This window comes from Pantoea vagans, from assembly GCF_001506165.1.
Taxonomy (GTDB): domain Bacteria; phylum Pseudomonadota; class Gammaproteobacteria; order Enterobacterales; family Enterobacteriaceae; genus Pantoea; species Pantoea vagans_C.
Map to the genome: position 1 here is coordinate 3794441 of NZ_CP011427.1, position 57671 is coordinate 3852111.

A 57671-nucleotide genomic window follows, 5' to 3' on the forward strand; every position below is an offset into this window, starting at 1 on the left:
ATTGTTGAAAAGGTCTCTGGCAAACAGGGAGTCATTTGTGGCGGATAATATCGACACCTACAAAGGTGAGGGAATATTCATTATTGTTGAACGGCTCTACAGCCGCGATTCCCCCAGCTGGCACGGTATTGGCACAGCGCTGATGCAAGTGCATCGAATGGTATATCAACTCTATCGTAAGCAAGATGTTTCATTGGAAGGCGAAAGAATTACGCCGGAAAGCGCTTCGCTGTGGCAACGCATTCAAATTCTTTCCGGTGCGCAATTAGTGCAGCAGAACTCGGCAGATAATATCACGCGTTTTGCGCTCGATTATGCCGGTTCACGTTTTATGGGCACACCGGTTTCGATTGGCGGACTTAAAACGAAAAAAATTCCGGATTTCCTTACCAAAGAATATACTTTGCCGACGCAAAGAATTATGGCTTATGGCCGAGATCCGATTCCAACGGTCACGCTGTATGGCCGACCGGATGCAAAGTTTGTCATGGGCAGCGGCGGTAAGGACGATCCGACGGCAGCAGCGAAATACAACGACAAGACTAAGCAGTTAAAATTGATCAATCCCAACAATGAACTGGCTGGCATGATGCGCCAGTTAACTTCCCTGCGAGCGATAAAATGAGAATTCCTGCTGCACATCTTGTGTTCGGCGCACTTTTTTTAATTTTCGGTTATCTCTCTTACAATGAAACCGTCAGTTTTTTTCTTAGCAACTTTGCGGGTACGGTTGCCGATATTCGTAGCGTATTAATTGCGCCACTCTTTACTGCGCTGTTCTATTTACTTTATTACATTGCCAGCAGTTTAACCTTTAAGAAATTATCACGTTTTGCAACCAATAAAGAAGTGGTGTTTCAGGCTCTCTTTTTAATCGCTAATGTTTTTTTACTGCTGCTGTCCGCCAAATTTTTCTCGTGGAAAACCAGTAACGAATTAAATGGTGCCACCCAACTCATTGAACTGGATACGCAGCAAATTGCACTAACTTATGTGGTCGCCAGCTTGGCTGCGTTCATTTTATTTATAGTGATTCGTAAAAAATGGCGCTGATGTCGCTGTTTGAGATCATTAAGCGGGGTTTCCTGAATTCGTTCAATTATCGTGGACTGGAAACGCGTACACGGTATATCACTTTCGTGATGTTTCAGGTTGCATGGTTTTGCCTGTATTTGAAAGAGTTTGCCTCGCAGGATGCAGAGATTGGCTTTGTGCCGCTACTGCTGTTTATTTTGCCGACACTGTCATGCGGTAGCCGCAGGGTAAATGATGCGGGCTATTCGCGCGGCGTGTTTATGTTGCTGCTGATTGCGCCCTTCTTGTTGTTCCCTTTTCTTGCCTTCCCACCCTCCGTGCCGCGCCCATCGGCGGAGCAATGAAAGCGGGCGGCACGTTGGCCTCCCGCTTGCAGAGTTACTTTTTCTTCTTCTCAATCGGTTTACCCGACCAGTAACCGGCCAGCAGCGAACCTGACAGGTTGTGCCACACCGAGAACAGTGCGCCTGGCAAGGCCGCCAGCGGTGAGAAGTAGAGTTTGCCCAGCGTGGCCGCCAGACCGGAGTTCTGCATGCCGACTTCCAGCGCCAGCGTACGGCAAGTGGATTCGTCAAAGCCGAACAGCTTGCCGCCCCAATAGCCGCCCAGCAGACCAATGGCGTTATGCAGGATCACCGCGGCAATCACCACCAGACCCACGGAACCGATAAAGCCTTGAGAGCCTGCCACCACAGCGCTGATGATCAGCAAAATACAGATCATTGAGAACGCCGGCAGATACGGCTCAACGCGGCGCACCACGCTGTTCATGGAGTGGTGGATAATCAGGCCCAGACCAATTGGGATGACCACGATTTTAACGATACTGAGCAACATGCCCACCACATCCACCTGAATGTGCGTATCAACGTAGAAACGCGTCAGCAGCGGCGTGGCGAACACGCCCACCAGCGCTGAAACGGACGAAATGGTCACTGACAGTGCCACATCCCCTTTCGCCAGATAGATCATCACGTTGGATGCGGTGCCACTGGCGACGCTACCAACCAGAATCATACCGGCAGCCAGATCCGGTGGCATCTGGAACAGTTTTGCCAGACCCCAGGCCGCCAGCGGCATCACCAGATAGTGCAAAAATGTCCCGGCGATAACCGGTGCCGGACGTACCAGCACGCGTTTGAAATCGTCAATATTGAGAGTGACGCCCATGCCGAACATGATTAGCATCAGCAGATAAGTGACCCATGGACCAATACCGGTGAAGGTGCCAGGAGAGTAATACGCAGCGACCGAAAGCAGCACGGCCCAGAGCGGGAACAGACGAGTTAACATGCCGAGCATGAGGAGACTTCCTTAGATATTTTTTAATTTATTTCATATGCCACAGATGAATGCCGTGCGGGGAACGACCACAGCGACGGACGCAGGATCATAACATTTCATTATCGTGACGTAAGGCGGGAAGTCGCTGGCAGGATAAAATGCGGATCGTCTGCGGTCGATCCGCGATTTGTGGAGAAATTACTCTGCTTTTTCCAGTAAAACACGGTAGATCACACCACCGATTGCTGCACCGATGATGGGCATCAGCCAGAACATCCATAGCTGCTGTAGTGCCCAACCGCCCTGGAAAATCGCGACACCGGTACTCCGCGCCGGATTCACCGACGTATTGGTCACCGGAATACTCACCAGATGGATCAAGGTCAGCGCCAGACCAATGGCAATCGGTGCGAAACCTGCTGGCGCGCGCTTATCGGTTGCCCCCATGATGACCACCAGGAAAATGGCCGTCATCACCGTCTCACAAATCATCCCGGCATGCAGGCTAAAGCCACCCGGTGAGTGCTCGCCATAGCCGTTGGAAGCAAAACCGCTGGCTGCGGCATCTAATCCAGGCTTTCCACTGGCAATGACATAGAGCACGCCAGCGGCGGCCACGGCACCAATCAGCTGAGCAATGATGTAGGGGATAACCTGCGCTGCCGGGAAACGGCCGCCAAAAGTTAAACCAATGGTCACGGCGGGATTAAAGTGACCGCCCGAGATATGGCCGACGGCAAACGCCATCACCAACACCGTCAAACCAAATGCCAGCGCTACGCCAGCAAAACCAATTCCTGTTTGCGGAAAGGTAGCCGCCAGTACCGCACTACCACAGCCACCTAAAACCAGAACAAATGTGCCTACCCCTTCAGCCACTAATCTTTGCATAGCCACTCCCTCAAAAATTTAATGTTTTCTCGATGGGACTATCATTCAGAGCGATTAAGGCGCAACCGCTGAATAGAATCGTAGTGCGATATGCAGACAATTCCAGTGCATAAACAGAGGGATAACGCTGATAATTAAAAGGTTATTAAGCAATAGTTGGTGCGGAAAACAGACTGCCGTTTGGCTTAAATAATTGTTTAACGATATTAATAAATAAAAAAGCCGGACCATGTCCGGCTTGATTTATTGCGCTAAAAATTTGCCTTAAGAACCAAAAAGATTCTTATGCAGTGCGCGCACCACTTCTTCCGCATCTGGCGTTGGCACCAGGAAGCACAGGTTATAGCTGCTTGCGCCGTAGCAAATCATGCGCAGGTTGAATGGCTCAAGTGCGCCAAACACCTCTTTACCTACACCGCAGGCTTTCGACAGGTTGTTACCGATGATCGCCACCAGCGCCAGATTCTCTTCCACCTCTACACGGCACAGTGAAGAGAGTTCGGTCAACAGCGCTTGCGTCAGCAGACTCTCACCGGTGGTGGAAGATCCAGTGGTGTCCAGCGTCAGTGCCACGCTCACTTCGGAAGTGGTAACCAGATCAACCGAGATATTGTGGCGCGCCAGAATCGCAAACACTTCAGCCAGGAAGCCGTGTGCGTGCAGCATGTTCAGGCTGTGCAGCGTCATCAGCGTTTGCTTACGGCGCAATGCCAGTGCACGGAACAGCGGTGGGTTTTTGGTTTCGTTGCACACGCGTGTCCCACCCGCCGCTGGATCTTTACTTGAGCCAACAAATACCGGGATATCACTGCGCACCGCTGGCAGCAACGTCGCTGGGTGCAGTACCTTCGCGCCGAAGATGGCCATTTCAGCCGCTTCTTCAAAGGTGATCTCTTCAATACGCTTCGCGGTAGGCACCACGCGTGGGTCGGTGGTGTAGATACCGGCCACATCGGTCCAGATATCCACACGCGCCGCTTGCAACGCTTCACCCAGCAGTGCCGCTGTATAGTCGCTGCCGCCACGTCCCAGCGTGGTGGTGCGGCCTTTGCTTTCGCTGCCAATAAAGCCTTGGGTGATCACCAGCGCTTCGGCAACGCGTGGAGCCAGTTGTGCGGTGGTCAACTCTTTTAAGGTGGCGATTTCAGGTTCGGCACGACCGAAACGATCGCTGGTGCGCATCACTTTACGCACGTCAAACCACTCAGCATTCACCTGACGCTCACGCAGCACTTCGACAAACAGCAGCGTCGACATTAGCTCACCGTGGCTCACCAGTTCGTCGGTCAGTGCGTGTGAGGTCGCCAGAGCGGTGGCTTCCGCCAGCATCAGGATGTTTTCCAGCATGCGATCAATCTCCTGACGGATCACATCAGGCGACTGCAGACGATCAATGATGGCGTATTGGATGTTACGAATTTCATCCAGCAGGTGAGCACGCTGCTCCAGTTCCCGGCCTTCGGCCAAAGCAACCAGCAGGTTGGTCACGCCAGCAGATGCAGAGAGCACCACTAAACGGGTATTGGCATCAGACAGCACCACATCGGCACTGCGGTTCATAGCATCAAAATCGGCAACGCTGGTGCCGCCAAATTTCGCCACGATCAGAGTTTGAGACATGTAACGAACCTCGTGTCAGATTAGCTTTCTCCCGTTATCAGCAACGGAAGAGGTGATTTCAGCCTTGGCACAAGAGAAGAGCAGAATTGGACAGACAAGATCAGGAGATGAGTCACCAAAAGCACTTCACCTTGCGAAACGTCCGACTGCGGACGCTTCTGGTGACAACCCAGAGGATTCAGCCCCTGCAGCCGACAGCTCAACACACCGCGTGTTGTGCCATCTCGGCGTCACACCCCCTGATGTGTACTCAAACGGATACGGTTCCTTGAACACACTGCCTGGGCGACGCGCCTCTTCTGGCTTGCACCCGGAGGTGCAAGTCGCGCGCACAAAATACTGATTAATTCTTCCGCTGTCCAGCCTTGTAGCAACGGGATGATTCTTTTTTAGATTTTCGCCAGCGCATCACTGAACAAACACCGATCGCGCTGCCCGCCTAAAGTAGTTAACGGTGCGAAAAATGCGGCCAGATCCTGATGCGGCACAGGGAATGTTTATGTCGCAAAAGCGACAATCTGCGCCGGATTTAACTGAAACAGTGCGGCCACAGTCACAAATTTTTTCCCTTCGATTGCAACTGTGGTCATACTGAAACCCGTTCGCGGTTGCGTATAAGCCACAAGATTAGCATGCCGGGCCAGCAGGACGCGCCCGGATGGAATGACGGTTCTTATTTCAACAAGAGTGTTGCCATGAAAAATATCAATCCGAAACAAACCGCAGCCTGGAAAGCGCTGCAGCAGCATTTTGATCAGATGAAATCGGTGCAGATCGCCGACCTGTTTGCACAGGATGCCGATCGTTTTGCGAAATTCTCTGCCACCTTCGATGATCAGATGCTGGTGGATTTCTCAAAAAACCGCATCACCCAGGAAACCCTCGACACCTTACAAGCGCTGGCTAAAGAGACCGATCTGGCGGGCGCGATCAAATCCATGTTCTCTGGTGAGAAAATCAACCGCACCGAAGATCGTGCCGTTCTGCATGTCGCCCTGCGTAACCGCAGCAACACGCCAATCTTGGTTGATGGCAAAGATGTGATGCCAGAAGTGAATGCCGTGCTGGCGAAGATGAAAGGCTTCTCTGGGCGCATCATCAGTGGCGAGTGGAAAGGCTATACCGGCAAAGCCATTACCGACGTAGTGAACATCGGTATCGGTGGTTCCGATCTCGGTCCGTTTATGGTGACGGAAGCGCTGCGTCCTTACAAAAACCACCTTAACATGCACTTTGTTTCCAACGTTGATGGCACCCACATCGCGGAAACCCTGAAAGATCTCAGCCCGGAAACCACACTGTTCCTGGTGGCCTCAAAGACCTTCACCACCCAAGAAACCATGACCAACGCCCACAGCGCGCGTGACTGGTTCCTGACAACGGCTGGCGACCAGCAGCACGTGGCAAAACACTTTGCCGCGCTGTCCACCAACGGTAAAGCCGTCGGTGAATTCGGCATTGATACCAACAACATGTTCGAGTTCTGGGACTGGGTGGGTGGACGCTATTCACTGTGGTCAGCGATTGGTTTGTCGATCATCCTGTCAATCGGCTTTGAAAACTTCGAGCAGTTGCTGAGCGGTGCGCATGCGATGGATAACCACTTCGCCAACACCCCAGCCGAACAGAACCTGCCGGTGCTGCTGGCGCTGATTGGTATCTGGTACAACAACTTCTTTGGTGCGGAAACCGAAGCCATCCTGCCTTACGACCAGTACATGCACCGCTTCGCGGCGTACTTCCAGCAGGGCAATATGGAGTCCAACGGTAAGTATGTCGATCGTGAAGGCAATCCAGTGGACTATCAGACCGGCCCGATCATCTGGGGTGAGCCGGGCACCAATGGTCAGCATGCGTTCTACCAGCTGATTCATCAGGGCACCAAACTGATCCCTTGCGACTTTATCGCACCGGCACAGAGCCACAACGTGTTAACCGATCACCATCCTAAGCTGCTGTCGAACTTCTTCGCGCAGACCGAGGCACTGGCGTTCGGTAAATCCCGCGATGTGGTGGAGAAAGAGTTTACCGATGCCGGTAAATCTGCCGAATCAGTGGCACACATCGTGCCGTTCAAAGTCTTCGAGGGCAACCGCCCAACGAACTCCATCCTGTTGCGTGAAATCACACCATTCAGCCTGGGTTCACTGATTGCACTGTACGAGCACAAAATCTTCACCCAAGGCGCGATTCTCAATATCTTCACGTTTGACCAGTGGGGCGTTGAATTGGGCAAACAGCTGGCAAATCGCATTCTGCCAGAACTGGAAAATGACGCGACCATTAGCAGTCATGACAGCTCCACCAATGGCTTAATTAATCGCTATAAATCCTGGCGTTAATTTCCCTGCCAATCTGAATAAGGCGGCACTATAGCCGCCTTATTTCTGTCAAATATGCCATCACACGCCCATTTCTGTTAATTTCCGCACGCGATAGGGTTAGATAATTCTTAAAATGACCTAAGGAAAATCGGAAGTTTGCCAAACGCTCCTAAACGATACTCGATTTAAAATGGATCTAATTTAGCAAGATAAATAACTATCTTACTGATTGGTAGATAATTTATATTTACCCCCTCTCAGGAAAATCTGATTATTCTTATTCCGTGCCATTTTTTAATGAAAAAGTGAAAAATCCTGCCACGACTCTGGCAACCCCACGATTATTCCGTCAGCAGAAAAAACCTCATTTAAAAAAAGCAGCTATCGCCAATTCGCCTTATTTATCACCAGAAATGCCCATACTTTCCGCCCTCTTTTTCTGTCGCTGAACTCTGGTAATTTGTTGCCCTATACTGAACGCGCCCGAAATTGGGGTACATCCTTCATTCATTTTTAGATGCAGGAAATGTTGTTATGAAAAAACTGATGGTTGCCGGTGCAGCCTTACTTTACGTTGCCGTTTCTTCTGCTGCGATCGCTGCACCAGAGGAAGCCGGTGCCGCAGCGGGTGCACAGGCGGGAGCAATCTCGACCGGTGCAACCACCGCTGTGGGTATCGGCGCACTGGGTGCGTTGGTAGGGCTCGGCATCGCTGCTGCTGGCGGCGGTGACGGGGCAAATACCGGTACAACAACGACCACGACAACGAGCACTACTCGTTGATCTAGCACCTTTAAACATAACCACACAGCTGTGTGGTTATTTTTTGCCTGGTTTTATTTTTAACAGGGATATACACAGTGCGCCGACTTCCTCTGCTGCTGCTTTGCCTGCTGCTGCAGGCCTGTACACAAACGCAAAAAGGCCTGGAACAAACCGTCATGCTGGCCGTTAACGGCCCGGATGACGTCACCGTGACCGATGAACAGGTCGCCAGCCTCCCCTACGCCAGCTTGTATGCCCGAATTAATGAAGGACCGCGAATTTTCGTGGTGCTTGGCTATGACGAACAGGGCCAGCAGAAATGGGTTACCCAAGATAAAGCGATGCTGGTGATGCAGCATGGCCGGCTGGTGAAGACCTTAGGACTGGTGGATAACCTCGATGCGGTGAGTAATCTGGCGCAGGACCCGCTAGCCGACCCGCTGCATCTGCAAAATAACGCCAGCTGGACACGCGTGGTGCAATGGCGTGAGAAAGAAAACGTGCGCGCTGCCACGGCAGTCTCTCGCTTCCAGCGTGGTGACGATACGGTACTGAATGTTGCCGGTGAACGCGTGCCGTGCCGCGTATGGATCGAGACCGTTAGCATGGAGAGCCTGGGCGCGGAATGGCAGAACACTTTCTGGATCGATAACCGTGATGGCGCAGTATTGCAGTCACATCAAATGCTGGCGGCAGACGCCTTCCCTGTTGAAACCACCATTCTGAAGCCGGCGAAATCATGAAAATAACTCCTTCCTTGCTGGCCGCTGTGGCACTCCTTACGGCAGGCAGTGCGCTGGCTGATAGCCAGGTTACGGTGCATGGCCAGAACAACCTGCAGATTGATCATGCGCAGAATCTGGCGCAGCTGTTAACGAACCCGGCACTGCATAGCTGGTGGCCTGGTACGGTGATCGCAGAGCGCGGCGCAACCGCAGTGGCGCAGCAACAACAGAAGCAATTGCTGGAAGACTTACGCCGTTGGCAAGCGGACAGTGGCGAAGCTTTAGCGGGCACCATCGGCGCGGTGATCCACCAGCTTAGTGCGCTACAGGTTACCGGGCGTCAGTTCACTTCGCTGGATCCTGACTGGGTGCGTCTGCGTCCTGAGGCTAACCGTACACTGCAGGGCAGCTATGACCTTTACACAGTGCCACAGCCAACGCAGGTGCTGGTGCTCGGCGCACTTGAAAATCCGGGTAAAGAGAGCTGGCAGCCGGGCCGCACCGTGCGCGACTACCTTGAGGGGCACGATCGCCTGTCGGGTGCTGAACGCAGTGTCGCCTCGGTGATTGCTCCGTCAGGTCAGATCCAGCAGGTGCCGATTGCCTACTGGAATCAACGCCACATTGAAGTCCAGCCTGGCAGCATCATCTGGCTGGGCTTTACCTCATGGAGCCTGCCGTGGGGCCAGGCTGATTTGAATGCGCGCATGCTTTCTCTTCTGACACAGCGGATTCCAGACTGATGAATAAACAAATACTTCTCAGCCTGTTGGCTGTTTCTGTCTCCGCGGCCTGCCAGGTGCATGCGGAAACCTGGCCTGAGCCTATTGGGCCATCACAATCGGATTTCGGCGGCGTCGGTTTGATGCAAACGCCGACGGCACGTATGGCGAAAGAGGGCGAATTCAGCCTCAACTTCCGCGATAACGATCAATATCGTTACTACTCTGCTTCGCTCCAGCTGTTTCCGTGGCTGGAAACCACCGTGCGTTACACCGATGTGCGTACCCGCCGTTACAGCGCGGTCGAGGGGTTCAGTGGCAACCAGAGTTATAAAGACAAAGCGTTCGATGTGAAGCTGCGCCTGTGGCAGGAGAGTTATTGGTTGCCAGAAGTCGCGGTGGGCTCGCGCGATTTGGGCGGCACCGGGCTGTTCGATAGCGAATATCTGGTGGCGACCAAAGCCTGGGGACCGTTTGATTTCACCATGGGCATCGGCTGGGGCTATTTGGGCAACAGTGGCAGCATTAAAAACCCGTTCTGTTCTTACAGCGACAGCTTCTGTACCCGCACCGGCGGAGGCACGGCGGGGGCGATTAATGGGTCTCAAATGTTCCACGGCCCGGCAGCGTTGTTCGGCGGCGTCGAGTATCAAACCCAATGGCAGCCGCTACGCCTGAAGCTGGAATATGAAGGCAACGATTATCAGGATGACTTTGCCGGGCGGCTTGAACAGCGCAGCAAGGTCAACGTCGGCGCGATTTATCGCCTGACTGACTGGGCAGATATCAACGCCAGCTATGAGCGTGGCAACACCTTTATGTTCGGGGTGACGGTACGCACCAACTTCAACGATCTGCATCAGTCGCACATTGACAGCGCCAAGCCTGACTATCACCCTCAGCCTCAGGGTGACCTGCTGCAGCCCACGGTGGTGGCCAACCAGCTGACCGATTTGAAGTACAACGCCGGGCTGAACGGCCCACGTATTCAGACCAAAGGCAGCACGCTGTACGTCTCTGGTGAGCAGACGAAATATCGTGATACGCGTGAAGGCGTCGATCGCGCGAACCGTATCATCATGAACAATCTGCCTGCCGGTATTGATACCATTGATGTCACCGAGTCGCGCTTCAATATGCCGCAGGTCACCACCCGGACGGATGTGGCCAGCCTGCATAATGAGCTGAGCGGTTACCCGTTGGGCCATGAACAACCCTTGCAGCAAACGCGTGAAAATCCAGTCGATCCCGGCGCAACCGAACAGGGCTTCTTCATTCGCAAAGATCGCCTCAATTACAATCTTGCTCCGGTGCTCAATCAATCCGTTGGCGGGCCCGAAAGCTTCTATATGTACCAACTGGGTGTGATGGGGAGCGTCGATTACGCGCTGACCAATCACTTGCTGGTGAGCGGCAGCCTGTTTGGCAACCTCGCCAACAACTATGACAAATTTAACTACAACGGCGCACCCGCAGATTCTACCCTGCCGCGCGTGCGTACCCATATTCGTGATTACGTCGAAAACAACGTTTACGTTAACGACCTGCAAGCGAACTACATGGGCTACCTCGGCAACGGTTTCTACGGCCAGGTGTACGGCGGTTATCTGGAGACCATGTACGGTGGCGTGGGCGGAGAAGTGCTTTACCGCCCGGTGGACAGCAACTGGGCATTCGGGGTTGATGCCAACTACGTGAAGCAGCGTGACTGGGACAACATGATGCAGTTCACGGACTACAAAGCCCCAACCGGGAATCTGACCGCATACTGGCGTCCATGGTTTATGCAGGATGTGTTGGTGAAAGCCAGCGTAGGGCAATATCTGGCGAAGGACAAAGGCGTCACGGTTGATGTGTCAAAACGCTTCGACAGCGGTGTGATGGTCGGCTTTTATGCCACCAAAACCAACGTCTCCGCAGCGGATTACGGCGAAGGCGATTTCACCAAAGGCTTCTATATTTCGATTCCAATGGATCTGTTTACCGTAACGCCAACCCGTGGTCGTGCGCAGGTGAATTGGGTACCGCTAACGCGTGATGGCGGCCAGATGCTGGGTCGTAAATATCAGCTGTATGACATGACGTCAGATCGGGATGCGCGATTTAATTAATCGTTTTAAATACGCGCGATGAAACGCGCCGCTACCGATGGCATGACATCCGTAGCGGCGCAATTTATGGCGCTATCGGCTCATCAATCCGCGTCGTAACCCAGATTCGGTGCCAACCAACGCTCAACTTCACTCACGCTCATCCCTTTACGCGCCGCATAATCTTCCACCTGGTCACGCTGAATCTGCGCCACAGCGAAATATTTGCTGTCAGGATGGCTGAAGTACCATCCGGATACCGCTGCACCCGGCCACATGGCAAAGGATTCGGTTAACTTCATCCCCGTGTGCGTTTCCACATCCAGCAGCTGCCAAATCTGTGCTTTTTCCGTGTGTTCCGGGCACGCCGGATAACCCGGTGCCGGACGAATCCCCTGATAATTCTCGCGAATCAGCTCTTCGTTACTGAGATTTTCATTGGCGGCAAAGCCCCAAATTACCTTGCGCACACGCTCATGCAGATACTCGGCAAAGGCTTCTGCTAAGCGGTCTGAAATCGCCTTCACCATGATTTTGTTGTAATCATCGTGCTGCTGCTCATAGGCTTCGGCCAGCGCATCCTCTTCCAGTCCGCCCGTGACCGCGAAGGCCCCGAGGTAGTCCGCTTTCCCGCTGGATTTCGGTGCCACAAAGTCCGCTAAGCAGTAGTTAGCAAAGTCGGTTTTCTCCGTTTGCTGGCGTAAATGATGGCTAACAATTTTCACCTTATCGCGGTTTTCATCGCTGTAGACTTCGATATCGTCGCCTACCCGGTTGGCTGGGAAGATCCCCACCACACCGCGTGGATGCAACGTGCCCGTTTCGCTCAACATATCCAGCATGGCATTGGCATCGGCAAACAAACGTTTGGCCTCTTCACCGACCACCTCATCCTCCAGGATGCGCGGATATTTACCCGCCAGCGACCAGGTCATAAAGAACGGCGTCCAGTCGATATAGTTACGCAGCGTGTCGATGCTGGCTTCCACCGCGCTGACACCCAAACGATGTGCCACCGGCGGCGTGTAGCTTTCCCAATCGATGGAGTAGTCGTTGTCCCGCGCGGTTTGCAGGCTGACCGGCGGCGTGCGCGGCTTTTTACGCGCGTGCTGAATACGCACCGTGTCGTACTCTTTGCGCGTGCGTGCCACAAACTCTTCTTTCAGGGTTTCGGAGAGTAGCGAGGAGACCACACCAACGGTGCGTGAGGCGTTCTGCACATACACTGTTGGGCCACTGTAGTTCTGCTCAATCTTCACCGCCGTGTGTGCTTTCGAGGTGGTGGCGCCGCCAATCAGCAGCGGGATGGTGAAGCCCTGACGCTCCATCTCTTTGGCCACGTTGACCATTTCATCCAGCGATGGCGTGATCAGCCCGGAAAGCCCGATGATATCGGCGTTCTCGGCAATCGCGGTTTTGAGGATTTTGTCACTGGGCACCATCACGCCAAGATCGATGATTTCGTAGTTATTACACTGCAGCACTACGCCAACGATGTTTTTGCCGATGTCATGCACATCGCCCTTCACCGTCGCCAGCACGATTTTGCCGTTACTGCGCCCGGCTTCTTTACTGGCCTCGATATAAGGTTCGAGATAGGCCACTGCTTGCTTCATTACGCGCGCCGATTTCACCACCTGCGGCAGGAACATTTTTCCCTCGCCGAACAGATCACCGACCACGTTCATGCCGGACATCAGCGGTCCTTCAATCACCTCGATAGGACGTGCTGCGGCCTGACGCGCCTCTTCCGTATCCAGTTCGATAAATTCGGTGATGCCCTTCACCAGCGAGTATTCCAGACGTTTTACCACGTCCCAGCTGCGCCATTCCGCCTGCTGCTTCTCCTGCTCACCATCGCCTTTGCTGCTGCGATACTTCTCGGCCAGCTCCAGCAGACGTTCGGTGCCATCGTCGCGACGATTGAGAATCACGTCTTCTACTGCATCACGCAACTCGGCGGGTAAATCGTCATAGATCGCCAGTTGGCCGGCGTTGACGATACCCATGTCCATGCCGTTGCGAATCGCGTAATAGAGGAACACCGCGTGGATCGCCTCACGCACCGGGTCGTTGCCGCGGAACGAGAAGGATACGTTCGACACGCCACCCGAGATCATCGCATGCGGCAGTTCGCGTTTAATGTCTTCACAGGCACCGATGAAGTCCATCGCATAGTTGTTATGCTCTTCAATGCCGGTGGCCACTGCGAAGATATTCGGGTCAAAAATGATGTCTTCTGGCGGGAAACCCACCTCTTCAGTCAGAATTTGGTAGGCGCGACGACAGATTTCGATTTTGCGTGCGCGGGTGTCGGCCTGGCCGACCTCATCGAACGCCATCACCACCATCGCGGCACCGTAACGACGCACTTTGCGCGCGTGCTCGATAAACGGCTCAATGCCCTCTTTCATCGAAATCGAGTTAACAATGCCTTTGCCCTGAATGCATTGCAGGCCTTTCTCGATCACCTCCCACTTAGAGGAGTCGATCATAATCGGCACGCGGGCAATATCCGGTTCACCGGCAATCAGGTTGAGGAAGCGCACCATCGCGGCTTCCGCATCCAGCATGCCTTCATCCATGTTGATATCAATAATCTGTGCGCCACTTTCCACCTGTTGACGCGCGACATCCAGCGCCTCGTTGTATTTCTCTTCTTTGATCAGACGCTTGAACTTGGCAGAACCGGTTACGTTGGTGCGTTCGCCCACGTTCACAAACAGGGAATCGGGGTAAATGTTCAGCGGCTCCAGGCCGGACAAACGGCAGGCCACGGGAATCTCTGGTAGTAAGCGTGGTGCCACCCCCTCCACCGCCGCTGCCATCGCTGCGATGTGTTCCGGCGTGGTGCCGCAGCAGCCACCGATAATATTCAGGAAGCCCGCGCGCGCCCATTCGCCAATCTGGTCAGCCATAGTAGCGGCATCGAGATCGTATTCCCCAAAGGCATTAGGCAAACCGGCGTTGGGATGTGCGGTGACATAGCCTTCCGCAATACGTGACAACTCCTGCACATACTGACGCAGTTCGTCTGGACCCAGCGCACAGTTGAGGCCGAAAGAGAGCGGCTCGGCGTGGCGCAGTGAGTTATAGAAACCTTCGGTGGTTTGGCCGGACAGCGTGCGACCAGACGCATCGGTGATGGTGCCGGAGATCATCAGCGGCAGGTTGACGCCCATCGCCTCCATCTCGACCTGCACGGCATAGATCGCCGCCTTGGCGTTCAGGGTATCAAACACCGTTTCAATCATGATGAGGTCGGAACCGCCCGCGATCAGCGCATGGGTGGATTCACGATAAGCCTCCACCAGCTGATTGAAGGTGACGTTACGGAAGGCGGGATCGTTCACATCCGGCGAAATAGAGCAGGTGCGGTTGGTCGGGCCTAACACCCCGGCGACGTAACGCGGGCGGTCGGGGGTTTTCGCCGTCCATGCATCCGCACTGGCACGGGCCAGTTTAGCGGCCTCGAGGTTGATCTCTGCCGACAGGGCTTCCATCTGGTAGTCGGCCATCGCGATGGTGGTGGAGTTAAAGGTGTTGGTTTCCAGAATGTCCGCGCCGGCGGCAAGGTAAGCATCATGGATTTCGCGGATCACCTCAGGTTTGGTTAACACCAACAGATCGTTGTTGCCTTTCAAATCGGAAGGCCAGTCGGCAAAGCGACTCCCACGGAAATCGGCTTCACTGAGCTTATAACTCTGGATCATGGTGCCCATGCCGCCATCCAGAATCATGATGCGCTGTGCCAACTGTTGATGCAGCCTTGCTATTTTCTCGCTCACTCTTGCCCCGTCCACGTCATTGCGTTGGCTAATATGTCCGCCAAACATACTGGCATATCTTTCTGATGAGCAAAAGTCAGTACAGGTGAGACATTTTCAGCGCGAAAGCATCACACATCCGACCAGTAAGCCAGCGTTTGCATTCACTCGTTTAAAAACGAAAATGGTTTCCAGCATTGATGCGACAGTGGAGACCTTATGGCTACCCCAGTACCAGCGAAGCGTGGCAAGAAACCGCGTGCCGCCACAACCACCAGCGCGCCAGCCGGTGGGCAAGTCCAGTCACTGACGCGTGGTTTGCGTTTACTTGAACTAATTGCCGAATCGCATGGCAGCGTGGCCCTGACCGAGCTGGCGCAGCAGGCGGGATTGCCCAACTCAACCACCCATCGCCTGCTCTCTACCATGCAACAGCAAGGATTTGTGAATCAGGTCGGGGATCTGGGGCTCTGGACGATTGGCTCCCATGCCTTCGTGGTCGGCAGCAGTTTCCTGCAAAGCCGCAATCTGCTGGCGATTGTGCATCCGGTATTACGGAAGTTGATGGAAGATGCGGGAGAAACCGTCAATCTGGCGGTACTGGATCTCAGCGATTATCAGGCAGTGATTGTCGATCAGGTGCAGTGCACGCAACTGATGCGCATGTCAGCGCCGATTGGCGGTAAGCTGCCGATGCATGCGTCGGGCGCGGGCAAAGCCTTTTTGGCTCATCTCAGCGACGAGCAAGTCACCGCACTCTTGCATCAAAAAGGGCTGCATCATTACACGCCGAAAACATTGATGTCGCCGCACAGCCTGAAAGAGAATCTGGCGTTGATCCGCAAAATGGGCTTTTCCCACGATGATGAAGAGCACGCGTTGGGCCTGCGCTGCGTGGCCGCACCGATTTATGACGAACACGGTGAGCCGTTTGCCGCAATCTCTATTTCCGGCCCGATAGCACGTATGACGGACGATCGCATCACCGAACTGGGCGCGTTGGTGATCCGTGCCGCCAAACAGGTTACGCAGACCTATTCAGGCCGTTAAGCGGCCACCGTGGCGAACCGCGTGCTGAAGCTTTGCGAGGCACGCCACGCAATCACCTCTTCAATATGCCCTTCCCCGATGCGCGTTTGCAGCGCGCGCCACCAGCGGGGATCAAACAACTGTGGATGCAGTGCTTGCAGTAATTTTCCGGTGCTCGGCTCGCTACAGAGTGCATAGCGGAAGGTTTCTGGGAACACATCATCCGGCCCGACGCTGTACCAGGGTTCAGCCTGTAACTCATCCTCCTCGTAGCGCGCAGCTGGCACATCGCGGAACTGCAATTCTGTCATCGGCCGAATTTCGTCGTAGTCGTAAAACACCACCCGACCATGGCGCGTCATGCCGAAGTTTTTAAACAGCATATCCCCCGGGAAAATATTGGCTGCCGCCAGCTGGCGAATCGCATCACCGTACTCACCAATCGCATGTTGACGCTGCTCGGCTGTCGCCTGTGCCAGCCATAGATTGAGCGGCTCCATACGACGTTCCAGCCACAAATGGCGGATGATCAGCACATCACCCCGCCGCTCAATTTTCTCCGGGATATCGCGCTCAAATTCCACCATCAACGTGTGTGGAATGCGTGCCAGCGGTATGGCGAAGTGCTCGAACTCTTGCGTATCCGCCATGCGCCCGACACGGTCGTGCTCTTTGACCATGCGATAACAGTCGCGCACCTGCGCATCCGTGACCTCTTTTTGTGGCGCAAAGCGGTCTTTAATCACTTTGAAAACGCGGTCAAAACCTGGCAGCGTAAACACCAGCATCACCATGCCGCGAATACCGGGTGCGATGGTGAAATCCTCGTGGCTGTGAGCCAGATAATCCAGGTACTCGCGGTAACACTCGGTTTTACCGTGCTTTTGGCAGCCAATCGCCATATATCGCTCAGCGATGGTTTTACTGGGCAGAATCGGTTGCAGCCAGGCCACCAACGCCGCAGGCACCGGGGCGTACACCATGAAGTAAGCACGAGCAAAACCAAACACGATGCTGGCATCATCACTGTCGGTTAAGCAGGTGTCGATCCACAAGCGACCGGCCTCATCGCGTTGGATCGGCAACAGGCAAGGCACCATGCCATCACTCAACTGCAAGCGGGCGACAATCCAAGCCGTTTTATTGCGATAAAACAGCTCACTGGCAACATCCAGCGTGGCGGTTGCTAACTGGGCTGGCGAGAACTGCTCGTGCAGATGACGGACAATCCAGCCGATATCACGGGTGAGATCCTGCCAGGGTAAGCGCAGGGGAATGTCATTCAGCACCTGCCGCAGTAATTCATGCCAGCTGCCTTGTGGGCGATAAAGCCGTGACAGCGGACGCTGTGCCACCGGCGCTGACGCATAGGGTTGCGAGGGAAAGATAAACAACCGGTTGGGATCGAGATGGCTGTGGCCTTGCAGACGGCAGTAGACCGAATTAAAAAAGCTTTCCGCAATTTCATGGCGCGGATAGCCAGGCAAAAGCGTCTCATAGTGACTTTTCACCCGCAGCCAAAAAGCGTCATCCCAGTTCGACACATCATTGAGAATGCGCAACTGGTTTGCAACCAACCCTACATGGTGATCATAAAGATGGATACGCGCTTTCATCGCCTGCTGCACGGCGTGCCAGTCAGCCTGTTCAAAGCGCTGCTGAGCTCCTGCGGTAATGTCCAGAAAGCGGCCATACTGCGCATCAAAGCCTTGCAGGATGGTATGGGCGATCAGAGATTCTCTCGGTGTCATCGACGACGCTCCTGCAAAATGAGCCCATCCATGGGCGGAGGTGAGGCGTTTAGAACTGCGCGGCTTCCGTGGAACCGGTCAATGCGGTGACGGATGACTGTCCACCCTGAATAACGTTGGTGACGCGGTCAAAGTAACCGGTGCCCACTTCCTGTTGATGTGAGGAGAAGGTGTAGCCTTTTTCACGCGCGGCGAACTCGGGTTGCTGCACTTTCTCAACGTAATGACGCATCCCTTCACCCTGCGCATAAGCATGTGCCAAATCGAACATGTTGAACCACATGCTGTGAATGCCGGCCAGCGTGATGAACTGAAAGCGATAGCCCATGTCGCTCAATGCCTGCTGGAAACGGGCGATGGTGCGATCGTCGAGATTCTTCTTCCAGTTAAACGATGGCGAGCAGTTGTAGGCCAGTAATTTGCCCGGATACTGCGCGTGAATCGCATCGGCAAATCGCTGTGCAAGCTCCAGATCCGGCGTCGAGGTTTCACACCACAGCACGTCAGCATAAGGTGCATAAGATAAGCCGCGGCTGATCGCCTGTTCAATGCCGGCTCTCGTGCGGAAGAAGCCTTCAGAGGTACGTTGCCCGGTGATAAAGGGCGCATCACGCTCATCGCAATCGGAGGTGATGAGGTCAGCCGCATCCGCATCGGTGCGCGCCAGCAGTATGGTCGGCACCCCCATCACGTCGGCAGCCAAGCGCGCGGCCACCAGTTTCTGGATCGCCTCCTGCGTGGGTACCAATACCTTGCCGCCCATATGACCGCACTTCTTCACCGACGCCAGTTGATCTTCAAAGTGCACGGCGCCCGCACCGGCCTGAATCATCGACTTCATCAGCTCAAAGGCATTGAGCACGCCACCAAAGCCCGCTTCCGCATCGGCCACAATCGGCAGGAAATAATCGATAAATCCGTCATCTTCCGGTGAGATACCGTTAGCCCACTGAATCTGGTCAGCACGCTGGAAACTTTGGTTGATGCGCTCAACCACGTTCGGCACCGAGTTCGCCGGATAGAGCGATTGATCGGGATACATCTGCCCGGCCATATTCGCGTCTGCCGCCACTTGCCAGCCCGAAAGGTAGATCGCCTCAATGCCTGCTTTTGCTTGCTGTATCGCCTGACCGCCAGTTAGAGCGCCCAGACTATTGATATAACCTTTAGTGGATTCACCGTTAAGCAGTGACCACAGCTTCGTTGCACCGCGCTCTGCCAGCGTACATGCCGGATTCACCGAACCCCGTAAGTTGATAACATCTTCCGCGCTGTAGGGGCGCGTTATCCCCTCCCAGCGCGCGTCGTTCCAGCTCGATGCCAGTTGTTTAATCTGTTGGTTACGATTCATAGCGTTATCTCCAGGTTCAAGGCAGCAGGCGGTAGCCCGGCAGAGTAAGGAAAGAGACTAATTCGTCGGCGGTGGTGATTTGTGCCATCAACGCAGCGGCATCTGCAAAGCGACCCTGGCGGAAGCGCTCCTCACCGAGGGTGTGCTGCAATGCCTGCAACTCTTCGTCCAGCAGTTGCTCGAACAGTGCGGCAGTCACCAGTTGCCCATCACTGAGAATCTGTTTGTGGTGGATCCATTGCCAGATTGAGGTTCGGGCGATTTCCGCCGTGGCCGCATCCTCCATCAATCCGTCAATGGGTACGCAGCCATTGCCACCAATCCAGGCTTCAAGGTATTGCAGTGCCACACGAATGTTGGCGCGCATACCAGCCTCAGTACGCTGGCCACGGCAAGGGCGCAGCAGCCGTTCGGCGGTAATGGGGCCATCCTGATCGCGACTGACAGACAATTGATTGGGTTGATCACCGAGCTGACGGTCAAATACCGCCATCGCGATATCCGCCAGGCCTGGATGCGCCACCCAGGTGCCATCGTGACCGTTACCCGCTTCGCGCGCTTTGTCTTCCTGCACCTTCTGCATCACCCACGCATTACGTTCCGCATCTTTGCTTGGGATCAGGGCTGACATCCCGCCCATCGCCAATGCACCTCGGCGGTGGCAGGTTTTGATCAGCAGGCGCGAGTACGCATCAAGGAAAGGCTGATCCATGCTGATTTGTTGGCGATCTGGCAGGATGCGATCGCCGTGCTGAGCCAGCGTTTTGATGTAGCTAAAGATGTAATCCCAGCGACCACAGTTCAGGCCGACGACGTGATCGCGCAGTTCCCACAGGATCTCATCCATCTGGAACACGGCTGGCAGCGTTTCGATTAATACCGTGGCTTTGATGGTGCCTCGTGGCAGATCGAAGCGATCTTCGCTGAAGCGGAAGATCTCACGCCACCATGCCACTTCTGCTGCATGCTCGGTTTTTGGCAGGTAGAACCAAGGGGCATGGCCTTTTTCCAGCAGCGCATCAACGTTGTGGAACAGATAGAGCGCAAAATCGAATAGCCCGCCTGGAATAGCACGATCGCGCCATTCAACATGCTTTTCACTTAAATGCAGACCGCGCACCCGGCACATCAACAGCGCGGGATCGGATTTCAGTTGATAGATCTTGCCGGCTTCACTGGTGAAACTCAGCGTGCCATTCACCGCATCACGCAGTGTCAGCTGACCTTCCATCAATTTCTGCCATGTCGGTGCCAGCGAATCTTCGAAGTCGGCCATGAAGACGTTGACGTTGGCATTCAGCGCATTGATCACCATCTTGCGATCCGGTGGCCCGGTGATCTCCACGCGGCGATCGCGTAGCAGTTGAGGGATAGGTCTGACCTGCCACTCACTTTCACGAATGGAAGTCGTTTCCGAATCGAAGTCTGGCAACGCTCCTTGGTCATAACGTTGCTGACGCTGCAGGCGTGCTTTCAGCAGACGTTCACGTTCCGGTGCAAAACGCGCGACCAGCGTGTGCAGGAAATCGATGGCTTCCGGGGTAAGCAGCTGCTTTTCCGCGTGAGTAAAGGGCTGATTGAAAGTCAGCGTGTTGTGGATTACTGAGTCTGTCATGCGGGCTGCTCCTGTTTTGATCCGTCTCCGGGCGATCGGATCCGGGTGTAGGGTGTTTTATAACCGGCAAGATCAAAGCATAATGATTTTTATTTTGTTTTCAAAAACTATTTCCATTTTTAAATTTATATGAATTCATCATATTGATTAATATGTAATTTAATCTCTCAAATTAAAGGCAATAAATTCCAGTTTCTGAATGACAGGCAAAAAAAAGCCGCGCCAGCACCAGGCTGTCGCGGCAGGATCGTTTGAGAATGTGTTCGCAGGTCTATTCGAGCGTCGGGTTCATATGACGCAGATCGAAAGGTGTAATCTGGTATACGTAGTAGTTCAACCAGTTAGAGAACAGCAGATTGCCATGGCTGCGCCAGGTGGCACGTGGCGGCAATTCAGGGTTGTTTTGCGGGAAGTAATTAAAGGGCACTTCCGGGTGCAAGCCAGCATCGTAATCGCGATGGTATTCGCCAGAGAGCGTCAGGGCATCGTACTCCGGATGGCCAGTCACGAACGCCAGACGCTTGTCTTTGCTCGCCATCAGATAGGCGCCTGTGGTCTCTGATTCCGCGAACAACTCCAGATCGGTGTAATCACGAATTAACTGGCTGGGGAAATCGGCATAGCGTGAATGTGGCGCGAGGAAATTGTCGTCAAATCCACGGGTTAACAATGCGTGTGGGTGCAGAATCTGATGCTCGTAGACACCAGAAAGCTTGTTCTGACGCGTCTGTTTTGGAATGCCATACAGAATGTTCAGCGCCGCCTGTACAGCCCAGCAGACAAATAGCGTTGAGGTTACGTGTTCTTTTGCCCAATGCAGCACACGCTGAATCTGTGGCCAGTATGCCACATCATTGAAATCCACCAATCCCAGCGGTGCACCCGTCACAATCAATCCATCGAAGTTGTCGTGCTCGATGTCTTCAAAATTGCAGTAGAAGTTATTCAGATGCTCGCTCGGGGTATTGCGTGACTCTCGGCTATCGATGCGCAGCAGCTGTACATCAATTTGCAATGGCGAGTTGGAAAGCAGCCGTAAGAACTGATTTTCCGTTTCGATTTTCTTCGGCATCAGGTTAAGGATCAGCACTTTGAGCGGACGAATCTCCTGAACACTGGCACGCGATGAGGCCATGACAAAGACGTTCTCATTGCGTAAAAAATTCACTGCCGGCAATTCGTCGGGGACCCTGATTGGCATGATCTACTTACCTCTTACTTTTATAACCGTATAAACGTTTAGACATCCAGATGCCCGAGGTTAGCCTGGCATTAGGTGAATGTCGAGTCTTCATGCAGTTTATGAAAATGTTTCAGCTTAAAGCGAGATTTAAGAGGTGAATACGGCACTTTGCCCCGCATTTTGACCAAGTGGGTGCTGATCTTTATGCTTATTTTGCATATGTAGGAGGAGTACTGGAGGAGATTTAGCCACTGGTATTGGGGCTTTTAGGCTGGTTTGATCTTTTTCGTATCGAATTTAGTCTGCTTTCAGCGATCTGCAGACGTAAAAAAGCCCTGAACTTTCGTTCAGGGCTTCTTCACTTGTTTGATGCCTGGCAGTTCCCTACTCTCGCATGGGGAGACCCCACACTACCATCGGCGCTACGGCGTTTCACTTCTGAGTTCGGCATGGGGTCAGGTGGGACCACCGCGCTAAAGCCGCCAGGCAAATCTGGTGTTCTGTCCTGTGTCTTTTACGCTGATGCGGCGTTGGCTGCGTTCGTGCTGCTCAGTCACATACTGATGTATGCTCCTTCACATCGTCTCGCTTGCCGCCTTGCTTCAGCGTAAAATCCTTCGGACTCATGTCCGCAGAACAAAACTAAATCTAAAATCCGGTGAACTAAGCTGAAAATCTACTTTGCGTCTCTTCAAAAACGCCTCTGGCGTTGTAAGGTTAAGCCTCACGGGTCATTAGTACCGGTTAGCTCAATGCATCGCTGCACTTACACATCCGGCCTATCAACGTCGTCGTCTTCAACGTCCCTTCAGGAGCATCAAGTGCTCAGGGAGAACTCATCTTGGGGCAAGTTTCGTGCTTAGATGCTTTCAGCACTTATCTTTTCCGCACTTAGCTACCGGGCAATGCCATTGGCATGACAACCCGAACACCAGTGGTGCGTTCACTCCGGTCCTCTCGTACTAGGAGCAACCCCCCTCAATTCTCCAGCGCCCACGGCAGATAGGGACCGAACTGTCTCACGACGTTCTAAACCCAGCTCGCGTACCACTTTAAACGGCGAACAGCCGTACCCTTGGGACCTACTTCAGCCCCAGGATGTGATGAGCCGACATCGAGGTGCCAAACACCGCCGTCGATATGAACTCTTGGGCGGTATCAGCCTGTTATCCCCGGAGTACCTTTTATCCGTTGAGCGATGGCCCTTCCATTCAGAACCACCGGATCACTATGACCTGCTTTCGCACCTGCTCGAGCCGTCACTCTCGCAGTCAAGCTGGCTTATGCCATTGCACTAACCTCCTGATGTCCGACCAGGATTAGCCAACCTTCGTGCTCCTCCGTTACTCTTTGGGAGGAGACCGCCCCAGTCAAACTACCCACCAGACACTGTCCGCAACCCGGATTACGGGTCTACGTTAGAACATCAAACATTAAAGGGTGGTATTTCAAGGATGGCTCCACGCAGACTGGCGTCCACGCTTCAAAGCCTCCCACCTATCCTACACATCAAGGCTCAATGTTCAGTGTCAAGCTATAGTAAAGGTTCACGGGGTCTTTCCGTCTTGCCGCGGGTACACTGCATCTTCACAGCGATTTCAATTTCACTGAGTCTCGGGTGGAGACAGCCTGGCCATCATTACGCCATTCGTGCAGGTCGGAACTTACCCGACAAGGAATTTCGCTACCTTAGGACCGTTATAGTTACGGCCGCCGTTTACCGGGGCTTCGATCAAGAGCTTCTCCTTGCGGATAACCCCATCAATTAACCTTCCGGCACCGGGCAGGCGTCACACCGTATACGTCCACTTTCGTGTTTGCACAGTGCTGTGTTTTTAATAAACAGTTGCAGCCAGCTGGTATCTTCGACTGCCTTCAGCTCCGTCCGCGAGGGACTTCACTTACCGACAGCGTGCCTTCTCCCGAAGTTACGGCACCATTTTGCCTAGTTCCTTCACCCGAGTTCTCTCAAGCGCCTTGGTATTCTCTACCTGACCACCTGTGTCGGTTTGGGGTACGATTTCGTGTTACCTGGAGCTTAGAGGCTTTTCCTGGAAGCAGGGCATCAGTTACTTCATCACCGTAGTGACTCGTCATCACACCTCAGCGTTAAAAGAGTTCCGGATTTACCTAAAACTCCCGCCTACATGCTTAAACCGGGACAACCGTCGCCCGGATAACCTAGCCTTCTCCGTCCCCCCTTCGCAGTAACACCAAGTGCAGGAATATTAACCTGCTTCCCATCGACTACGCTTTTCAGCCTCGCCTTAGGGGTCGACTCACCCTGCTCCGATTAACGTTGAACAGGAACCCTTGGTCTTCCGGCGAGCGGGCTTTTCACCCGCTTTATCGTTACTTATGTCAGCATTCGCACTTCTGATACCTCCAGCAGCCCTCACAGGCCACCTTCAACGGCTTACAGAACGCTCCCCTACCCAACAACGCCTAAGCGTCGCTGCCGCAGCTTCGGTGCATGGTTTAGCCCCGTTACATCTTCCGCGCAGGCCGACTCGACCAGTGAGCTATTACGCTTTCTTTAAATGATGGCTGCTTCTAAGCCAACATCCTGGCTGTCTGTGCCTTCCCACATCGTTTCCCACTTAACCATGACTTTGGGACCTTAGCTGGCGGTCTGGGTTGTTTCCCTCTTCACGACGGACGTTAGCACCCGCCGTGTGTCTCCCGTGATAACATTCTTCGGTATTCGCAGTTTGCATCGGGTTGGTAAGCCGGGATGGCCCCCTAGCCGAAACAGTGCTCTACCCCCGAAGATGAGTTCACGAGGCGCTACCTAAATAGCTTTCGGGGAGAACCAGCTATCTCCCGGTTTGATTGGCCTTTCACCCCCAGCCACAAGTCATCCGCTAATTTTTCAACATTAGTCGGTTCGGTCCTCCAGTTAGTGTTACCCAACCTTCAACCTGCCCATGGCTAGATCACCGGGTTTCGGGTCTATACCCTGCAACTTAACGCCCAGTTAAGACTCGGTTTCCCTGCGGCTCCCCTATACGGTTAACCTTGCTACAGAATATAAGTCGCTGACCCATTATACAAAAGGTACGCAGTCACCTAACAAGTAGGCTCCCACTGCTTGTACGTACACGGTTTCAGGTTCTGTTTCACTCCCCTCGCCGGGGTTCTTTTCGCCTTTCCCTCACGGTACTGGTTCACTATCGGTCAGTCAGGAGTATTTAGCCTTGGAGGATGGTCCCCCCATATTCAGACAGGATACCACGTGTCCCGCCCTACTCTTCGAACTCACAGAAGGTGTGCTTTTGTGTACGGGAGTATCACCCTGTACCCTGCGACTTTCCAGACGCTTCCACTAACACACCAGCTGATTCAGGTTCTGGGCTGCTCCCCGTTCGCTCGCCGCTACTGGGGGAATCTCGGTTGATTTCTTTTCCTCTGGGTACTTAGATGTTTCAGTTCCCCAGGTTCGCCTCGTAACACTATGTATTCATGTTACGATGATGCACAGAGTGCACCGGGTTTCCCCATTCGGACATCGTCGGCTGTAGCGGTTCATATCACCTTACCGACGCTTTACGCAGATTAGCACGTCCTTCATCGCCTCTGACTGCCAGGGCATCCACCGTGTACGCTTAGTCGCTTAACCTCACAACCCACAGGCGTTTTACAACGCATGCAAGCTGCAAGCATTTGAGAGACTCGAACACATCGTAAATTTCATTCTTATTACGGAGAATGAAAACGACGTGTCGTTTCAATTTTCAGCTTGTTCCGGATTGTTAAAGAGCAATATCTCAAACTCGACGTTACCGTCAGTTTTGAGATATTTCGTGGAGACACCTTTCACCTGTCACCAAGCAAGTGGCGTCCCCTAGGGGATTCGAACCCCTGTTGCCGCCGTGAAAGGGCGGAGTCCTAACCGCTAGACGAAGGGGACACATACATGTCACGACTTCGCAGCCGTCTTGCTCATTACTTTTCTATCAGACAATCTGTGTGAGCACTTCGCGGGAAAGTATCTTCAGGTAAGGAGGTGATCCAACCGCAGGTTCCCCTACGGTTACCTTGTTACGACTTCACCCCAGTCATGAATCACAAAGTGGTAAGCGCCCTCCCGAAGGTTAAGCTACCTACTTCTTTTGCAACCCACTCCCATGGTGTGACGGGCGGTGTGTACAAGGCCCGGGAACGTATTCACCGTAGCATTCTGATCTACGATTACTAGCGATTCCGACTTCATGGAGTCGAGTTGCAGACTCCAATCCGGACTACGACGCACTTTATGAGGTCCGCTTGCTCTCGCGAGGTCGCTTCTCTTTGTATGCGCCATTGTAGCACGTGTGTAGCCCTACTCGTAAGGGCCATGATGACTTGACGTCATCCCCACCTTCCTCCAGTTTATCACTGGCAGTCTCCTTTGAGTTCCCGGCCGAACCGCTGGCAACAAAGGATAAGGGTTGCGCTCGTTGCGGGACTTAACCCAACATTTCACAACACGAGCTGACGACAGCCATGCAGCACCTGTCTCAGAGTTCCCGAAGGCACCAAAGCATCTCTGCTAAGTTCTCTGGATGTCAAGAGTAGGTAAGGTTCTTCGCGTTGCATCGAATTAAACCACATGCTCCACCGCTTGTGCGGGCCCCCGTCAATTCATTTGAGTTTTAACCTTGCGGCCGTACTCCCCAGGCGGTCGACTTAACGCGTTAGCTCCGGAAGCCACTCCTCAAGGGAACAACCTCCAAGTCGACATCGTTTACGGCGTGGACTACCAGGGTATCTAATCCTGTTTGCTCCCCACGCTTTCGCACCTGAGCGTCAGTCTTTGTCCAGGGGGCCGCCTTCGCCACCGGTATTCCTCCAGATCTCTACGCATTTCACCGCTACACCTGGAATTCTACCCCCCTCTACAAGACTCTAGCCTGCCAGTTTCGAATGCAGTTCCCAGGTTAAGCCCGGGGATTTCACATCCGACTTGACAGACCGCCTGCGTGCGCTTTACGCCCAGTAATTCCGATTAACGCTTGCACCCTCCGTATTACCGCGGCTGCTGGCACGGAGTTAGCCGGTGCTTCTTCTGCGGGTAACGTCAATCGATGAAGCTATTAACTTCACCGCCTTCCTCCCCGCTGAAAGTACTTTACAACCCGAAGGCCTTCTTCATACACGCGGCATGGCTGCATCAGGCTTGCGCCCATTGTGCAATATTCCCCACTGCTGCCTCCCGTAGGAGTCTGGACCGTGTCTCAGTTCCAGTGTGGCTGGTCATCCTCTCAGACCAGCTAGGGATCGTCGCCTAGGTGAGCCATTACCCCACCTACTAGCTAATCCCACCTGGGCACATCCGATGGTGTGAGGCCCGAAGGTCCCCCACTTTGGTCCGAAGACGTTATGCGGTATTAGCTACCGTTTCCAGTAGTTATCCCCCTCCATCGGGCAGTTTCCCAGGCATTACTCACCCGTCCGCCACTCGTCACCCGAGAGCAAGCTCTCTGTGCTACCGTTCGACTTGCATGTGTTAGGCCTGCCGCCAGCGTTCAATCTGAGCCATGATCAAACTCTTCAATTTAAAGTTTGATTTGCTGCAACAAGTGCAGCGATGCTCATCTGTAAAACGTCATAATGAATTTCATTATGTGTTCACTCGTGAGACTTGATATTTTTTACGTCCGGAGACGTTGATATCAATCCTGCGAGTGCCCACACAGATTGTCTGATAAATTGTTAAAGAGCGGTGCAATCAGCGCCTTAAGCTGCTGTTGCGAGGTGGCGTATATTACGCTTTCCTCCTTCAGAGTCAAACACTTTTTTCAGCGTTTTTCATCTGGCGGAAGTTCTTATCGAAGCTTCCTGTCGACACCGCACTTCGTAAACCGTTGTGCCGTCTCGATGGATGCGCATTATAGGGAGTTGTTCGCAGCGCGCAACCGCTAAATTCAATAAAAACAACTGTTCGCTGCATTCCACAGCAAAACCCCGCCTTATACCCACTTACACACAATGTTATCCACATTCATAGGCACAACTGAATTTAGGCGAGCATCACGCAAACGTTTTCGCTACAATGCCCGGCGACGTCAAGGATGCCCCTTTTGGGGCGTTACATGAAGCAGGTGTTCTCTTCTATATAGAAGGAAACGCTAAGCTTGATGTAACGCTCTTATTTATGCGAAACAAAGCCAAGGGATAAAACCACCATGCAACAACGTCGTCCTGTACGCCGCGCGCTACTCAGTGTCTCTGATAAAGCCGGTATCCTCGAATTTGCTCAGGCACTCTCCAGCCGTGGTGTTGAGCTGCTCTCCACAGGTGGTACTGCTCGCCTGCTGGCAGATGCGGGCCTGCCCGTTACTGAAGTTTCTGACTACACCGGTTTCCCGGAAATGATGGATGGACGCGTCAAAACGCTGCACCCGAAAGTGCATGGCGGCATTTTAGGCCGTCGCGGCACCGACGATGCGATCATGTCCGAACATGCTATCAGCCCAATCGATATGGTTGTCGTCAACCTTTACCCCTTCGCCCAGACCGTTGCTAAAGCGGGTTGCACCCTGGAAGACGCCGTAGAGAACATCGATATCGGTGGTCCAACTATGGTGCGCTCCGCGGCGAAGAACCATATAGACGTCGCGATTGTGGTGAAGAGCAGCGACTACGAGGCCATCATTGCCGAGCTGGACGCTAACGAAAACTCTCTGACGCTGGACACCCGTTTTGATCTGGCCATCAAAGCGTTCGAACACACCGCCGCTTACGACAGCATGATTGCCAACTACTTCGGTAGCCTGGTCCCGGCTTATCACAGCGACAGCAAAGAACCAGCCGGCCGCTTCCCACGCACCATGAACCTAAACTTCATCAAGAAGCAGGACATGCGTTACGGTGAGAACAGCCATCAGGATGCTGCTTTCTATATAGAAGAGAATGTAGCGGAAGCTTCCGTTGCTACCGCAGAACAAGTTCAAGGCAAAGCGCTCTCCTATAACAACATCGCGGATACCGATGCTGCGCTGGAATGCGTTAAAGAGTTTGACGAACCTGCTTGTGTCATCGTGAAACATGCGAACCCATGCGGCGTTGCCGTAGGTGGTTCCATTCTTGATGCGTACGAGCGTGCCTACAAAACAGACCCAACGTCAGCCTTCGGCGGCATCATCGCTTTCAACCGCGAGCTGGATGAAGCCACCGCGCAAGCGATTATCAGCCGTCAGTTCGTGGAAGTGATCATCGCACCTTCTGCTAGCGAAGCAGCACTGAAAGTAACCGCGGCTAAGCAGAATGTACGCGTTCTGGTCTGTGGCCAGTGGCAGGGCCGTGTTGCCGCACTGGACTTCAAACGTGTTAACGGTGGCCTGCTGGTGCAGGATCGCGATCTTGGGATGGTGGATGCCAGCCAACTCCGCGTGGTGACCAAGCGTCAGCCAAGCGAGCAAGAGCTGCGTGATGCCCTGTTCTGCTGGAAGGTCGCTAAGTTCGTTAAATCCAACGCCATTGTGTATGCGCGTGACAATATGACCATCGGTATCGGCGCTGGCCAAATGAGCCGTGTTTACTCTGCCAAAATCGCTGGCATTAAAGCCGGTGACGAAGGTCTGGAAGTCAAAGGTTCTGCCATGGCCTCAGATGCGTTCTTCCCGTTCCGCGACGGTATCGATGCGGCAGCGGCAGTGGGTATCTCATGTGTGATTCAGCCTGGCGGTTCTATTCGTGATGACGAAGTCATTGCCGCCGCCGATGAACACGGCATTGCCATGATCTTCACCGACATGCGTCACTTCCGCCATTAATCCTCTGGAGCTGTAAAGATGAAAATTTTAGTGATTGGTAATGGCGGACGTGAACACGCGCTGGCATGGAAGGCTGCACAGTCACCACTGGCTGAAACGGTGTTTGTGGCACCGGGCAATGCAGGTACCGCACTGGAACCTGCATTACAGAACGTAGCGATCAGCGCCACCGATGTGCCTGCGCTGTTGGCCTTTGCCCAGCAAGAAAACATCGATCTGACCATTGTGGGTCCCGAAGCTCCGCTGGTCATTGGTGTCGTGGATGCCTTCCGCGCTGCAGGTCTGAAGATCTTTGGCCCGACTCAGGCTGCCGCCCAATTAGAAGGCTCTAAAGCTTTCACCAAGGATTTCCTGGCGCGCCAGCAGATCCCAACTGCCGAATACCAGAACTTTACCGAAGTTGAGCCTGCGCTGGCTTACCTGCGTGAGAAAGGCGCACCGATCGTCATCAAAGCTGACGGCTTAGCCGCGGGCAAAGGCGTTATCGTTGCGATGGAACTGGCTGAAGCTGAAGCCGCCGTGCAGGACATGCTGGCAGGCAACGCCTTTGGCGATGCAGGCCACCGTATTGTGATTGAAGAGTTCCTTGACGGCGAAGAAGCCAGTTTCATCGTGATGGTCGATGGTGACAACGTACTGCCAATGGCCACCAGCCAGGATCACAAACGTGTAGGCGATGGTGATACCGGTCCAAACACCGGCGGTATGGGGGCTTACTCACCTGCTCCGGTCGTCACCGATGAGATCCACCAACGCGTGATGGATCAGATCATCTGGCCAACCGTGAACGGCATGAAAGCGGAAGGCAACACCTATACCGGTTTCCTGTATGCAGGTCTGATGATCGACAAAGCCGGCCAGCCGAAAGTGATCGAATTCAACTGCCGCTTTGGCGATCCAGAGACTCAGCCGATCATGCTGCGCTTGCAGTCAGACCTGGTTGAGCTGTGCCTGGCTGCGGTGGATGGCAAGCTGGATAAGCAGACCTCACAATGGGATCCGCGCCCATCGCTGGGTGTAGTTCTGGCTGCTGGCGGTTATCCTGCTGACTACAAAACTGGCGATCAAATTCACGGTCTGCCGTTGGAAGAAGTGCCGGATGGCAAAGTCTTCCATGCGGGCACAACGATGAAGGATGACGTAGTGGTCACTAACGGTGGTCGCGTACTCTGTGTCACCGCACTCGGTGAAGATGTGGCAGCGGCGCAGAAGAATGCCTATGCCTTAGCGCAACATATTTCCTGGGATGGCAGCTTCTGCCGTAAAGATATCGGTTACCGCGCGATCAACCGCAAGTAATCGGGTGGGCGGTCGCAAGGCCGCCCCCTAAAAATCACTCTCTCTCGGCTGCCAGCTGCACTCATCTTCTGGCGTTGCCCGCAAAAGCTGTACCCCTTCCGGCGCTTCTAACCATGACACCATTAACGGCTGCGGCTGGCTCTGTTGCTGCTGATTCAAGGTGCTGAGGGTTTCACTATCAAAAGGTGCATTAAGGGTTTTACCGTCGCAGTCACGCACTTGCGTGCCGCCTAACCAGTGCCCCTGGCTCAGCAACACACGGCCACTCAGCAAAGCGTTACTCTGCTCCAACATGCGCTGTGCGTCGAAACGATAGAGCTCAATGCTATCGCCGCTCACCGCTTCACGCCGCCCCGCCAACTGGCGCTGCATAAAGTTAAGATTACCGAGTGAGTCGAAACGCAGCGTAACATCATCCGGCTGCGTGCCCGCCACGCGTCGCTCTACGCTGGCCAGTTTATTCTGCTGCCAGTTGTAGTCGGTGGTCTCCATGGCATCGCCATTGAAGGGGGTGTAGACGGTACGAATATGGATAGCTTGATGGTCGCTATTTTTGCGCCAGATGCGCACAGTGCCGCGATCGGCTAAATAGCCACTCGCCGTAAAGGCAGGAAGATCAGGAGTTGTGCTACAGCCCGTGAGCAGCGCACCGAGAAACAGGGCGCAGACGCGCTGAGTAATCGTGTTCAGCATGACAGGCCCCAGTAACAAAAAGGGGCATTGACGCCCCTCTTTTAAAGCTTAAACCGCGATGCGGAAAACTTACTTAACAGCGTCTTTCAGAGCTTTACCAGAGACGAATGCTGGCACGTTAGCTGCAGCAATTTTGATCTCTTTACCAGTCTGTGGGTTACGACCGGTACGCTCTGCGCGGTGGTTCACTTTAAAAGTACCAAAACCAACCAGTTGTACAGCATCACCTTCTTTCAGAGACTCAGTGATCGCAGCCAGGGTAGATTCCAGCGCAGCTTTAGCCTGGGTTTTTGACAGGTCAGCTTTCTCTGCGATCACATCAATCAGTTGAGTCTTGTTCATAAGTTATCCTTAAAGTGTATTTATCGCTTGCTAAGCAACGAGTGCGAGGGAAAAGCCATATTCTGGCACTCTTCAGCCTGCACGCAAAGATAGCCACAATTTTCAGCCCCCCAAATGTAGACCAGACAGGGGGCTGATGTGAAGCCTCCAGGCGCGGTAATTCGGGCCTGAAGTCACGTTTTCTCGCCTTATTGCTGAAAAAGTATACCGATGTTACTGATTCCCGCTTCGCGCAGGTCAGAACGTAACCCCTTAATCAGCTCCAGGTCGCGCTCCTCGCAGTCTGCCAGCAGGCGAAAAATCTCCCACTGCAGATCCCATTCATCAATGACAGCCTGATTTTCGCGCAGCTCCGCATCGGTCATTTCACGACCGGCCTGGGTCATTTCCAGGATAGCCACGGTGGTGATCGACGTACGGCTGACTTCGATGGCGTGCTCCAGCGTTTCACCACTCAGCAATGCATGCAGCATTTCACTCAGGGCTACGCAGGCGTCAATCGCTGGATGAACGCCGTAGACATCAAAATCATCACCATCTGGAATCGCAGCTTCCAGCTTTTCCAGTTGGCTGTCGAAGTTGATCTTGGCGTCTTTCACCGTCAGGCTTTCCCAGACAAGATCCAGGATGCGACGATAGAGCTGCGGGTCGGCAAATTCAGTCTGCTGACAGAAGGCCCAGTAGTTAGGGAACATCCGCTCGCACAGACAGGCCATAAAGGTCATATGCTGCCAGCTTTCCAGCTTAGCCAGACGCAAATGGACGGGGTTCTGTAACATCAACTTACTCTCAATAGGTTAGCTGGCGGCAGTGTACCGCAAAAGCCGCGCGCAAACAGCGTTAACGCGCATTTTGCCAACGTAGAAATGCCGAACGGTTCGACGCCACCGCATCGGCCCAACGCGTAGGCTCAGGTAAACGATAGCCAGCCGTGCACAATTCGACCCAATGCAGCGCACTCGCCAGGCTAATCCGATGCCCGGTAGAAACGAACAGTGGATTACAGCGCGCCTTACTGCGCCACACCCAACCAATCTGCTCGCTTTTATCCATCAACGGTTGGCAGCTACCCGGCTCAGGGTCCAGTTCGGCAAATTGACCGCACAGCCGTTTCTTGGCCACGCCAATGGTTGGCACATCCACCAGCAAGCCAAAATGGGCGGCAACGCCAAGCCGACGCGGATGAGAAATACCATGACCATCGACGAATAAGAGATCGGGTTGATACGTGAGTTGCTGCCAGGCGGCCTGTAGCGCAGGCACTTCGCGGAATGATAAGAAGCCAGGTATATACGGCATGATGGTTTCAATACGCGCGATGCGATGTTCAACCAACTGTAATGAAGGATATTCCAATACCACCAGCGCGGCGCGCGTAACGGCGCCTTCCTGCTCAAAACCGACGTCTGCACCGGCAATGTAGCGTGGCGGCAGGATGTCAAAATCATCCTGCCGCACAACCTCAGCAGCGCGCTGTAGCTGTTCAGCCCGAAGCGCAGCTAAATCCATGCTTAGCCCTGATGGTAAGGGCGTGACAGGCGGTGTACTGCTTCTACAAAGGCACCCGCGTGTTCAGGTGGTACATCGGGGTGAATACCATGGCCGAGGTTAAACACGTGGCCTTCACCTTTACCGAAGTCTTCCAGAATACCTGCGACTTCCTGCTCGATACGCGCTGGCGGCGCATACAACATGGAAGGATCCATATTGCCCTGCAGCGCCACTTTGTCACCCACACGACGGCGTGCATCAGCAATATCAGTGGTCCAGTCCAGACCCAGCGCATCACAACCGGTTGCCGCTATCGCTTCCAACCACTGTCCGCCGCCTTTGGTGAACAGCGTAATCGGTACACGACGACCTTCATTTTCGTGCAGCACGCTATCAACGATTTTATGCATGTAATACAGCGAGAACTCGCGATAATCACGCCCCGTCAACACACCGCCCCAAGTATCAAATACCATGACCGACTGAGCACCGGCTTTGATCTGGGCGTTTAGATACAGAATGACGCTGTCAGCCAGCTTATCGAGCAACTTGTGCAGCGTTTGTGGCTCGGCATACATCATCTTTTTGATTTTGGTGAAGGCTTTGCTGCTACCGCCTTCAACCATATAGGTTGCCAGCGTCCACGGGCTGCCAGAGAAACCAATCAGCGGGACTTCGCCTTTAAGGTTGTAACGAATGGTACGCACCGCGTTCATCACGTATCCCAGTTCCTGCTCGGGATCGGGAATCGGCAGCTTATCGACATCTGCGCGGCAAGTAATAGGATTGGAGAAACGCGGGCCTTCACCCGTTTCAAAATAGAGCCCCAGCCCCATCGCATCGGGAATGGTCAAAATATCGCTGAAGAGGATCGCCGCATCCAGCGCATAACGACGCAGCGGCTGCAACGTGACTTCACACGCCAGCTCCGCATTCTTACACAGCGACATAAAATCACCGGCCTCAGCGCGCGTGGCTTTGTACTCCGGTAAATAACGCCCGGCTTGTCGCATCATCCACACCGGTGTGACATCTACCGGCTGGCGTAACAGGGCGCGCAGATAACGATCGTTCTTCAGTTCACTCATAATGGGCTCTCTCATGCTAAGGCCGCCAGTGTAGCATTTTCACGAGGCGCTGGCGCGGCACAGGGCAACGGTATCTTCAATCAAACGACGGGCCACCGTCCCCGCCGGGGGTAACAGCGGAAGATCGTCATAGCGATACCAGCCCGCATCCAGTAACTCTTTACCATCGTGCTGCAACTCGCCGCCTTCGTATTCCGCCATAAACGCCATCATCAGAGAGTGCGGGAATGGCCACGGCTGTGAAGTGACATAACGGACGTTCTTGACCCGCACATTACTCTCCTCCATCACCTCTCGCGCCACGGCCTGCTCCAGCGTCTCTCCAACCTCAACGAAGCCAGCTAATACTGTGTAAATGCTGTTGCGGTGACGCGCATGATTGGCGAGCAATATCTCATCGCCTCGACGAATCGCCACGATTATGCAGGGAGCAATTTGTGGGTAATAGCGCTCACGGCAGTGGTGGCACAGGCAGGCAAATTCGCGTTTACTGAGATGCATTTCATGCCCACAGTAACCACACCAGCGATGGGAACGGTAGAACTCCGCCAGTTGTACACCGCGCCCAGCAATCTGGAACAAGCCGACATCTTCGTCGATAAGCTGGCGAACAGAGGCCATATTGTCAGGGCGTGATTCACGCACCAACCAGACATTTTCACCCTGCCATTCGCCAATCAATATGCCCGCGCTACCCACTAAGCCAAAATCGCTCGATAAGCCATGCGGCAGCTCACCTTGCGGCAACCAAAGTTTTTGCTCATGGCTGACAATCCACCAGCCAGCGTCTACGCTTGAGATCTCACGTTGCATCTTATTCGTTGTCCTTAGCGTCAAATGGCACGCTGAATCCTGATGTTAAGTGTCGAATAAACAACTATAACTCACTTGGAGCCCCATATGCTGACCCAGTTAGATGACCTGACAGAGCGTGTAGGTGGCGGTAATGAATTAGTCGACACTTGGTTGCGCGCCCGTCGACAGTTGCTCGTCACGTATTACGAGTTAATTGGCATAAAGCCGAATAAAGATGCGCTTTCAGCGCTGGATGAACAGGCACTGGATGCGTTTTGCCACAATCTGGTGGATTACCTCTCCACCGGGCATTTCAGTATTTACGAACGCATCATCAACGAAATGCAAGGTGACAGCCCGTTAATTGCCGCGTCTCAGATCTACCCCGCACTCGAGGCCAACACCGATAGCATCATGCAGCTGTATGACAGCCATCTTCAGCAAGCCATCAATGATGATAACTGTGTTGAGTTTCAGAAGGCGCTCTCCGAAGTGGGTGAAGTACTGGAGTCACGTTTTACGCTGGAGGATAAACTGGTAAAACTGGCCTGGGATAACCAGCTGGCAAGCGTTCCGGTCGCCAATGAGAGCCCCATTGCACGTCCTGCTTAACCCCGAAAGATGTAAAAGGCTTGTTATTCCGAAAAAGCCCTCTTATGCTGAATGGGCTTTTTTATTGCCCTCTTTATGAGCGGCAAGTTTGTGGTTTAAGCGTAGCGTGCGCAGCCAGTTCACGCACGGACAGCGCACAGGGACCGGAGCGTACACGAAGTACGTGACGGTCACGAGCACTGCCCAGGCGAGAAATGGCAAGCAAAGTAGCTTAAACCGCAAACGCACACCTTGTCGGAGTGCCCCCCGGGGCTGAGACCGTTAATTCGGGATCCGCGGAACCTGATCAGGTTAGTACCTGCGAAGGGAACAAGAGTAGACATAACCAGAACGATGCGTGTTGGCGCCCGGTATCGCTTCTGTTACTCCTTCCGAACTCTGGACAAGCAACTTCCCCTTAAATCAGGAAATTTGCTATGTCTGTTGCTAAAACTTCTCGTCGTGAACAACGTGCACAAGCGCAGGAATTTATTGATTCACTGCAAGGCACCGCTTTTCCCAACTCAAAACGTATCTGGATCACCGGTAGCCGTGAGGATATTCGTGTACCGATGCGCGAAATCCAGCTGAGCCCAACTCAGATTGGCGGCACCAGAGAGAACCCTAAGCTTGAGCCGAATGAAGCTGTGCCGGTGTATGACACCGCAGGTGCTTATGGTGACCCGGAAGCCACTATCGATGTGCATCAGGGATTGGCGAAATTGCGTGCCAGCTGGATTGTCGAACGTGATGACAGCGAAGCGATCCACCAGCTAAGTTCCAGTTATACCCAGCAGCGGTTGGCCGATGAGGGACTGGATCATCTGCGCTTTGAGCACCTACCCCAGCCACGCCGTGCGAAAACCGGCCGCTGTGTGACGCAGTTGCACTATGCTCGACAGGGAATGATTACGCCTGAAATGGAGTTTATTGCGGTCCGTGAAAACATGGGGCGCGAACGTATTCGTGGTGAAGTGCTGCTGCAACAACATCCCGGGCACAGCTTCGGGGCGCATCTGCCGGAAAACATTACCGCCGAATTTGTCCGTCAGGAAGTGGCCAGCGGTCGAGCCATTATCCCCTCCAACATTAATCACCCTGAATCTGAACCGATGATCATTGGCCGTAACTTTTTGGTCAAAGTGAATGCCAATATCGGCAACTCGGCGGTGAGTTCATCGATTGAGGAGGAAGTAGAGAAACTGGTGTGGTCAACGCGCTGGGGCGCCGATACCGTGATGGACCTCTCCACAGGCCGTTACATCCATGAAACGCGGGAATGGATTTTGCGAAACAGTCCGGTGCCGATTGGAACCGTACCGATTTATCAGGCGCTGGAGAAGGTTAACGGCGTAGCGGAAGATCTGAACTGGGAAATCTTCCGCGACACCCTGCTTGAGCAAGCCGAACAGGGCGTCGATTACTTCACCATTCACGCGGGCGTGCTGTTGCGCTATGTTCCGATGACCGCCAAACGTCTGACCGGCATTGTCTCGCGCGGGGGATCGATCATGGCGAAGTGGTGCCTGTCGCATCATCAGGAGAGTTTCCTGTATCTGCACTTCCGCGAGATTTGCGAGATCTGTGCGGCTTATGATGTTGCCCTCTCACTGGGCGATGGCCTGCGTCCAGGGTCGATTCAGGATGCCAACGATGAAGCGCAGTTTGCCGAACTGCACACCTTGGGTGAGCTAACGAAGATCGCCTGGGAATACGATGTGCAGGTGATGATTGAAGGCCCAGGCCATGTGCCAATGCAGATGATCCGCCGTAACATGACCGAACAGCTGGAGCACTGCCATGAAGCGCCGTTTTATACGCTCGGACCACTCACCACAGATATCGCACCCGGTTATGATCACTTCACATCAGGAATTGGTGCCGCGATGATTGGCTGGTTTGGCTGTGCCATGCTGTGCTACGTCACACCGAAAGAGCACTTGGGTCTGCCAAATAAAGAAGATGTGAAACAGGGGCTGATCACCTATAAGATCGCCGCCCATGCGGCCGATCTGGCGAAGGGGCATCCCGGAGCCCAGATCCGCGATAATGCCATGTCGAAAGCGCGTTTCGAATTCCGCTGGGAAGATCAATTCAATCTGGCACTCGATCCGCACACCGCGCGTGCCTACCACGATGAAACCTTGCCGCAGGAATCGGGGAAAGTCGCTCACTTCTGCTCGATGTGCGGCCCCAAATTCTGCTCAATGAAAATTACTCAGGAAGTGCGTGAATATGCTGCTCGCCAGCAGGCAGAAGCGCAGCCGATTGAAATTGGCATGGCGCAAATGTCAGACGCCTTCCGTAGCCGTGGTGGTGAGATCTACCACGCCGCCGATGCCCTTAAAGAGGAAAAAGTATGACCGACGCCTTTCCGGCCACCGCCCCGAAACTGGGGCTGTACCCCGTTGTTGATAGCGTAGAGTGGATTAAACGCCTGCTGCAAGCCGGTGTGCGCACCCTGCAACTGCGTATCAAAGATTGCCAGGATCATGAAGTGGAAGATGCCGTGCGCGAAGCCATTGCGCTGGGTAAACAGTACCGCGCACGCTTGTTTATCAATGATTACTGGCGATTAGCGATCAAATACAACGCTTACGGTGTTCACCTTGGCCAGGAAGATTTGGACGTAGCGGATCTGCAGGCGATCCGCCAGGCAGGTTTACGTCTCGGTTTATCAACTCATGATGATGCCGAACTGGACCGCGCCCTGGCACTTCGCCCCTCTTATATTGCTTTAGGGCATATTTATCCGACGCAAACTAAAGACATGCCCTCCGCTCCGCAGGGCGTAATCGAACTCAAACGTCATCTGGCGCGATTGCAGGACGTGCCAACCGTCGCCATCGGCGGCATTTCACTGGCGCGGGTGCCGGAAGTGCTGGCCACAGGGGTGGGCAGTATTGCGGTCGTCAGCGCCATTACTCAGGCGGCTGACTGGCGTAAGGCAACACAAACGTTGCTCGACCTGGTTGAATCTGGAACCCAGCCTGCAGAGTTGATGTAACTGGCTGCAATAGAGTGATAAAGACCGGAATATGGCGCGAAGCCTGATTTTATAAGGCTAGCGCCTAAAGCTGACTTCGCTAAAGTGTGCCTGCCCGCTGTCGCTTGCAGCGGGCCAGGGCTGGTCTTCCTCTCTCCCCAGCCCTGCCTTTCCAACTTAATTCGTCAGGGAAGTGGCATGCAGCGTTTCAGCATTACAGGCCAGCATGGCCTGCTCCACCGCAGCACCCAGTTGGGCAATCGCCTGCTCAGTATGCTCGTTAATGGGCAAACCGTAATTCAGGCGCAGACAGTTACGATATTTTCCCGAGGCGGAAAACAACGACCCAACGGCGACCTGTATCTTCAGAGTACGCAGCTCAGTGTTAAGTCGAACAGCGTCAAACGCTTCTGGCAGTTCGATCCACATCAGGAAGCCCCCCTGGGGACGAGACACGCAAATCCCACAGGGAAAATAGTGGCGTACCCAGCAGCTAAAGATGTCGTAATTCCGTTGATACACCTGACGCATACGACGGATATGTGGGCCGTAATGGCCTTGACGAACAAACTCGGCGACAGCATGTTGTGGCTGCGTGGCCGTTGATCCGGTACTGATATATTTCATGTGCAACACGCGGTCACGATATCGCCCCGGCGCCACCCAGCCAACGCGTAAACCGGGCGCCAGCGTTTTAGAAAAAGAGCTGCACAACAATACGCGGCCATCCATATCCAAAGACTTGATGGTTATCGGTCGCGGGTATTCCCACGCCAGCTCACCGTAAACGTCGTCTTCGATAATGGCCGCATCAAAGCGCTGTGCCAATGCCAGCAATGCCCGCTTACGCGATTCAGGCATGATGAATCCCAGCGGGTTGTTGCAGTTGGGGACCACCACAACCGCTTTAATTGGCCACTGTTCAAAAGCCAGTTCAAGCGCTTCAAGACTCATGCCGGTGACGGAATCCGTGGGAATTTCGATCGCGCGGATCCCAAAACCGCGTAACGTTTGCATCGTGCCATGGAAAGTAGGCGATTCCACCGCAATGATATCGCCCGGATCGCACACTGCGCGGATCGATATCGACAACGCCTCATGGCAGCCCGTGGTGGCAACAATGTCATCGGCGCTGAGCTGGCAGCCACTGTCTATCGCCAGCCTGGCGACTTGCTCGCGTAATGCACTGACACCCACCAGGCTGTCATAATTGAGCAAGCCAGCATCCTGCTTCTGCGCCATGCGACTTTGGATTTTCCATAACGGCTTTAACGTTGGCTGGGTTAAATCCGGTATGCCACTGCCCAGTTGCAGCACATCACTGTCCATTCGGCTGCTCAGCAACTCCAGTACCGATTCCCATTGCGTGATCTCCACGGGCCGCTGCGCTGGGCGGGTCATGCCAGGTACCGGTGGGGTCGATTTTCGAGTTGCAACGAAATAACCGGATCGCGGCTGCGGCACAATCAGCTGCTTCTCTTCCAGTAAATGGTACGCCTGCTGTACGGTGCTAATGCTGACGCCGTGTTCCAGACTCAACGTGCGTACTGACGGTAAACGTTCTCCACTGCGATAGAGGCCTTGTTCAATCCTGTCCGACAGCAGACAGGCCAAATGCTGATAGCGCGTCATCGTATCCCACCTCATCTTATTCAGCAGCGAAAACCAGTACAGATTGACACCCTTTCTACCATTCAGATCGCTGAATATGCAATCTGTATGTTAAAGATAAGTGTTTTTTGAATCTGTATTGAATCGATGCAGAAATGGACAATGTGACCCAGACATCTCACTGAGGGCACAAATAATGGAATTCGATCAAAACCGAGCGGCTAAACCTTTTGATGTAACATTGCTGGATATTTTGCGCGGCGCGCGTAGCGCGGTGAGAAACTGGCGTAACCGACGTGAAACGCGGAAAATTTTGTCTCACCTGAGCGATGCCCAGCTGCGCGACATTGGGCTAACTCGACACGATGTCTGCCGCAAGAACTAAATTCAGAGCAAAAAAAACCCTGCCGAGGCAGGGTTTTTTATCGATCAGACTTAGCAACGATTACTCGTCGTCGCTACCGCCCAGACCGGCGTTCAGCAGTTCAGCCAGGCTTGCAGAGGCTTCATCCGCAGTCACCTGCGGAGCAACCGGTGCTTCACCCGCAGAGCGGCGACGCATACGATCCTGATGGTAAGCATAACCGGTACCGGCTGGGATCAGACGACCCACGATCACGTTCTCTTTCAGGCCGCGCAGTTCATCGCGCTTACCTGCTACAGCTGCTTCGGTCAGGACACGAGTGGTTTCCTGGAACGATGCGGCAGAGATGAACGATTCGGTAGCCAGTGACGCTTTGGTGATACCCAGCAGATCGCGCATAAAGGTTGCGCCGATTTTGCCATTCGCTTCAAGTTCACGGTTAGAGATCTTGATGCGGGAGTATTCAGCCTGCTCGCCTTCCAGGAAGTCGGAGCTGCCCACGCTAGCGATGGTTGCTTTACGCAGCATCTGACGAACGATGACTTCAATGTGCTTATCGTTAATCTTAACGCCTTGCAGACGGTAAACTTCCTGCACTTCGTTAGTGATGTAACGGGTCACAGCATGGACGCCACGCAGACGCAGGATGTCGTGCGGAGACTCTGGGCCGTCAGAAACAACGTCACCACGTTCTACGCGCTCACCTTCGAATACGTTCAGCTGACGCCATTTTGGAATCATCTCTTCGTACGGATCGCTACCATCAACCGGTGTGATCACCAGACGACGCTTACCTTTGGTCTCTTTACCGAAGGAGATGATACCGCTGATCTCCGCCAGGATTGCTGGCTCTTTCGGACGACGCGCTTCGAACAGGTCGGCAACGCGTGGCAGACCACCGGTGATGTCCTTGGTACCGCCAGATTCTTGCGGAACACGCGCCAGGGTATCACCCGAGCTGATCTTCACGCCGTCTTCCAACTGCACAATCGCTTTGCCCGGCAGGAAGTACTGTGCTGGCATATCAGTACCAGGGATCAGAACATCATTACCGTTCGCATCAACGATTTTCAGCGCAGGACGCAGATCTTTACCGCCCGCAGTACGTTCTGCAGAATCCAGAACCACCAGCGATGACAGACCGGTTAAATCGTCAGTCTGACGAGTAATGGTCTGACCGTCGATCATGTCAGTGAAGCGAATGAAACCGCCCACTTCCGTGATAACCGGCATGGTATGTGGATCCCAGTTTGCTACGGTCTCGCCCGCTGCAACCTGCTCGCCATCACCTTTGGCCATGACCGCACCGTAAGGCACTTTATAGCTCTCTTTGGTACGACCGAACTCGTCGATCATTTTCAGCTCAACGTTACGTGAGACGATAACCAGTTTCCCTGAGGAGTTGGTTACCGACTTGGCGTTAGTCAGCTTGATAGTACCTTTATTCTTCACCTGGATGCTGGATTCAGCAGCCGCACGAGATGCCGCACCACCGATGTGGAACGTACGCATCGTCAGCTGTGTACCCGGCTCACCGATGGACTGTGCTGCGATAACGCCGATGGCCTCACCTTTGTTGATGATGTGACCACGTGCCAGATCGCGACCGTAGCAGTGTGCACACACACCGAAGTCGGTTTCACAGCCAACAACCGAACGCACTTTGATCGCATCGACTGAGTTCAGTTCGATCACATCACACCAGTGCTCATCGATCAGGGTGTTACGCGGGATCAGGATGTCTGCAGTGCCTGGTTTCAGGACATCTTCAGCCGTCACACGGCCCAGAACACGCTCACGCAGTGGCTCTTTAACGTCGCCACCTTCGATGACCGGAGTCATCATGATGCCTTCGAATGTGCCACAGTCGTCTTCGGTCACCACCAGATCCTGCGCAACGTCAACCAGACGACGCGTCAGATAACCGGAGTTAGCGGTTTTCAGTGCGGTATCCGCCAAGCCTTTACGCGCACCGTGCGTCGAGATGAAGTACTGGAGTACGTTCAGACCTTCACGGAAGTTCGCGGTGATTGGCGTTTCGATGATTGAGCCATCTGGCTTAGCCATCAGACCACGCATACCGGCCAGCTGACGAATCTGTGCTGCAGAACCACGCGCACCGGAGTCGGCCATCATGTAGATGCTGTTGAACGACACCTGCTGCTCTTCTTCGCCGTGACGGTTGATCACAGTTTCAGTTTGCAGGTTGTCCATCATCGCTTTGGAAACGCGTTCGTTGGCTGCGGCCCAGATATCGATGACTTTGTTGTAACGTTCGCCAGCAGTAACCAGACCAGACTGGAACTGTTCCTGAATCTCAGCAACTTCTGCTTCCGCTTCCGCGACGATTTCCGCTTTCTTAGCCGGGATCACCATGTCGTCGATACCAACAGAGGCACCTGAACGGGCTGCGTAAGCAAAGCCGGTGTACATGGTCTGGTCAGCAAAGATAACGGTCGGCTTCAGGCCCAAGATGCGGTAACAGGTGTTCAGCATTTTGGAGATAGCTTTCTTACCCAGCGCCTGGTTGACGATAGAGTAAGGCAGGCCTTTCGGTACGATCATCCACAGAATCGCACGACCAATGGTGGTGTCGATAATGCTGGTTTTCGCAACGAACTCTTCCTGCTCGTTTTTGCTGTATTCGGTGATACGCACTTTAACGCGCGCATGCAGCTCGGCCTGGCCAGCGCGGTAAACACGCTCAGCTTCTTTCGGGCCAGTCAGCACCATGCCTTCGCCTTTGGCGTTCACTTTGTCGCGGGTCATGTAGTACAGACCCAAAACAACGTCCTGAGAAGGAACGATGATTGGCTCGCCGTTCGCAGGTGACAGGATGTTGTTGGTAGACATCATCAGCGCACGCGCTTCCAGCTGGGCTTCCAGCGTCAGCGGTACGTGAACAGCCATCTGGTCACCATCGAAGTCGGCGTTATATGCCGCACAAACCAGCGGGTGCAGCTGGATCGCTTTACCTTCGATCAGAACCGGTTCAAACGCCTGGATACCTAAACGGTGCAGAGTTGGTGCACGGTTCAGCAGTACCGGGTGTTCGCGGATAACTTCGTCCAGGATATCCCAAACGACAGCTTCTTCGCGCTCAACCATTTTCTTCGCGGCTTTGATGGTGGTGGCCAGGCCACGCAGTTCCAGCTTGCCGTAAATGAACGGTTTGAACAGCTCCAGTGCCATTTTCTTCGGCAGACCGCACTGATGCAGACGCAGGTATGGACCTACGGTGATAACAGAACGACCGGAGTAGTCAACACGCTTACCAAGCAAGTTCTGACGGAAACGACCCTGCTTACCTTTGATCATATCAGCCAAAGATTTCAGAGGACGTTTGTTAGAGCCGGTGATGGCACGACCGCGACGGCCGTTATCCAGCAGGGCATCTACCGCTTCTTGCAGCATACGTTTTTCGTTACGTACGATGATATCTGGCGCAGCCAGATCCAGCAGACGTTTCAGACGGTTGTTACGGTTGATCACGCGACGATACAGATCGTTCAGATCTGACGTAGCGAAACGACCGCCGTCCAGCGGTACCAGCGGACGCAGATCTGGCGGCAGAACCGGCAGAACGGTCAGGATCATCCACTCTGGCTTGTTACCAGACTGAACGAACGCTTCCAGCAGCTTGATACGCTTGGTCAGCTTTTTACGCTTGGTCTCGGAGTTGGTTTCGTTCAGCTCTTCACGCAGCTGCTCGCACTCTTGCTCCAGATCCATGTTTTTCAGCAGCGCCTGGATAGCTTCCGCACCCATCTTCGCGTCGAATTCGTCACCGAACTCTTCCAGCGCATCAAGATACTGCTCTTCCGTCAGAATCTGACGTTTTTCCAGGTTGGTCATGCCGCCTTCGATCACAACATAAGATTCGAAGTACAGCACGCGCTCGATATCACGCAGTGGCATATCCAGCAGCAAGCCGATACGCGAAGGCAGTGATTTCAGGAACCAGATATGCGCAGTTGGAGAAGCCAACTCGATATGGCCCATACGCTCACGACGTACCTTGGTCTGTGTAACTTCAACGCCACACTTCTCACAGATCACGCCACGATGCTTCAAACGCTTGTACTTACCGCACAGGCATTCGTAATCTTTTACCGGTCCAAAAATACGGGCGCAGAAAAGACCGTCACGCTCCGGTTTGAAGGTACGGTAGTTAATGGTTTCTGGCTTTTTAACTTCACCAAAAGACCATGAACGGATCATGTCAGGCGAGGCCAGAGCAATTTTGATCGCATCAAACTCTTCGGTCTTAGTTTGCGCTTTCAGAAACTTAAGTAAGTCTTTCACGGATTAGCTCCCGTCGGAGTGGAACTCTCAGGGACGCGCGCCTGAGGTGCGCGTCCCGTAACCAGTACTTGCGAGTACTTACTCGTCTTCCAGCTCGATGTTGATACCCAGCGAGCGAATCTCTTTCAACAGTACGTTGAAGGATTCCGGCATGCCCGGTTCCATCTGATGGTTGCCATCGACGATGTTTTTATACATCTTCGTACGGCCGTTAACGTCATCAGATTTAACGGTCAGCATTTCCTGCAGGGTATACGCAGCACCGTAAGCTTCCAGTGCCCACACTTCCATCTCACCGAAGCGCTGACCACCGAACTGAGCTTTACCACCCAGCGGCTGCTGAGTAACCAAGCTGTAAGAGCCGGTAGAACGTGCGTGCATCTTGTCGTCAACCAAGTGGTTCAGTTTCAGCATGTACATGTAACCTACGGTTACCTGACGCTCGAACTGCTCACCGGTACGGCCGTCGAACAAGGTGATCTGACCGGAAGAAGGCAGGCCGCCGAGCTGCAACAGCTCTTTGATCTCGCTTTCTTTCGCACCGTCAAACACTGGTGTTGCGATTGGCATACCTTTTTTCAGGTTCTCTGCCAGACGCAGCACTTCGTCGTCGGTGAAGGTGTTCAGGTCAACTTTCTGACGCACGTCGGTGCCCAAATCGTAGGCGCGCTGGATGAAATCACGCAGTTTGGCGACTTCTTCCTGCTTCTTCAGCATCGCATTGATTTTCTCACCAATGCCTTTCGCTGCCATCCCGAGGTGGGTTTCCAGGATCTGACCGATGTTCATACGTGACGGTACGCCCAGCGGGTTCAATACGATATCGACCGGCGTACCGTTCTCATCGTAAGGCATATCTTCGATCGGGTTGATCTTAGAGATAACACCCTTGTTACCGTGACGACCTGCCATCTTGTCACCAGGCTGGATCTGACGCTTAACAGCCAGATACACCTTCACGATTTTCAGCACGCCTGGTGCCAAATCATCGCCTTGGGTGATCTTGCGACGCTTAGCTTCGAGTTTCTTCTCAAACTCGTGCTTCAGCTCGTCATACTGCTCAGCCAGCTGTTCCAGAGAGTTTTGCTTCTCTTCGTCAGTCAGGCCCAGCTCTAACCAGCGCTCGCGTGGCAGTTTGTCCAGCTTCTCAGCTTCAACGCCACCCGAGATCAGTACAGCCTGAATACGGCTGAACAGACCGGCTTCAAAGATTTGCAGTTCTTCAGACAGGTCTTTCTTAACCTGCTTCAGCTGCATCTCTTCGATTTCCAGTGCACGTTTGTCTTTTTCCACGCCATCGCGGGTGAAGACCTGAACGTCGATAACCGTACCGGAAACACCGTTTGGTACACGCAGAGAAGAGTCTTTAACGTCAGACGCTTTCTCACCGAAGATCGCACGCAGCAGTTTCTCTTCTGGAGTCAGCTGGGTTTCACCTTTCGGCGTGACCTTACCAACCAGAATGTCGCCACCGGTCACTTCCGCACCGATATACACGATACCGGACTCATCCAGCTTGGAGAGCGCAGCTTCACCCACGTTCGGGATGTCAGCGGTGATCTCTTCTGGCCCCAGCTTGGTGTCACGAGACACACAGGCCAGTTCCTGGATGTGGATAGTGGTGAAACGGTCTTCCTGTACAACACGCTCAGAAACGAGGATGGAGTCTTCGAAGTTGTAACCGTTCCATGGCATGAATGCCACGCGCATGTTCTGACCCAGCGCCAGTTCACCGAGATCGGTAGACGGGCCATCTGCCAGCACGTCGCCACGCTCAATTGGCTCACCCAGAGAGACACACGGCATCTGGTTGATGCAGGTGTTCTGGTTAGAACGGGTGTACTTGGTCAGGTTGTAGATGTCGATACCCGCTTCGCCCGGATACATCTCATCTTCGTTAACTTTGATAACGATACGAGAAGCATCAACGTACTGAACGGAACCGCCACGTTTCGCTACGGCAGTAACACCGGAGTCAACCGCTACTGCACGTTCCATACCGGTACCAACCAGCGGCTTATCAGCGCGCAGAGTTGGAACGGCCTGACGTTGCATGTTCGCACCCATCAAGGCGCGGTTAGCATCATCGTGCTCCAGGAACGGGATCAGTGACGCACCGACAGAAACGACCTGTTGGGTCGAAACGTCCATGTAGTCAACTTGATCGCGGCTGAACAGGCTTGATTCACCTTTGCTACGGCAGGTGACGAGATCGTCAACAAAGCTACCATCTTCAGCAAGGTTGGTGTTCGCCTGAGCGATAACGTAGTTACCCTCTTCAATTGCAGAGAGGTAATGAATTTCGTCACTCACTTTGCCGTCAACAACGCGACGATACGGAGTCTCAAGGAAGCCGTATTCGTTAGTCTGCGCGTAAACAGAAAGGGAGTTGATCAGACCGATGTTCGGACCTTCAGGCGTTTCGATTGGGCATACACGACCGTAGTGGGTTGGGTGTACGTCACGCACTTCGAAGCCTGCGCGTTCACGGGTCAGACCGCCTGGGCCCAGAGCAGAGATACGACGCTTATGCGTGATCTCAGACAACGGGTTGTTCTGGTCCATAAACTGTGACAGCTGGCTGGAACCGAAGAACTCTTTCACCGCAGCAGAAATCGGCTTGGCGTTGATCATGTCCTGTGGCATCAGCGTGTCGAGGTCGCCCAGAGAAAGACGCTCTTTCACTGCGCGTTCAACACGGACCAGACCTACACGGAACTGGTTTTCTGCCATCTCACCGACTGAACGGATACGACGGTTGCCGAGGTGATCGATATCATCCACTTCACCGATACCGTTACGGATACCGATCAGCTTCTTCATCACTTCGATGATGTCATCTTTGCTCAGGATGCCTGAACCTTCGATCTCATCACGCAGCAGAGAACGGTTGAACTTCATGCGGCCAACCGCAGAAAGATCGTAACGATCTTCAGAGAAGAACAAGTTCTCGAACAGGTTTTCCGCTGCTTCACGTGTTGGTGGCTCGCCAGGACGCATCATGCGGTAGATCTCAACCAGCGCGCTCAGGCGATCGTTGGTTGGGTCAACACGCAGGGTCTCGGAAATGTACGGGCCGTGATCCAAATCGTTAGTGAACAGGGTTTCGATGCGCTTGTGGCCTGACTGGCTCAGTTTCGCCAGCAGATCCAGTGACAGTTCCATGTTCGCAGGAACAATCAGCTCACCGGTGTTCAGATCGACGTAGTCTTTAGCGACCACTTTGCCAGCGATATATTCAACCGGCACTTCGATGTGCTGAATACCGTCTTTTTCCAGCTGACGAATGTGACGCGCAGTGATGCGACGACCTTTCTCAACGTAGACCGTGCCATTGGCTTCGATATCGAAGCTGGCGGTTTCACCACGCAGGCGCTCAGGCACCAGTTCCATCTGCAGTTTGTTATCGCGAATTTCATAAACCACTTTATCAAAGAACAGATCGAGGATTTGTTCAGTGGTGTAGTTCAGTGCGCGCAGAATGATACTGGCCGGCAGCTTACGGCGACGGTCAATACGGACGAAGAGGTTGTCTTTCGGGTCAAACTCGAAGTCGAGCCATGAACCACGGTAAGGGATGATACGTGCGTTATACAGCACTTTACCAGACGAGTGCGTCTTACCCTTGTCGCTGTCAAAGAACACGCCAGGACTACGATGCAGCTGAGAAACGATAACACGCTCAGTACCGTTGATAACAAAGGTACCGTTGTCGGTCATGAGCGGAATTTCGCCCATGTAGACTTCTTGTTCTTTAATGTCTTTTACGGTGCCTTCTGGCGCTTCGCGCTCATAGATCACCAGACGCAGTTTCACGCGCAGCGGTGCCGAATAGGTCACGCCACGGATCTGACATTCAGTTACGTCAAAGACCGGCTCACCCAAACGGTAGCTGACATACTGCAACTCAGAGTTGCCGCTGTAGCTTGAGATTGGGAATACGGAGCGGAAGGCAGCTTCCAGACCGTACTGGCCTTCTGGATCTTGCTCGATAAACTTCTGGAACGAGTCAAGCTGGATAGAAAGGAGATAAGGTATGTCCAGTACTTGTGGACGTTTACCAAAATCCTTACGAATACGTTTTTTCTCGGTATAGGAGTAAACCATAGGGTTCCTCAGCTAGCTGACATGTCGAACCACGCTGTCCGTCCTGATAGGACAGTTCATGCAACACTATTTTGTTTTTCATGCGATGCGCAGCACCCCATGCAATACGTCTTTCTATCACTCTTAAATCATTTCGTCGCCGTTGCGCAGGCAGGGAACCCTCACAGGAAAGCGATATATTAAGTCGTCGATAGAAAAAGATATTGAAGAGAAACAATGGACAAACAGTGCGAAACGCCATCGTTCCTCTGTAGCGCAAAAAGGCTGGTGACCAAAAAGTCACCAGCCATCAGCCTGGAGTTACTCAGGCTGCAACCCGAAGGTTGTCTTACTTAACTTCAACTTCAGCGCCAGCTTCTTTCAGCAGTGCTTCCAGAGCAGCTGCGTCATCTTTGCTGATGCCTTCTTTGATTGGGCCAGTAGCTTCAACCAGGTCTTTAGCTTCTTTCAAGCCCAGACCAGTTGCAGTACGTACAGCTTTGATTACTGCAACTTTGTTAGCGCCAGCAGCTTTCAGAATTACGTCGAATTCAGTTTTCTCTTCAACAGCTTCAGCTGGGCCAGCAGCAACAGCTACAGCGGCAGCAGCAGAAACGCCGAATTTTTCTTCCATAGCAGAAACCAGCTCAACTACTTCCATTACGGACATAGCTGCAACTGCTTCCAGAATTTGATCTTTAGTGATAGACATATCGATTGTTCCTAAAAAACAGATAAAGTTTATACGTTAGCAAGTACGAAGGAAAAGAAGATGGCCTTAAGCCGCTTCTTTTGCATCGCGTACAGCAGCCAGAGTGCGGACCAGTTTGCCAGCAGCGGCTTCTTTCATGGTCGACATCAGACGTGCCAGTGCTTCTTCGTAAGTCGGCAGAGTTGCCAGACGGTCAATATTGGCCGCCGTGATCAGCTCACCTTCAAAGGCTGCAGCTTTGACCTCAAATTTTGCATTCGCTTTCGCGAAATCTTTGAACAGACGAGCAGCAGCGCCCGGGTGTTCCAAAGAATATGCAATCAGGGTCGGACCAACAAACGTGTCTTTCAGGCACTCGAAAGGAGTACCTTCAACGACGCGGCGCAGCAGGGTGTTGCGAACAACACGCATGTAAACGCCAGCTTCACGACCTGCTTTACGCAGTTCGGTCATTTTATCAACGGTAACGCCACGGGAATCCGCAACAACCGCTGAAAGCGCACCTTTGGCTACTTCGCTAACTTCAGCAACAATCGCTTGTTTGCCTTGAAGATTTAATGCCATTAGCTTTGCTCCTGGATTTAACCGGGAATAATTTCCCGGAACTCACTTCACTCATCAACCCGAAGGTCACGAGCGCTATTACACGGTGAGCAGAATCCAGCTAAGAAAAAATTCTTTTTGGTTCTGTCACCGTCTACGCAGGGTATTAAGCAATTTACCCGAAGATATTTCGCTCCTGCGGTCTTGGACGGAGGCCAGGATAAGGCCTGGCTCCAACCTAAGTCACTGAAGGAGTGGGCAATTAAGCTTTAACCATCAGTGACTTTGAATCTGGGTTCTGAATTGAGCATTCAATCAGAACAACGGGCGTAAGATTCTAGATGAATTTTTCGCCCGTTTCAAGCAGCAATTAGTTTGCTGCTGCGCTCAGACCAGCCTGGTCAACGGCAACGCCGGCGCCCATGGTGGTAGAGATGCTAACTTTCTTGATGTACACGCCTTTAGCCTGAGATGGTTTCGCTTTTTTCAGCGCAACCAGCAGAGATTCCAGGTTTTCTTTCAGTTTGTCAGCGTCGAAGTCCACTTTACCGATGGTAGTGTGGATGATGCCGTTTTTGTCGTTACGATAACGAACCTGACCTGCTTTAGCGTTTTTCACTGCTTCAGCAACGTTAGGGGTTACAGTACCGACTTTCGGGTTTGGCATCAGGCCACGTGGACCCAGAACCTGGCCCAACTGGCCAACAACGCGCATTGCATCTGGAGATGCAATAACAACGTCAAAGTTCATTTCGCCTTTTTTGATCTGATCAGCCAGGTCTTCCATACCTACCAGCTCAGCGCCAGCTGCTTTAGCAGCTTCAGCGTTTGCGCCTTGGGTGAAGACGGCAACACGTACTGAACGACCAGTACCGTGTGGCAGAACAGTCGCGCCGCGAACGTTCTGGTCAGATTTACGAGCATCGATGCCCAGGTTAACAGCAACGTCAACGCTTTCAACGAACTTAGCAGTAGCCAGTTCTTTCAGCAGCGCGATAGCTTCAGCGATGTCGTACTGCTTGGTCGCATCAACTTTGTCACGGATTACGCTCATGCGCTTGGTCAGCTTAGCCATTTATTAATCCTCTACTACCAGGCCCATGGAACGTGCAGTACCTTCGATAGAGCGAGTCATCGCTTCTACGTCAGAACCAGTCATGTCCGCAGCTTTGGTCTCTGCGATTTCACGTACTTGAGCACGCGTTACTTTACCGACTTTGTCTTTGTTCGGCTTACCAGAACCAGACTTGATGCCCGCTGCTTTTTTCAGCAGAACGGCAGCCGGAGGCGTTTTGGTAACGAAGGTGAAAGAACGGTCGCTGTATACAGTGATAACAACTGGAGTAGGCAGGCCTTTCTCCAGAGATTCTGTTTTGGCGTTGAACGCTTTACAGAATTCCATGATGTTAACACCCTGCTGACCCAGTGCTGGACCAACAGGTGGACTTGGGTTCGCCATACCAGCTGCAACTTGCAGCTTGACGTAGGCTTGTACTTTCTTAGCCATGATATTTCCTCAAATGGGTTATAGCGCCTGAAAACAGGCTCCCCGTGATTACGATTTACACGCTGTTACCAGCGCATAAAAACAAAAGGCGCGAAATTATAGGTAAATTTCGCGCCTTCTGCAAGAGCTAAAAAGTGAACAAACGGGTTAACCTTTCTCCACCTGAGCAAAGTCGAGTTCTACTGGTGTTGCACGACCGAAGATGGAAACAGAAACCTTTAGGCGGCTCTTTTCGTAATCCACTTCTTCCACCACACCGTTGAAGTCAGCAAATGGACCGTCGTTGACACGTACCATCTCGCCTGGTTCGAACAGCGTTTTCGGACGCGGCTTATCACCTACCTGCTGCAGGCGGTTCATAATCGCATCGACTTCTTTGTCACTAATCGGTGCAGGACGGTCAGAGGTACCACCAATGAAGCCCATTACACGCGGTACACTGCGCACTAAGTGCCAGCTGGCGTCATTCATCACCATCTGGACCAGTACGTAGCCAGGGAAGAATTTACGTTCGCTTTTGCGACGCTGGCCGCCACGGATTTCCACGACTTCTTCAGTCGGCACCATGACTTCGCCAAACAGTTCTTCCATGTTGTGCAGTTTGATATGCTCTTGCAGCGACTTCGCTACGCGGGCTTCAAAACCGGAAAACGCCTGAACGACGTACCAGCGTTTTTTTGGAGCTTCAGACATCTCAGAACCTCAGGCCAGTAATAAACGATACCAGACGGACCAGAATACCATCCAGCCCCCACAAAATCAGTGACATCACGGCAGTGACCGCGGCAACGATTAACGTGGTGTGCAATGTTTCCTGGCGAGTCGGCCAAATGACCTTACGCATTTCGGTTCTTGCTTCACGAGCAAAAGCCACGGTCGCTTTGCCTTTAATAGTCAGCAACGCAATACCGCCCGCCGCAGCGATCAGTACTACAACAGCCAGCGCGCGCAGAGGCAGCGTGACATCACGATAAATATAGTTACCCACGATTGCTACTAACAGCAATGCGATAACACCAATCCACTTTATCGCTTCCAGGCCGCGTCCGCTTCCTTGAGCTTCGGTATTCGCACTCATAAACCAACCTGCCACAATAATTCAGAAACAATTCTGCCCCGCAGAGCGAGGCATCCAAACCGAATGAGCTTTTGGGCGTAACTCGGTATCCGACGCCGTAGACCAGAGCCTGTCTCAGCAATGATTATGATCGAAAATCACTGATGAGCCAGGTTCTATGTAACAGCGTGCAAAAAGGGCATCAAATGATGCCCTTTTCATGTGCATTGCGTCAAATATTATCGCAATTAAGCGATGATTTCAGCAACAACACCCGCACCAACAGTACGGCCGCCTTCACGGATTGCGAAACGCAGACCCTGATCCATAGCGATTGGCTTGATCAGAGTAACAGTCATTTTCACGTTGTCGCCTGGCATTACCATTTCAACGCCTTCTGGCAGTTGAACGTCGCCGGTCACGTCAGTAGTACGGAAGTAGAACTGAGGACGGTAGCCTTTGAAGAACGGAGTATGACGGCCGCCTTCATCTTTAGACAGAACGTAAACTTCTGAAGTGAACTGAGTATGTGGCTTGATGGTGCCTGGCTTAGCCAGTACCTGACCACGCTCGATGTCTTCGCGCTTGATACCACGCAGCAGAACACCACAGTTCTCGCCAGCCTGACCCTGGTCCAGCAGTTTGCGGAACATTTCAACGCCAGTACAGGTTGATTTCACAGTGTCTTTCAGGCCAACAACTTCAACTTCGTCGCCCACTTTAACGATACCGCGCTCAACACGACCGGTTACAACAGTACCACGGCCTGAGATTGAGAATACGTCTTCGATTGGCAGCAGGAACGGCATGTCGATTGCACGTACTGGCTCTGGGATATAGGTATCCAGGTGACCAGCCAGCTCAATGATCTTAGCTTCCCACTCAGCGTCGCCTTCCAGCGCTTTCAGAGCAGAACCGCGGATGATTGGAGTATCATCGCCTGGGAAGTCGTATGCTGACAGCAGGTCACGAACTTCCATCTCTACCAGTTCCAGCAGCTCTTCGTCATCAACCATGTCGCACTTGTTCAGGAACACGATGATGTAAGGAACGCCAACCTGACGACCCAGCAGGATGTGCTCACGGGTCTGTGGCATTGGGCCATCAGTCGCAGCAACAACCAGGATCGCGCCGTCCATCTGCGCAGCACCGGTGATCATGTTTTTCACATAGTCGGCGTGGCCTGGGCAGTCAACGTGAGCGTAGTGACGAGTCGGGGTTTCATATTCAACGTGTGAAGTGTTGATGGTGATACCACGTGCTTTCTCTTCAGGCGCTTTATCGATCTCGTCGAATTTACTTGCCTTACCGCCGTAGGTTTTAGCCAGAACGGTGGTGATTGCAGCAGTCAGGGTGGTTTTACCGTGGTCAACGTGACCGATGGTGCCCACGTTTACGTGCAGTTTGTTACGTTGAAATTGCTCTTTAGCCATCGCTAGTCCCTCTAAGACACGGATATATCGAAGATATCGTCATATCAACCAGGCAATGCCTGACTGTTTGGTTTACAGAGAGAGAATCAGGAGAGAGATAAAGGAAGTGGTGCTGATACCCAGAGTCGAACTGGGGACCTCACCCTTACCAAGGGTGCGCTCTACCAACTGAGCCATATCAGCACATCTGGAGCGGGCAGCGGGAATCGAACCCGCATCATCAGCTTGGAAGGCTGAGGTAATAGCCATTATACGATGCCCGCATCCTGGAACTCGGCTACCTGTTCTTTCTGTAGCTTATGAATAATAAAAGAAGACCTTCTATTATTCGAGCCTGCCAGAGTTTCTGGCCGACTTTGATTGCGTTACTACGCAATCTGAATTCGAAGGTGAGAGAGATGAACTCACCCGCCAGATAAAGACTTTATCTGACGCCCAACCAAGAGGTTGAGATGGTGGTGGGAGAAGGATTCGAACCTTCGAAGTCTGAGACGGCAGATTTACAGTCTGCTCCCTTTGGCCGCTCGGGAATCCCACCTACTTGATGGTGCCGGCTACCGGAATCGAACTGGTGACCTACTGATTACAAGTCAGTTGCTCTACCAACTGAGCTAAGCCGGCATCAAGTGGAGCGCATTCTAGGAAGACCGCGCCCAGGATGCAACAAAAAAATCGTCATTTTTGTTCTATCGCTTACTATTTGTGCAAATCATCGCAAATAGCCCATTACATGCAGTTTTTTCACCCAAATGCAGTGTGTTTTTACGCCAGTGAACTACGCCCTGAGCTTTTTATCCGTGTCATTTGTTCTGCACATTTGTAGGTCATGCTGCATTCTCGTTGTGCAGTTTGGTCAATTTTTTTCTCACTTAACGCTTGATCGCAGGTTTTTTGTGCTGGCCCGCATTTTGCTTCGTTTAAAAGTCTGGGTTTGGTTGAGGAGAATGCCTTATGAATATTGTTCAACTTAATGCTGAGACGTTGCCTCGCTATCGAAAAGCGCTGGCTGCATTAATGATTGATGCCATTCAACACAATATGGCAGCAGCATTCCATTCTTCTCATGGCCAGCAAGCACATCAGGAAGCCGAACGCTATTTTCATAGCTTGCGAGACGGCATGGCACGTCATGAGTTATTACTGTGGGTTGCGCTAACAGATGATGGCGTAGCGGGTAGCGTGCAGCTCAGCATCTGTCAGCGCCCCGATGGACGGAACCGAGCGGAGGTCTTGCACTTACTGGTGCACTTAACGGCACAACTCGAAGGTATTGGCCGCGAACTGATGAACAGGCTGGAGAGTAAAGCGGAGAGTTACCAACGTAGCCTGTTGTATTTGGATGTGCTGGCGGGATCACCCATCGAGCACTTCTACCGTGCTCATGGCTATCACTATCTTGGAGAGCTGCCTGACTACGCATTGTGCGCCGATGGCCACCCTCACCCCGGTGCAATCTATTACAAGCGCTTGCGGACCAGCGCAGCAGAAACGCTCGCAACAAGCTACTGAGCGATATCAAAAATGCGGGCACGCTTACGAAAGCGTGCTCAGGTTTATCATTTTGCTTCTTTTCGAAGTCGCACTGGTGTTACCCTCCAGCCCATTGTTCTCGTTAAATTACCCCCCGTGACGTGCAACTGAGTTCTCCGCATCATTGTATGCTTGCTGCTGCAAGATGTTGATGAGCCAGAATTTGCGGTCAGATGCATGCTTATGAGTAAAAAAACGACACCACTAACCACGCCATATCTGCAGTTTGATCGTCAGCAATGGGCCGCATTACGCGATTCAGTGCCGATGACATTGGCAGAAGGCGAGATTGAACGACTGCGTGGAATCAATGAAGATCTCTCTTTAGAAGAGGTCGCAGAAATCTATCTGCCGCTATCCCGTCTACTCAACTTTTATATCAGCTCGAATTTGCGCCGCCAGGCCGTTTTAGAGCAATTCCTAGGCATGAATGGCCAAAAAATCCCTTACATCATCAGCATTGCTGGAAGTGTTGCGGTGGGTAAAAGCACCACGGCACGTGTGCTGCAAGCACTGCTGAGCCGTTGGCCCGAACATCGTAAAGTTGAGTTGATTACCACAGATGGCTTTTTGCACCCCAATGCGGTGCTTAAAGAACGCGGCCTGATGAAAAAGAAAGGGTTCCCGCAATCCTACGATATGCATCGTCTGGTGAATTTCGTGTCGGATTTGAAATCGGGTGCCAGCCAGGTCACAGCACCGGTGTATTCGCATCTTATTTACGATGTGATCCCTGATGGTGACAAAGTTGTGCAACAGCCCGATATTTTGATTCTTGAAGGGCTCAACGTACTGCAAAGTGGTATGGATTATCCTCACGATCCTCACCATGTATTTGTTTCTGACTTTGTCGACTTTTCGATTTATGTCGATGCACCTGAAGCCTTATTAGAAAACTGGTACGTTAATCGCTTCCTGAAATTTCGCGAAGGGGCATTCAGCGATCCCGACTCTTATTTCCATCACTATTCACAATTACCCGAAGAAGAAGCATTGAATATCGCCCGAGGGCTGTGGAAAGAGATCAACTGGCTGAATTTAAAAGAAAACATTCTACCTACTCGTGAGCGTGCGAGTTTGATTATGACGAAATCCGCAGACCATGCTGTTCAAAGTGTTAGGCTGAGAAAATAACAAACAGATAGCTATACCCAAAATAATTCGAGATTCAGGAAGGCGGCAAGTGCATGAATCCTCGGGAGCTTACTGAAGTAAGTGACTGAGGTGAATGCACGTAGCCAACGCACCTGTAATTTGAAGGATGAAGGGTATAAACGCCCTGTCATATCAGGGCGTTTTTTTAATAAAGAAGCTTAATAACCTGGTCGT

The 57671-nt window shown here is 53.1% G+C and carries 42 protein-coding genes, 5 tRNA genes, 3 rRNA genes and 2 riboswitches (1 of these 52 cut by a window edge); of the genes, 17 read left to right on the plus strand and 33 right to left on the minus strand.

The features are described 5' to 3' along the window. Window positions 1-37: 37 nt before the first annotated feature. Genes LK04_RS17600 through LK04_RS17610 form a run of 3 tightly spaced genes read left to right on the plus strand, consistent with a single transcriptional unit; the run spans window position 38 to window position 1379 of the window. A complete protein-coding gene (locus tag LK04_RS17600) occupies window positions 38-625 on the plus strand; it encodes a hypothetical protein (protein WP_039333977.1) in 588 nt (195 codons plus the stop codon). Beyond that, window positions 622-1053 (plus strand): hypothetical protein, encoded by a 432-nt coding sequence (locus LK04_RS17605; RefSeq protein ID WP_039333980.1) that lies wholly within the window; start codon window positions 622-624, stop codon window positions 1051-1053. Before LK04_RS17600 ends, LK04_RS17605 begins: the two co-directional genes overlap by 4 nt. Beyond that, on the plus strand, window positions 1053-1379 hold the full coding sequence (locus tag LK04_RS17610) for a DUF805 domain-containing protein (protein ID WP_324609325.1): 327 nt from the start codon (window positions 1053-1055) through the stop codon (window positions 1377-1379). Before LK04_RS17605 ends, LK04_RS17610 begins: the two co-directional genes overlap by 1 nt. 34 nt (window positions 1380-1413) lie before the next feature. On the opposite strand, the gene panS is transcribed toward LK04_RS17610, so the two are convergent. From panS to lysC, 3 genes are all read right to left on the minus strand, one after another. After that, window positions 1414-2337 (minus strand): ketopantoate/pantoate/pantothenate transporter PanS, encoded by a 924-nt coding sequence (gene panS / locus LK04_RS17615; protein ID WP_039333984.1) that lies wholly within the window; start codon window positions 2335-2337, stop codon window positions 1414-1416. 180 nt (window positions 2338-2517) lie between these two features. Continuing rightward, complete coding sequence (aqpZ, locus tag LK04_RS17620) at window positions 2518-3210, minus strand: aquaporin Z (protein ID WP_039333986.1); 693 nt, start codon at window positions 3208-3210, stop codon at window positions 2518-2520. A 264-nt stretch (window positions 3211-3474) separates the two neighbouring features. Further along, the gene (gene lysC, locus LK04_RS17625) at window positions 3475-4830 is read right to left on the minus strand and encodes a lysine-sensitive aspartokinase 3 (protein WP_039333987.1); all 1356 of its coding nucleotides are present in this window, start codon (window positions 4828-4830) and stop codon (window positions 3475-3477) included. Between the two features lie 111 nt (window positions 4831-4941). Next, window positions 4942-5137, minus strand: a riboswitch (Lysine riboswitch). 388 nt (window positions 5138-5525) lie between these two features. Here lysC and pgi point away from each other — a divergent pair. From pgi to LK04_RS17650, 5 genes are all read left to right on the plus strand, one after another. Then, window positions 5526-7172: a glucose-6-phosphate isomerase gene (gene pgi / locus LK04_RS17630; protein ID WP_039333994.1), complete on the plus strand. Its 1647-nt coding sequence runs from the start codon at window positions 5526-5528 to the stop codon at window positions 7170-7172. A gap of 516 nt (window positions 7173-7688) precedes the next feature. Further along, on the plus strand, window positions 7689-7937 hold the full coding sequence (gene yjbE / locus LK04_RS17635) for an exopolysaccharide production protein YjbE (protein ID WP_034827112.1): 249 nt from the start codon (window positions 7689-7691) through the stop codon (window positions 7935-7937). A 77-nt stretch (window positions 7938-8014) separates the two neighbouring features. Continuing rightward, a complete protein-coding gene (locus LK04_RS17640) occupies window positions 8015-8662 on the plus strand; it encodes a YjbF family lipoprotein (protein ID WP_039333988.1) in 648 nt (215 codons plus the stop codon). After that, window positions 8659-9387, plus strand: coding sequence for a capsule biosynthesis GfcC family protein (locus LK04_RS17645; RefSeq protein WP_039333989.1), 729 nt, complete (start codon window positions 8659-8661; stop codon window positions 9385-9387). The genes LK04_RS17640 and LK04_RS17645 overlap by 4 nt, the downstream gene beginning before the upstream one ends. Then, window positions 9387-11477 (plus strand): YjbH domain-containing protein, encoded by a 2091-nt coding sequence (locus LK04_RS17650; protein WP_059109818.1) that lies wholly within the window; start codon window positions 9387-9389, stop codon window positions 11475-11477. The genes LK04_RS17645 and LK04_RS17650 overlap by 1 nt, the downstream gene beginning before the upstream one ends. Window positions 11478-11560: 83 nt before the next feature. Here the strand turns inward: LK04_RS17650 and metH are convergent, their stop codons facing one another. Then, a complete protein-coding gene (metH, locus tag LK04_RS17655) occupies window positions 11561-15196 on the minus strand; it encodes a methionine synthase (protein WP_418903653.1) in 3636 nt (1211 codons plus the stop codon). 246 nt (window positions 15197-15442) lie between these two features. Here metH and iclR point away from each other — a divergent pair, with 246 nt between their 5' ends. Then, the gene (iclR, locus tag LK04_RS17660) at window positions 15443-16273 is read left to right on the plus strand and encodes a glyoxylate bypass operon transcriptional repressor IclR (protein WP_039334204.1); all 831 of its coding nucleotides are present in this window, start codon (window positions 15443-15445) and stop codon (window positions 16271-16273) included. Here the strand turns inward: iclR and aceK are convergent. From aceK to LK04_RS17700, 8 genes are all read right to left on the minus strand, one after another. Next, a complete protein-coding gene (gene aceK, locus LK04_RS17665) occupies window positions 16270-18003 on the minus strand; it encodes a bifunctional isocitrate dehydrogenase kinase/phosphatase (RefSeq protein WP_039334206.1) in 1734 nt (577 codons plus the stop codon). The two genes, iclR and aceK, sit on opposite strands and share 4 nt — an antisense overlap. A 49-nt stretch (window positions 18004-18052) precedes the next feature. Then, window positions 18053-19354, minus strand: coding sequence for an isocitrate lyase (gene aceA, locus LK04_RS17670; protein WP_039334208.1), 1302 nt, complete (start codon window positions 19352-19354; stop codon window positions 18053-18055). Window positions 19355-19370: 16 nt separating this feature from the next. Further along, complete coding sequence (gene aceB / locus LK04_RS17675; RefSeq protein WP_039334210.1) at window positions 19371-20969, minus strand: malate synthase A; 1599 nt, start codon at window positions 20967-20969, stop codon at window positions 19371-19373. A gap of 271 nt (window positions 20970-21240) precedes the next feature. Beyond that, on the minus strand, window positions 21241-22170 hold the full coding sequence (gene metA / locus LK04_RS17680) for a homoserine O-acetyltransferase MetA (protein ID WP_039334212.1): 930 nt from the start codon (window positions 22168-22170) through the stop codon (window positions 21241-21243). Window positions 22171-22523: 353 nt separating this feature from the next. Beyond that, a 5S ribosomal RNA gene (gene rrf / locus LK04_RS17685) occupies window positions 22524-22639 on the minus strand. Between the two features lie 226 nt (window positions 22640-22865). Continuing rightward, window positions 22866-25771, minus strand: a 23S ribosomal RNA gene (locus LK04_RS17690). A 216-nt stretch (window positions 25772-25987) separates the two neighbouring features. Continuing rightward, window positions 25988-26062, minus strand: a tRNA-Glu gene (locus LK04_RS17695). 89 nt (window positions 26063-26151) lie between these two features. Continuing rightward, window positions 26152-27691: ribosomal RNA gene (locus LK04_RS17700) — 16S ribosomal RNA — on the minus strand. Together the 16S, 23S and 5S rRNA genes with 1 tRNA gene alongside form the textbook arrangement of a ribosomal RNA operon. A 628-nt stretch (window positions 27692-28319) precedes the next feature. Here LK04_RS17700 and purH point away from each other — a divergent pair. Both purH and purD read left to right on the plus strand, forming a co-directional pair. Continuing rightward, the gene (gene purH, locus LK04_RS17710; protein ID WP_039336784.1) at window positions 28320-29909 is read left to right on the plus strand and encodes a bifunctional phosphoribosylaminoimidazolecarboxamide formyltransferase/IMP cyclohydrolase; all 1590 of its coding nucleotides are present in this window, start codon (window positions 28320-28322) and stop codon (window positions 29907-29909) included. Between the two features lie 18 nt (window positions 29910-29927). Beyond that, window positions 29928-31208, plus strand: a complete 1281-nt coding sequence (gene purD / locus LK04_RS17715; protein WP_039336787.1) for a phosphoribosylamine--glycine ligase — start codon at window positions 29928-29930, stop codon at window positions 31206-31208. Between the two features lie 27 nt (window positions 31209-31235). Here purD and LK04_RS17720 read toward each other — a convergent pair whose 3' ends face one another. The 6 genes from LK04_RS17720 to nudC all read right to left on the minus strand — a co-directional run bounded on the left by LK04_RS17720 (window position 31236) and on the right by nudC (window position 35635). Further along, window positions 31236-31901: a DUF1481 domain-containing protein gene (locus tag LK04_RS17720; protein ID WP_039336789.1), complete on the minus strand. Its 666-nt coding sequence runs from the start codon at window positions 31899-31901 to the stop codon at window positions 31236-31238. 69 nt (window positions 31902-31970) lie between these two features. Then, on the minus strand, window positions 31971-32243 hold the full coding sequence (gene hupA / locus LK04_RS17725) for a nucleoid-associated protein HU-alpha (protein WP_006121511.1): 273 nt from the start codon (window positions 32241-32243) through the stop codon (window positions 31971-31973). A gap of 188 nt (window positions 32244-32431) precedes the next feature. Further along, window positions 32432-33022 carry a YjaG family protein gene (locus LK04_RS17730; protein WP_039336795.1) on the minus strand — a complete coding sequence of 197 codons (591 nt, stop codon included), beginning with the start codon at window positions 33020-33022 and terminating at the stop codon, window positions 32432-32434. Between the two features lie 61 nt (window positions 33023-33083). Then, the gene (gene nfi / locus LK04_RS17735; protein WP_039336796.1) at window positions 33084-33752 is read right to left on the minus strand and encodes a deoxyribonuclease V; all 669 of its coding nucleotides are present in this window, start codon (window positions 33750-33752) and stop codon (window positions 33084-33086) included. A 2-nt stretch (window positions 33753-33754) separates the two neighbouring features. Further along, window positions 33755-34822 carry a uroporphyrinogen decarboxylase gene (gene hemE, locus LK04_RS17740; RefSeq protein ID WP_039336800.1) on the minus strand — a complete coding sequence of 356 codons (1068 nt, stop codon included), beginning with the start codon at window positions 34820-34822 and terminating at the stop codon, window positions 33755-33757. A gap of 39 nt (window positions 34823-34861) precedes the next feature. After that, window positions 34862-35635, minus strand: a complete 774-nt coding sequence (nudC, locus tag LK04_RS17745; RefSeq protein ID WP_039336802.1) for an NAD(+) diphosphatase — start codon at window positions 35633-35635, stop codon at window positions 34862-34864. Window positions 35636-35722: 87 nt separating this feature from the next. Between nudC and LK04_RS17750 the strand changes: the two genes are divergently transcribed. The 3 genes from LK04_RS17750 (at window position 35723) to thiE (ending at window position 39215) form a co-directional block, all read left to right on the plus strand. After that, window positions 35723-36229 carry an Rsd/AlgQ family anti-sigma factor gene (locus LK04_RS17750; RefSeq protein ID WP_039336805.1) on the plus strand — a complete coding sequence of 169 codons (507 nt, stop codon included), beginning with the start codon at window positions 35723-35725 and terminating at the stop codon, window positions 36227-36229. A 225-nt stretch (window positions 36230-36454) separates the two neighbouring features. Continuing rightward, a riboswitch (TPP riboswitch) is annotated at window positions 36455-36555 on the plus strand. A gap of 90 nt (window positions 36556-36645) precedes the next feature. Beyond that, window positions 36646-38571 (plus strand): phosphomethylpyrimidine synthase ThiC, encoded by a 1926-nt coding sequence (gene thiC / locus LK04_RS17755; RefSeq protein WP_039336807.1) that lies wholly within the window; start codon window positions 36646-36648, stop codon window positions 38569-38571. After that, a complete protein-coding gene (gene thiE, locus LK04_RS17760) occupies window positions 38568-39215 on the plus strand; it encodes a thiamine phosphate synthase (protein WP_039336809.1) in 648 nt (215 codons plus the stop codon). Before thiC ends, thiE begins: the two co-directional genes overlap by 4 nt. A gap of 156 nt (window positions 39216-39371) precedes the next feature. Here thiE and LK04_RS17765 read toward each other — a convergent pair whose 3' ends face one another. Then, on the minus strand, window positions 39372-40826 hold the full coding sequence (locus tag LK04_RS17765) for a PLP-dependent aminotransferase family protein (protein WP_039336811.1): 1455 nt from the start codon (window positions 40824-40826) through the stop codon (window positions 39372-39374). Window positions 40827-41001: 175 nt separating this feature from the next. Between LK04_RS17765 and LK04_RS20205 the strand changes: the two genes are divergently transcribed. Then, on the plus strand, window positions 41002-41190 hold the full coding sequence (locus tag LK04_RS20205; RefSeq protein WP_039336813.1) for a DUF1127 domain-containing protein: 189 nt from the start codon (window positions 41002-41004) through the stop codon (window positions 41188-41190). A 60-nt stretch (window positions 41191-41250) separates the two neighbouring features. Here LK04_RS20205 and rpoC read toward each other — a convergent pair whose 3' ends face one another. The 13 genes from rpoC to LK04_RS17830 form a co-directional block, all read right to left on the minus strand. Continuing rightward, complete coding sequence (gene rpoC / locus LK04_RS17770; RefSeq protein WP_039336815.1) at window positions 41251-45474, minus strand: DNA-directed RNA polymerase subunit beta'; 4224 nt, start codon at window positions 45472-45474, stop codon at window positions 41251-41253. A gap of 78 nt (window positions 45475-45552) precedes the next feature. Continuing rightward, entirely contained in the window at window positions 45553-49581 is a 4029-nt protein-coding gene (gene rpoB, locus LK04_RS17775) for a DNA-directed RNA polymerase subunit beta (RefSeq protein WP_039336817.1), read from the minus strand. Between the two features lie 328 nt (window positions 49582-49909). After that, window positions 49910-50272 carry a 50S ribosomal protein L7/L12 gene (rplL, locus tag LK04_RS17780; RefSeq protein WP_039336819.1) on the minus strand — a complete coding sequence of 121 codons (363 nt, stop codon included), beginning with the start codon at window positions 50270-50272 and terminating at the stop codon, window positions 49910-49912. Between the two features lie 66 nt (window positions 50273-50338). Further along, the gene (rplJ, locus tag LK04_RS17785; RefSeq protein WP_007886294.1) at window positions 50339-50836 is read right to left on the minus strand and encodes a 50S ribosomal protein L10; all 498 of its coding nucleotides are present in this window, start codon (window positions 50834-50836) and stop codon (window positions 50339-50341) included. 349 nt (window positions 50837-51185) lie between these two features. Then, window positions 51186-51890 carry a 50S ribosomal protein L1 gene (rplA, locus tag LK04_RS17790; RefSeq protein WP_034828901.1) on the minus strand — a complete coding sequence of 235 codons (705 nt, stop codon included), beginning with the start codon at window positions 51888-51890 and terminating at the stop codon, window positions 51186-51188. A 3-nt stretch (window positions 51891-51893) separates the two neighbouring features. Next, the gene (gene rplK / locus LK04_RS17795; RefSeq protein ID WP_008108393.1) at window positions 51894-52322 is read right to left on the minus strand and encodes a 50S ribosomal protein L11; all 429 of its coding nucleotides are present in this window, start codon (window positions 52320-52322) and stop codon (window positions 51894-51896) included. Between the two features lie 147 nt (window positions 52323-52469). Then, window positions 52470-53015 carry a transcription termination/antitermination protein NusG gene (nusG, locus tag LK04_RS17800; RefSeq protein WP_010616908.1) on the minus strand — a complete coding sequence of 182 codons (546 nt, stop codon included), beginning with the start codon at window positions 53013-53015 and terminating at the stop codon, window positions 52470-52472. A 1-nt stretch (window position 53016) separates the two neighbouring features. After that, the gene (secE, locus tag LK04_RS17805; RefSeq protein ID WP_039336825.1) at window positions 53017-53400 is read right to left on the minus strand and encodes a preprotein translocase subunit SecE; all 384 of its coding nucleotides are present in this window, start codon (window positions 53398-53400) and stop codon (window positions 53017-53019) included. A 227-nt stretch (window positions 53401-53627) separates the two neighbouring features. Continuing rightward, on the minus strand, window positions 53628-54812 hold the full coding sequence (tuf, locus tag LK04_RS17810) for an elongation factor Tu (RefSeq protein ID WP_059109759.1): 1185 nt from the start codon (window positions 54810-54812) through the stop codon (window positions 53628-53630). Window positions 54813-54919: 107 nt separating this feature from the next. Next, window positions 54920-54995, minus strand: a tRNA-Thr gene (locus LK04_RS17815). A gap of 5 nt (window positions 54996-55000) precedes the next feature. Next, a tRNA-Gly gene (locus LK04_RS17820) sits at window positions 55001-55075 on the minus strand. A 190-nt stretch (window positions 55076-55265) separates the two neighbouring features. Further along, window positions 55266-55350: transfer RNA gene (locus LK04_RS17825), tRNA-Tyr, on the minus strand. Between the two features lie 7 nt (window positions 55351-55357). Beyond that, a tRNA-Thr gene (locus tag LK04_RS17830) sits at window positions 55358-55433 on the minus strand. Window positions 55434-55763: 330 nt separating this feature from the next. Here LK04_RS17830 and LK04_RS17835 point away from each other — a divergent pair. After that, window positions 55764-56321, plus strand: coding sequence for a GNAT family N-acetyltransferase (locus LK04_RS17835; protein ID WP_039335877.1), 558 nt, complete (start codon window positions 55764-55766; stop codon window positions 56319-56321). Between the two features lie 204 nt (window positions 56322-56525). Continuing rightward, the gene (coaA, locus tag LK04_RS17840) at window positions 56526-57476 is read left to right on the plus strand and encodes a type I pantothenate kinase (RefSeq protein WP_039335880.1); all 951 of its coding nucleotides are present in this window, start codon (window positions 56526-56528) and stop codon (window positions 57474-57476) included. A gap of 179 nt (window positions 57477-57655) precedes the next feature. Here coaA and birA read toward each other — a convergent pair whose 3' ends face one another. Further along, on the minus strand, window positions 57656-57671 hold the 3' portion of the coding sequence (gene birA / locus LK04_RS17845) for a bifunctional biotin--[acetyl-CoA-carboxylase] ligase/biotin operon repressor BirA (RefSeq protein WP_039336561.1). It continues 947 nt past the right edge of the window; 16 of the gene's 963 nt are visible here — the last part of the coding sequence; its start codon lies beyond the right edge, outside the window; it ends in the stop codon at window positions 57656-57658.

Coding starts and splice junctions, on each gene's coding strand:
- LK04_RS17605 (WP_039333980.1), top strand. CDS start 622: ATGAGAATTCCTGCTGCACATCTTGTGTTCGGCGCACTTTTTTTAATT.
- LK04_RS17610 (WP_324609325.1), top strand. CDS start 1,053: ATGTCGCTGTTTGAGATCATTAAGCGGGGTTTCCTGAATTCGTTCAAT.
- panS (WP_039333984.1), bottom strand. CDS start 2,337: ATGCTCGGCATGTTAACTCGTCTGTTCCCGCTCTGGGCCGTGCTGCTT.
- aqpZ (WP_039333986.1), bottom strand. CDS start 3,210: ATGCAAAGATTAGTGGCTGAAGGGGTAGGCACATTTGTTCTGGTTTTA.
- lysC (WP_039333987.1), bottom strand. CDS start 4,830: ATGTCTCAAACTCTGATCGTGGCGAAATTTGGCGGCACCAGCGTTGCC.
- pgi (WP_039333994.1), top strand. CDS start 5,526: ATGAAAAATATCAATCCGAAACAAACCGCAGCCTGGAAAGCGCTGCAG.
- yjbE (WP_034827112.1), top strand. CDS start 7,689: ATGAAAAAACTGATGGTTGCCGGTGCAGCCTTACTTTACGTTGCCGTT.
- LK04_RS17645 (WP_039333989.1), top strand. CDS start 8,659: ATGAAAATAACTCCTTCCTTGCTGGCCGCTGTGGCACTCCTTACGGCA.
- LK04_RS17650 (WP_059109818.1), top strand. CDS start 9,387: ATGAATAAACAAATACTTCTCAGCCTGTTGGCTGTTTCTGTCTCCGCG.
- metH (WP_418903653.1), bottom strand. CDS start 15,196: ATGATTCTGGATGGCGGCATGGGCACCATGATCCAGAGTTATAAGCTC.
- iclR (WP_039334204.1), top strand. CDS start 15,443: ATGGCTACCCCAGTACCAGCGAAGCGTGGCAAGAAACCGCGTGCCGCC.
- aceK (WP_039334206.1), bottom strand. CDS start 18,003: ATGACACCGAGAGAATCTCTGATCGCCCATACCATCCTGCAAGGCTTT.
- aceA (WP_039334208.1), bottom strand. CDS start 19,354: ATGAATCGTAACCAACAGATTAAACAACTGGCATCGAGCTGGAACGAC.
- aceB (WP_039334210.1), bottom strand. CDS start 20,969: ATGACAGACTCAGTAATCCACAACACGCTGACTTTCAATCAGCCCTTT.
- metA (WP_039334212.1), bottom strand. CDS start 22,170: ATGCCAATCAGGGTCCCCGACGAATTGCCGGCAGTGAATTTTTTACGC.
- purH (WP_039336784.1), top strand. CDS start 28,320: ATGCAACAACGTCGTCCTGTACGCCGCGCGCTACTCAGTGTCTCTGAT.
- purD (WP_039336787.1), top strand. CDS start 29,928: ATGAAAATTTTAGTGATTGGTAATGGCGGACGTGAACACGCGCTGGCA.
- LK04_RS17720 (WP_039336789.1), bottom strand. CDS start 31,901: ATGCTGAACACGATTACTCAGCGCGTCTGCGCCCTGTTTCTCGGTGCG.
- hupA (WP_006121511.1), bottom strand. CDS start 32,243: ATGAACAAGACTCAACTGATTGATGTGATCGCAGAGAAAGCTGACCTG.
- LK04_RS17730 (WP_039336795.1), bottom strand. CDS start 33,022: ATGTTACAGAACCCCGTCCATTTGCGTCTGGCTAAGCTGGAAAGCTGG.
- nfi (WP_039336796.1), bottom strand. CDS start 33,752: ATGGATTTAGCTGCGCTTCGGGCTGAACAGCTACAGCGCGCTGCTGAG.
- hemE (WP_039336800.1), bottom strand. CDS start 34,822: ATGAGTGAACTGAAGAACGATCGTTATCTGCGCGCCCTGTTACGCCAG.
- nudC (WP_039336802.1), bottom strand. CDS start 35,635: ATGCAACGTGAGATCTCAAGCGTAGACGCTGGCTGGTGGATTGTCAGC.
- LK04_RS17750 (WP_039336805.1), top strand. CDS start 35,723: ATGCTGACCCAGTTAGATGACCTGACAGAGCGTGTAGGTGGCGGTAAT.
- thiC (WP_039336807.1), top strand. CDS start 36,646: ATGTCTGTTGCTAAAACTTCTCGTCGTGAACAACGTGCACAAGCGCAG.
- thiE (WP_039336809.1), top strand. CDS start 38,568: ATGACCGACGCCTTTCCGGCCACCGCCCCGAAACTGGGGCTGTACCCC.
- LK04_RS17765 (WP_039336811.1), bottom strand. CDS start 40,826: ATGACGCGCTATCAGCATTTGGCCTGTCTGCTGTCGGACAGGATTGAA.
- LK04_RS20205 (WP_039336813.1), top strand. CDS start 41,002: ATGGAATTCGATCAAAACCGAGCGGCTAAACCTTTTGATGTAACATTG.
- rpoB (WP_039336817.1), bottom strand. CDS start 49,581: ATGGTTTACTCCTATACCGAGAAAAAACGTATTCGTAAGGATTTTGGT.
- rplL (WP_039336819.1), bottom strand. CDS start 50,272: ATGTCTATCACTAAAGATCAAATTCTGGAAGCAGTTGCAGCTATGTCC.
- rplJ (WP_007886294.1), bottom strand. CDS start 50,836: ATGGCATTAAATCTTCAAGGCAAACAAGCGATTGTTGCTGAAGTTAGC.
- rplA (WP_034828901.1), bottom strand. CDS start 51,890: ATGGCTAAGCTGACCAAGCGCATGAGCGTAATCCGTGACAAAGTTGAT.
- rplK (WP_008108393.1), bottom strand. CDS start 52,322: ATGGCTAAGAAAGTACAAGCCTACGTCAAGCTGCAAGTTGCAGCTGGT.
- nusG (WP_010616908.1), bottom strand. CDS start 53,015: ATGTCTGAAGCTCCAAAAAAACGCTGGTACGTCGTTCAGGCGTTTTCC.
- secE (WP_039336825.1), bottom strand. CDS start 53,400: ATGAGTGCGAATACCGAAGCTCAAGGAAGCGGACGCGGCCTGGAAGCG.
- tuf (WP_059109759.1), bottom strand. CDS start 54,812: ATGGCTAAAGAGCAATTTCAACGTAACAAACTGCACGTAAACGTGGGC.
- LK04_RS17835 (WP_039335877.1), top strand. CDS start 55,764: ATGAATATTGTTCAACTTAATGCTGAGACGTTGCCTCGCTATCGAAAA.
- coaA (WP_039335880.1), top strand. CDS start 56,526: ATGAGTAAAAAAACGACACCACTAACCACGCCATATCTGCAGTTTGAT.